We start from the raw sequence: 42,359 nt of genomic DNA on the forward strand, positions 1-42,359 counted from the left end.
TCGCTCAGCGCCGGCTCCACGTGCCCGACCTTGGACCCGACCGCCTCGGCCCGGGTCCGCAGTGAAGAAAGCCGGTTCGCGGTGTCCTGACGCAGCCGGGGCAACCGCTCGGCCTCCTCGAACAAGGGCAGCGCGGCCTGCGCCACAACCGCGGCGAGACGCAGCGAACCGGCCACCCCATGCGCCGCCGGACCCCGGTCCAGATCGGCGAGCTGCGCCTCCAGCGCCGCGAGCCGGCCGGACAGCCGGGCGTCGCCCATCCCAGCCGCCTCGGCGGCCCGCACCGCGCCCCGGGCCTGTGCCACAGCCTGCCGGGACCGCTCGGCGGCGGGCGGCACCTGAGCCAGCGCGGCGTCCGCACGGGCCAGCAGCGGAGCCAGCGAAGCCCCGAACCGGTCCAACTCGGCGTTCACCCGGACAAGCCCCGCCCGGGACCCGTCCAGGGCTGCCTTCGCCGCCTCGTACTCCCGGGACTCCAACTCGACCTCAGGGTCGAGCGGATGCCGGTCCGACTCGTTGATGTACGCCAGGCTCGCGGCGTCCACCGCCTGCCCCAGCTCGTCGAAACGCCGGGCCAGCGGCTCGTACGTCCCCGGCTCCTCCACCGCGCGCACAGTGGCCAGGGACAGCCGCAGATCACGCTGCGCCGAGTCCAGCGCCAGGAAGGTGTCCGCCGCGTCCTCCCGGGCCTGCTGGGCGGCGAGCCGGGCGGATTCATTGCGCCGCCGCCACGGGCGGGTCGAACCGCCGCCCCCGCCCCACGACAGTGCCAGGAGGGGGAGGACCAGCAATGGCAGCAACAGGCCCCCCGCCGCGTTCCCTACGGATCGTCCCGCCACGCCCGTTGCTCCCGTCGCCCGGCCCTGTGAGGCCATCACTGTCGGGGTCATCATCCCAAGTCGTACGACGCCCGCGCAGGCCACGGGGGTCCCGTGTCCTCCCTCACCGGGAAACCGGTGCGCATCCGCCCGGAACTTTTCGGTAGTCTGTCCTTCTGCCCGGCTGTGCAAGCAGACCGGCGCACGGGACTTTAGCTCAGCTGGAAGAGCGCCTGTCTTACAAACAGGAGGTCAGCGGATCGAAACCGCTAAGTCCCACCAGGGAAAACGCCTCTCTTTGTAGGGGCGTTTTTTTGTTTGGGTGGACGGTGGGTGGACCTGCTGCTCTTTCCACTCCCGCAGCACCGCCACGGTGAAGTCGTCCAGAGGGACCGTCCGCACAGAGTCGGCTTTGGGTTCTTCCTCGTACACCTTGTAGGCGACAGCCACGATTTGGCGGGTGATGTGGACGACCCGCTTATCAAGATCAACCTCGGACCAGGGCAGCGCGCATGCTTCCCCGCGGCGTAGACCGCGCAGTCCGATCAGGTGCCACAGCGGATAGAGGCGGTCGTTCTCTTGCGCCCAGTCGAGGAACTGGCCGAGCTGCTCAGGTGTCCACACCATCACCGGACTCGCTGCTTTGCCGGTGTGATTCCATCGCTCAAGCCGGGCATCTGTCCACAGCAACGGGCGGGCGCGCCGGGCCGCCGGTATCTCCACGAGCTTGGCCCAGTTCTTCGCGACCTGCCCCCGCCGGTGGGCATCCTCCAGCGCGCCACGCAGACGGTCACGAATCAGCTAGTGCGTAGAAGCGGAGGTCGTTCGACGCCGCTGCTTGCGGACGGCGTCGTATGCCTCCCTGGCCGCTCTCCACTCGATTCGCAGATGGGGCGGCCGCGGCGCGGGTGCGGACGCCGGGTTCGTTGTGGCCGGAGCGGTACACCGCTGACGACCTCGCCAAGATCAGGCGCGGCGTGGGTGAGCGCGTTTGGTGGAGCCTCTACCAGCAGAAGCCGCGGCCGATGGAAGGCGGCGTGTGGACGTGGGAGTGGATCACAGGTAACCGGATCAGCGCCGCTTCGTACCGAGGTGTGGATCTGGCACGGATCGTCGTCGCGGTGGACCCTGCGGGCGGGGATACGGCGTTCGGTGACGAGACGGGCATCATCGCCGCAGGGCGGGACATCCGCGGGCACCTGTACGTCCTTGACGATCGGTCAGGGAAGCGCGGCGCGGACTCGTGGGGCAGGGAGGCGTGCCGGCTTGCTGTCGAGCTCGGGGCGGACGCCATCGTCGTTGAGAGCAATTTCGGTGGCGACATGACGCGGCAGGTCATCACGCAGGCGTGGGAGGCGTTGGCGCGCGAGGGGGAGACCCGCAACACGTTGATGCCCGATATCCGCGAGGTCGTCGCCAAGCAGGGCAAGCGGCTCCGGGCTGAGCCGATCGCCCAGTTGTACGAGCAGGGGCTCGTGCACCACCTCGGGGATTGGCCCAAGTTGGAACAGCAGATGGTCACGTGGGTGCCGGGGATGGACTCTCCGGACCGCATGGACGCGGCGGTGCACGCACTGACCGAGCTGGCTGATCCGGCGGTTGTCAAGGCTGCGTCGGGGATGGTTCGGGATCGACGGCTGGCGGGGCGCAGATAGGCGACGTATGCGCGGGGCCGACGATGGGCCAGCAGCAGGCCGAGAGTCCCGCCCCGTTCTTGCGGAACTTCGCCCAGAGTGCGGCGATCCCTGCGATGGTTTCCGGAGCATAGCCGTGGTCGCGCAAAGGTTGGCCGAGTGTCACCGGGTCTCTTCTGTACACGTTCTCGCGGCACCGTGGGGAACTGCACTGACATCAACCGGATCGCTGCTGAGGACCGCCGAGTGGAAGTGAATGAGAAATCGCCAACTTGATGGTGTCTGTGCAGGTGGTGAAGTGTCGGCCCCGCGCACGCGGGGATGGTTCCCGTCAGCGCGGCGTCGACGCAGGGGAGTTCCAGTCGGCCCCGCGCACGCGGGGATGGTTCCCGGCACCGGGCTCATCGGCATAACCCGGCAAAGTCGGCCCCGCGCACGCGGGGATGGTTCCCTGAAGCAGTGTCAAGGCTGTGACCGCCCCCAGTCGGCCCCGCGCACGCGGGGATGGTTCCCGGCCGGGCCCACCTGCCCGTCGGGGGCTGGTGGTCGGCCCCGCGCACGCGGGGATGGTTCCTGCTTCAGAACAGCGCCCTTAAACCGGACGCGGTCGGCCCCGCGCACGCGGGGATGGTTCCTTGGAAAGGTGGGAGTTGCAGCTATGAGCGAAGTCGGCCCCGCGCACGCGGGGATGGTTCCGTCCCGATCCGCCCCTTCTCTGGGTTGTCATGGTCGGCCCCGCGCACGCGGGGATGGTTCCTGCTTCAGAACAGCACCCTTGGGCCGGACGCGGTCGGCCCCGCGCACGCGGGGATGGTTCCGTCGAGAAGACCACGCTCGCAGGGTCGCGATGGTCGGCCCCGCGCACGCGGGGATGGTTCCGGTGTATTTGCTGAACTTCACCCTCCGGCGGAGTCGGTCATGGTCTCCATCGGTCCGATCGCTCCCACTACCGCACACGCGCTGGTTACGGCGAGGACGGGCCCGACGTTTCCCGTCTGCATCTGAGCGTGCAGGAAAGCAAAGCCCTCGGCGGTCAGACACTGCGCGAATGCTTCGAACGTCTCCTGCACCTCCGGCGGAAGGACGGCGACGGCGCGGACGGGCACCTGAGGCTGCTGCTCGACCGGGGTGAACTCACACAACTGGACACGTGTGACCGCCGCGTCCGTCGGTGGCTGTTCGCCGGGGCTCTGGAAGCTCACCACACGAGCTGTCGCCGCGGAATGCTCGAAGGCGAGCTTGGCCGCCAGATCGGCCGCATCCTCCAGGCCAGGTCCATACAAGTAGATGCTGAGTACACCCTGCCCGCGGCTGGTTAGCGTCGGGATCAGCGTCCGTTCGCTGGTGTGGCCAATGTGGGCCGGCAGCACCTGCTCATCTTTCCGCTCGGACCAGCGCTGGTCCTTGTCGTACGGAAGGAAGTCGCCGGTCCCGGCGACGCGGAGGATGTCCGAGAAGAGTTCGGGGGCGAAGGTGTCGGGGTGGACGGGGCCGAGGGTCGGCACGTACGGCACCGGAGCCGCAGCCCGCAGCCAGTCCCACTGGAAACGCATGCGCGCACGCTACCCGCCCGGCACACCGGGCTCAGGCCCCAACACGAAAGCGTCGGGGCCTGAACGGTGTTGACCGGTTGGCGGTCAGTGCGGGTTGTCGTCACCTGCGATGCACGAGCAGCGGACGGTTTCGATGAACCAGTCGGGCGCGGACGCGGCGGGGTGGCCGTTCAGATATGTCGGGTGGTGCCGGTGGGTGCTTACCGAAGCGGTGCTTGACGCAGCCTGTAGCCCATGGGCCTGCTGCCGGTGCCGCCCTCAGCCTTGGTATTGGCATCCAGGGCTGAGGGCGGTGGGGGCTACAACGTGAGCATCCCGTCCTCCGGGTCGTCCAGCCAGAACCGGTGGCCCTGCGGCGTCACCGTGATACCGAACTGGTCACGCGACGGGGACTCCAGACGCTCCCATACCCGGTAGACCGCCAGGACTTCGTCCCACAGCGTGCGCGGCCCGTACTGCTCCACCACGTAGGCGGTGGCATCCACGGCGTACACCACCCGCGCCCAGCTCTTCGCGTCATCGGCGAACAACCACAGCGTGGCGTCCTCACCCGTCGGCGCGGGAACCCAACTGGACCGCACGTCACCGATGGTCAGACTGATGTAGAACGCCGGATCGGTCTGCAGGACGTACTGCGGTGCGGTGCGGGTGCGCCCCTTGGTGCCTTTCTCCCCGTGGTAGAGGTCCCCGACGAACCCGCTGCGGGGCCGCTGGTTGCGGTCCCACATGAAGTCCGGATTGCCGGAGAACCGCCCGATCCCCACCCCATCGCGTACGTCCAGGGCCAGATACGACCCTTCGAAGTACGACGACCCGAACGGGGTGACGATCCGCCCTCCGTTGCGGACCTGATCCAGCAGCCCGCGGTGGAGGCTCCGCTGTGTGTACGTGAAGAGCATCCGGTCGTACGGGGCCTTCTGCGCGTGCCCTGCGGAAGCGTCACCGGTCAGGAGCTTGGGGTGGAATCCGGCGGCGGCCAGGTTCTGGCCGGCGGTCCGGGCCAGGAGCCCGTCGTACTCCACGGACGTGACGTTCCCGTCGCCCACCCTGTGGGCGACAAGCGCCGCGTTGTACCCGGTGGCGGTACCGCCCTCAAAGACCCCCATGCCGGGCTCAAGCCCGGTCAGGGCCAGCATCTCCAGCATCACCGAGGGCTTCGAAGACGACGACGTCGGCAACTCGAACGCCCCCGGCGGGGTGTCCAGCCCGTCGTTTGTCTGGATGACGATCGAAGTGTCGGAGTACACCCGGCCACACCATGCGCCCGGGTCGATTTGGAAGTCGTAGTCCCCGAACTTCTCGGGAATGAAGCCGCCACGGTCCACCTTTGCGACTGTGTTCCGCCACCCCGGGGGGATGGCGTCCTTCGCGTCCAGCTCCGCGAGGAGTTTGGCCGTCGTCGCCGTCATCGGATACTCCTACTTCTTCTTGTCGTCCTTCTTCGGCGGGTTCGGCGGCTTCTCGCGGTGCCCGTCGCTCCCGGCGGTGTCGGGCTTGCCGGAGTGGTCGCTGCCCTTTTTCTCACCCATGGTGTTCTCCTCATTCGCGTTTGTTGTTTCCCCGGTCGGCGCTTCGGCAACGGGGCTGGAGGCCGCCCGGCTCCGGTGGGGGCGCGGAGCCGGGCGGCGGATCGGGGGGCCGTGTCAGCGTCGGATCGCCTGAGCGGCCAGTCGTCTCGCGGTCAGCGCGGGCGTCGGCATCGGTGTCCTTTGGGTGACGCGCGCCGGGGGGATCTGCGGGCCGGGCTCTACCTGCGGGGCGACGACCGCGACGACGGTGGTGACTCCGGCGTCGACGTGTGAACTCCAGGCCGTGGCCAGTGCCAGGACGGCGTGGATGCCGTCCGGCGTGCGCTTCGGCCAGGAGCTGTAGGGGAGCGGCTGGGGCATCAAAAGGCAACAGATCTTGACCTCCCACGCCCCAGGGCGGTAGGAGATCACGGACAGCCGGACCATGCTCGCCTCGCTGTGCTTCACCGCGTACGCCACCAGCCCGGTGGCGATCTTCACGATGGCCTCGGCCCTTTCCAGCGGCCGGACGCGGGCCTTGGCCACCGCCTGGTGCGCCGCGTTCCAGGCTTCGCCGACGGACGCACGCTCGACGGGCAGGTCGACGGTCAACACAACGGCGGCGAACGCCGGTTCTGGTTCCGTCGTCAACAGGCCGGTCCAGGGGGTGGCCGACACGGGCACTGCCTTCACCGTCTTGGTCCTTTCCAGTTGGCGGTTACGGGGTTCTACAGGGGCAGGGTGACGACGATCGTCTTTCCGCTGCCGTCGTCGTCGGCCGGTACGGCGGTGCTGCCTCCGACGTCGTCCACCAGCGCCCGGACGATCGCCAGGCCACGTCCGCCCAGTCCGTCCACGTGGGCGACGAACAGGGCGCTCGGCCGGTAGGGGTGACGGTCGTGGACCGCGAGGGTCAGGAACCCGCCCTCGACCACCAGGCGCACGTCGAAGTACTCGGAGAGCAGCGCCGTGTGCTGGACGCAATTTGTCGTCAGTTCGTTCAGGACCACCAACGCGACGTCCAGCAGCGGGTGGTCACGGGACAGACCGCACTCGACCAGCGCTTCGCGCACCGCCCGGCGAATCCGCGGCACGGAGACCGCCACCGTGGGCAAAGTCCAGTGGTAGTCCAGCGGGGTGTGCACGGCCGTCACGCCCGTCCTGGTCACGCGATCCCGCCCAGGTTGAGGAACACGTCCCAGTCCACTGCCGACCACCGCGCACAGTCTTGGTGGCTGGGCCGGAAGTCCCGCAGGGTGAATGGGAATTTCTCCTCGCGCGACTCGGGGTTGCTGTCGGTCCGCGGAGCGGATGCCCCCACCGGGTGATCACCGGGCTTCGTGAACCAGCCGGCCCAGCCACTGGCCGGGCTCGATCGGGCAAGGCGCTGGAGCGCTTTCCCCGGGATGCGCCGGGGGAGTTCCCCGTTGGGATTGGGCCCGGCCGGCGGGGACGTCTTCTCCGTGCAGAGTCCACGGAGCTGGGTGCGCACGGCTGCCATACCTGTCCTTTCCGAAGGGCACTCCGGCGGCCTCAGTCAGCCACTGGATTCAGCCAATCCAGGAACAGCAGCCCTGGGCGGCATCGCTCAGCGTGGCCCTGTAGCGGGTACCACCGCCATGACATGCGGGTGCCATCCGCCGTACGGTTTCCGGCCGTTCGTATCGCCGAGTAGCGTTACGGGTACCACTTCCTCAGAACGCGTTGCGTGAAAGCCGCCGGGCGGTATCTCCTCCGAGAGGGGCTGTCTGCCGCAGCCGGTGCCCTCCGAGATGAGGAGTTCGTAATGGGCGACCCGCCAACGTTCCTTTACGTGCTGGTGCAGCAGCGCGGCTGGACTTACGAGCGGTTCCGGCGCGCCTTCGAGGACGCGGCCCGTCAGGTTTTCTCCGGGCCCGACAACCCCGGGGCGCGAAACCTCACCGTGGCCGAAATGACGTTCCGGCGCTGGACCGCAGGACAAATCCGTAAGCCGAAGCCTGACGCATGTCGAGTTCTGGAACACCTGTTCGGCGTCGACGCCGCACTACTGTTCGGGCCGCCGCCCGGCGACGCATCCAACACCCCATCCGCCCTGCCCGCGTTCGACCTGGAAAGCCTGATCAACATGACCGCACAAAATGCAGCCGACGCAGCCGGATCCGCAGCCGCCCAAGCCGTCTCCGAAACCACAATCGACCAGCTGCGCGAGGACGTCGCCACGCTGGCCGACCGTTACAAGAACACGCCGCCCTTCGACGTGTTCAACGCAGCCAACCGCCTGCGTGAGCAGGCCGAACACCTGCGGGAACGCACCCAGGTCCCAGCCCAGCAACAGGACCTCCTGGTCGCCGCAGGGCAGGCGTGCGCCCTGTTGGCCGCCGCCGCACTGGACCTCGGATTCGTGAACGGCGCTATGCGCCACGCACGCGCAGCAGCCCTGTACGGGGAGACCGCGCGCTTTGGGCCCTTGCAGGCATACGCCGGGGGGTTCCTCGCCATGTGCCTCTACCTCAGTGGGCGTCCGGCAGAAGCCGTCCGGCACGTCACACGCGCCCAAGCCTTCGGCGGTTTGGGCGATACAGCCCGAACACGACTGTGGGCAATCGAAGCACGCGCGTACGGGTACCTGAACAACGCCACGCGTGCGCACCAGGTCCTGATCGCGTCCACCGTCGAACACCGCGGCGGACAACGCGACGACCTGCACGACCTGGGCGGCGAATTCGGCTTCGGCGACGAGCGCCTGGCCATGTCCAACGCCACCAGTCGCCTGCTGCTGGGCGACGGCCCCGGGGCGCAGGCCGACGCCCGCCGGGCCCTGGACCTCATCGCACAGCGCCCGGTGGCAGACCGGTCGCCGGTGGTGCAGGCCAAGGCATCCGTCGACCTGGCCTCCGCGTTGCTCCTGAGCGGGGAACTGGAGGGCGCAGTGGAATCCCTGACGCTCGTCTGGGAGCTGCCCCCGGGGATGCGCGCGTTCACCCTGGTGGACCGCATGCTCAGGCTCCGGTCGGCGCTCACCGCCCACCCATTCCAAAACGCCCGCCTGGGTGTCGATCTCGGCGAACGAATCGAGGAGTTCAGCCGGCTGTCCGCGCCGGCGCAACTGGGCGCCGGCGGGGGTCTGTCTGCCCTGGAGGCGTAGCCGTCAGGTGTGGTCGTCAGGTGTGGTCGAGCGCGGCGAGGATTTTGGCTTCCTTCACCGGGTCGATGCCGTGCTCGGCCCACCGCGGATGCTTCACCGGGTGCCCGCCGCCCCGCATCCAGTTCCACGTGTCGCGTACGGTCTGGGCGGTCGGGCGGCAGTCCAGCCCGGCCGCCACGGCGCGGGAAGCGTCAACGGCCCACACTCCGGGGTGCTCGCGCCACAGCGGCAGTTCCGTCCACGGTGTGACGCCGTGCGCGGTCAGCACGTCCGGGTCCGCCCACACCGGGCGGCCCGCTCCGCCGGTGACGTCCAGGCAGGCCGTGAGGAAGTCCGCGAAGGTAATCCCGTCGGGGTGGGCGATGTTGAACACGCCCGGTCCGTCGGCCGCCGCCTGGTCCAGGGCGAACGCGGCGACGTCCCGCACGTCCACGGGCTGAATGACCCGACCGGCGGGCGCGGGGGCGAGGATCGGGCCGCCGCGCTCCGCGCGGGTCAGCCACCACGGGAGACGGCCCACGTACTCGCCGGGCCCCAGGATCACCCCGGGCCGCAGGAGCGCACACCGCTCGCCGAACGTCTCGACCACCGCAGCCTCCCCGCCGGCCTTCTGGAAGCCGTACAGGGTCGGGCTTCCGTCCGGGCCGGTGTGCCCGAACGTCCGGTCAGCGTCCGGCGGACACTCAAGCAGCGAAGACGCCTCCGTCAGCGGCGTATTCGGCCACCCCTCGTACACCGACACGGTGGAGATGTGCACCCACCGGCCCACCTGAGTCTCCAGGGCGCGCGTGGCCCGCAGGATGTCCCGGGGCGGGAACTGCGAGCTGGACGTGTCCACCACCGCATCCCACGGGCCGTGACCGGCCAGACGCTCCAGGTCGGCCGTCTGCGTACGGTCCCCGCGCACCGTGTCGACGCCGGCCGCGTCTGTACCGGACCGGCCCCGGTTGAACGTTGACACCTCCCACCCCCGGGCCAGCGCGCCCGCTACTACAGCCTGCCCGAGGAACCACGTACCACCCAGCACCAAAATTCGCATGGCAACGATCCTGCCCTGGGCTGACGTTCAGTTCCAGCCCGGACGGGGGATGAACTGCGGTCGGGGGCCGTCGTCATCGTTGCGCGCCCGGTGGGTGCGGGTGCGGGGCGCTACAGCAACGGCTGAGACTCAGTGAATCTCAGCTCAACAGTCGGGGCAGTCTTTTCGGTGCAGGGCCCACGTAGAGTGGCCGTGCGGGTCGATACCGGACCACCGTAGGGCGGCGAAACCAAGATCACACAGCGATTCGGGGTCGAACTGCCCACACGTGTCGGCGTACGAGCGGAGCAGCTCTTTGCTGGCCCGTACAGCGATGTCGGTGGCTATCAGCTCAGCCTCGCCGGTGAAGTTTTTTTCCCGGCCAACAGCCATTGCTCGACCGTCTGTGTGAGGTCAGGCGCCCGGTCCGGGGCGCGGCGGGCTTCTTGGGTCATGGGGTGCCCTTTGGTGCGGGGATGGGACCAGCTTACGGCTGGCGATGCCGCAGAAGAGACTGTGGGGATCGTGCTGACGGTGGCGAGTGCTGGCTCGTAAAGAGTAATACCAGAATATGAAATAGCGGTGGGAGCATCAAATGCCGGTAAACTCCCAGGTCAACGCTGGCTTCTGTCAGCAAAATCGGCCCTCAACGCATCTTTCGCTCGCATTCTGGTCGCACCCTTTGTACGCCCACCGAGCTGCACCGGCGTGCCGGTTTAAGGCGGCCAGGTCGGCGAGGAGGAACGCAATTTGGGGAACGTCGTAGCCGGTGTCCAGGACAACCATCACGTCCAGGTCGCCGGGCTTCTACTGGCCTGCGGCCTGTGACTTTGTGGGGTGACGGACTGTCACCGCAGTGGCGTCGGTGCCGCCGCGGCGTACACGATTGCGAGCGCCGGTACTTTTTGGGCGACGCGGGCGACGGCGGCCCGGTGCCAGGAGGCAGGGAACGGGATCTCGGGGTGCGCGGCGTGGTACTCGTCGTCGTTGCGGTAGGTGAGAATCCCCGGGTCGGGCACGTCGAGGAGCTGTTTGATGCAGCCGGTGACAAATCCGCCGGTGCGCGCTTCGAGGTTTTCGAGTTCGCGGCGCACGCCGGCGGGGATTGAATACTTGCCCTGTTCCCAGTGGCGGACGGTGCGGGGGGAGACGTTGAGGTGCGCGGCGAGCCAGTCGCCGGTGAGTCCTAGGTGCTCCCGCACATAGGTGCTCCCGCACAACGCGGAATTCAGCGTCAGTCATGGGGGGTTCCTTCATGCCGGGTTCCTTCCGTGGCGCCGAGCTGGCGGGCGGTCAGCTGAGGTCGGCGAAGACCCGGTCGACTTCCTCCTGCAAAACGGCGAGTCCGTCGGCGTCGACATCGGCATCGGTGCCGACGAGCCAATCATCCTTCAGATCAACCAGGCTGATGACGACTGCGCCAGGGGGGACGTAGGCGCTGGCCCAGACATCGAGGCCGGTCGGCCGGCCGGTGTCCTCGTCCTGGATCACGTACAGGTTCCCGCTGCCGTCGTCGTCGGCCGGTACGGCGGTGCTGCCTCCGACGTCGTCCACCAGGGCCCGGACGATTGCCAGGCCCCGTCCGCCCAGGCCGTCCATGTGGGCGACGAACAGGGCGCTCGGCCGGTAGGGGTGACGGTCGTGGACCGCGAGGGTCAGGAGCCCGCCCTCGACCACCAGGCGCACGTCGAAGTACGCGGAGAGCAGCGCCGTGTGCTGGACGCAATTTGTCGTCAGTTCGTTCAGGACCACCAACGCGACGTCCAGCAGCGGGTGGTCACGGGACAGACCGCACGCGATCAGCGCTTCGCGCACCGCCCGGCGAATCCGCGGTACGGAGACCGCCACCGTGGGCAAAGTCCAGTGGTAGTCCAGCGGGGTGTGCACGGCCGTCACGTCCGTCCTGGTCACGCGATCCCGCCCAGGTTGAGGAACACGTCCCAGTCCACTGCCGACCACCGCGCACAGTCTTGGTGGCTGGGCCGGAAGTCCCGCAGGGTGAATGGGAATTTCTCCTCGCGCGACTCGGGGTTGCTGTCGGTCCGCGGAGCGGATGCCCCCACCGGGTGATCACCGGGCTTCGTGAACCAGCCGGCCCAGCCACTGGCCGGGCTCGATCGGGCAAGGCGCTGGAGCGCTTTCCCCGGGATGCGCTGTGGGAGCGACAGAGGTTCCTTGTCGCACTCCAGTACGGCCGAGGGCCCGCCTGGCCGGTATGTCCCCTCGGGGCGGGACGAGCGGGGAGTGGACATGCCTGCCTCTCCTGACCTGGCATCAAAAATGCTGTCAGTGACAGCATCGTCACGCAGAAGGGCCCGGACTTTCACACCTTGTGAAAGGCGTGAAAGTTCGGGCCCGGTACTGCGGTGCGGCTAGAGCTGCACGCCCACCCAAGAGGCGTAGCCGATCAACGTATCCGGCGTACTGCGTGAGGATCGCACCAGGCCGGCCACGGTTTCCCGCACGAGGGGGTGGTACTTCGCCTGCTGCGGCGCGATACGCCTAGCCTTGAAGAGCGAGGCCAGCGCGTCATCCGTTTTTCCCGTCCACAGTTGCGCGCGGGCCGTGTCGATGTGGTGGTGTCCCACCCGGGACGGTGGGAACCCCTCCGGGATGCGCACCTTCTTTGCGAGGGTGAGCGCCTTTCCGTGCTCGCCCAATTCAATCTCAACGGCCGCGGCGTGGAGAGCCACGTTGGTCGGCCCGAACGACATGACGTGGCCGCCGATCTCCACCCCGCCGCCGATTTCCACCCCGCCAAGGAGCTCGGCCACGGCGCGCGCCTCGGCCAGCGCTCCCCGGGCCGTCGCGCCGTCGCCCATCCGCGTGGCCAGGATCGACGTCCGCAGGTGCAGGTTCCCCGATACGCACAGCGCTGTTTTGTTTCCGGCGCTGACGCCGGGCGCGAGGTCTTCCTGGGCCCGTTCGACGATCTTTTGGCCCACTTCGTGCCGGCCGGTGGAGAACGAGGTCTGCGCCCGCAGGTACCCGTACAACGCCATCAGGTACGGGTCGCCCGCACGCTGCGCGGAGTACTCCATCCGGGCCAGCAGCAGCAGGGCCAGATCCGTCAGCCCCAGTCCATAGGCCACCGTATGCGCGGCCCGGTAGACGTGCACCAAAAAATGGTGGGCAACCTCGGCTTGCTGACCTGTGGTGGTCTGCGAAATCTGGACCAGTTCGTCAATGAGCGCCGGGGCGGCGGCGGCGACCTGCCCGAAGTCGGATTTGCCACGGACGAGAAGCAGTTGCCTGACGTCGCCCTCCACAGCGTCCAGCGCCCGTACGGGCAACTCATCCAGCGGGGTGTCCCAGTTGTCGATGGACACACGCAGATCGTTGAGCGGACCGTCCAGACGGTCTTCCGCCTGGTCGAAGATGAAGGGCTGACCGTGCAGGGTATTGACGCTTATCCCCAGCACCCGCGCGCACGCCGCGACCAGTGCCGGTGTAGCCGGCCGGTTCCCGGACTCGACTTTCGTCAGCAGGCTGTAGGAGATGTTCGCTTTTTCGGCCAGCCCCGCCGGGGTGAGCCGGTGCAGTCGTCGGTACGCCGCAATGCGTGCGCCTGTGCCAATGCCGGTGGTGCCGGGCATAGTGGACTCCGTTCTGACTTGACATCAGAACGGTACTCGGGATGCCGCTATCCCGGTACGACGAACGGCCCGTCCCTGGGATTACAGGGGTGGGCCGTTCGTGACTGGGGCGTTTCCCCAACACCAGGCGACGGCACTCCGCCCTCGGCCAACAGAGCCCGATCACTTACGAACAACGATCAACTACGCTGACCATCGCCACATGACCACCGGTGTCCTCGATCAAGGGGAAAGCCCCGTCGTCGTCGGACCGCCGCCCGGACCGGGACCCACTGTCCGTAGCGGTCGTGATCCAGTGACGGATGCTCCCGGAAAGTCGGGATCATCCGTCACTGGATCACAACGTCGGTGCGGACGGGCCCCGCACGGCGGCACAGACTGAAGGCCCGGTTCTCTCACGAGAGCCGGGCCTTCAGGTGTTCCGTGTGATTCTGCGGTGTTGCTGATTCTTGTGTTGCTGGTTCTCGTGTTGCGTTCTGTGTAGTCGTGCTCGTGAACGGTCGGTCCTGCGACGAGGTCCTCCTTCCGTCTGCGATACCACTACTACTGTGCGCTACATCTGTGCTGTTCTTCCGTGCAGTGGAGAGGGGGCCCGATCCGCATTCCGCGGATTTTGATTGCGCGGTGCGTGGCAAGCGGTCTACCACTTCTCCGCGTCTTTTCGAGTCCGGGCCCCTCCCACTGATTCCAGTAAACGCCTGCCCCGCGCGGAGCGCAACAGGATCTTGGATTACGGTGTTTGTGCAGGTCAGGTCGTTGTGGAATCGTTCTGGTCCGCGCTCACCTTGCGCTTGACCTCGTCCATGTCCAAGCCCTGGGCCTGCCCGATCAGATCGGTCAGCGCGGCCTCGGGCAGCGCGCCGGCCTGGGAGAAGACCACAACACTGTCGCGGACCAGCATCAGCGTCGGGATCGAGCGGATCTCGAACGCCGCCGCGAGCTCCTGCTGGGCCTCGGTGTCGACCTTCGCGAAGGTCACGTGCTCGGTCTGGTTCGAGACCTTTTCGAAGACCGGGGCGAACTGGCGGCACGGACCGCACCATTCCGCCCAGAAGTCGATGACCGTCAGACCGCCGGCACCGACGACCTCGTCGAAGTTCTCCTTGGTCAAGGTGACCGTCGCCATGATGGCTCTCCGTCCTATAAGGATTTGGTTGCCCGAACCGGCCGGTTTCGTCCGGTCGAGGCGGTTGCGGGGCCCGGTCACACAACCCGGGCATAGCGTCTGGCATTCCCCACCAGGCATCCGCTACCCGTTCGCGCGTACGGCCGACGCTGTGACGTACGTCCCCGGCGGCCCCACTGCCGTCTGTCGCCCCGGCTGTCTGCGCGGACCCATAAGCTGTGCTGACGCCGCGTCAACCAGGCGCCGAGCAGCCCGCACGAGGAGTCCAGTCATGCGCTACACCCGTCGCAGCGTCGTCAGCCTGTGCCAGGCGGAGCCCGGCTGGGACGTCGAGGTGACCCGGGCGGGCGCGGAGCCGGAACTGTGCCCGCTGGTGGCCTGGGCCGTGGTGGTCGTCGAAAGCGGCGCGGACGGCACCGTCGAGACCGCCGTCGAACCGGCCTTCGTCTACGACGGCGCGGTGTACACCCCAGCTGAACTCGCCCACACCGTCGGCGAACTCGACTACCACCTGATCGAGCCCGAAGAACACTGAGCGCGCGCGGTCCGCTGGAAGTCGAAAGACCAGAAACCGAAGGTCAAAACCTGAAGGTCAAAACCTGAAGGTCAAAACCTGAAGGTCAAAACCTGAAGGTCAAAGCCGCAAGGTCAAAGCCGCAAGGTCAAAATCAGGATCGTGTACGGCTGCCGCAACTGACGCGTCAGCCCCGTGCGGCCCGCGATCCGGAAATCACTCCTCCGGCCGGGCCGCCGCAGCCTTGGCGGGTGAGCCGTCCCCGCCCTCGCCGAAGCGGGACAGCACCATCGCCCCCACGACGGCGATCAGGAAACCGCCCACAGCCACCGGAGCAAAACCCGCGCGGCTGTGATCGCCCAACGCCAGGACGCCCACCGCCGCCGGCAGCACCGTCTCGCCGATCACCACTGACGCGGCCACCACGGTGACCGCCCCGCCCTGCAGAGCCGTCGCGTAGAGCAGGAAGGTCAACGCGCCGCCGATGAGCAACGCCCAGGTGGCCGGGTTCCGTACCAGATCGGCCGGGCCGAAATCGGTGATCACCCGCGCGCACAAGGCGATCAGACCGAAACCCAGACCCGCCACCAGACCGAGCAGGCGGGACCGCCACGGCTCCGCGCACCGGGCGGCTGCGAAGCCCGCGACGCCGACGAGCAGAGCCGCCCCGAGCAGCCCGAAGCGGAACCCCGTTCCCGCGCCGGACGCACCTTCCGCACCAGCTGACAGGCCGAGCAGCGACAGGCCCCCGACCACCGCCAGTACGGCCCCCCACTCGGGCCGCCGTAGCCGGGCCCCCAGGATCGGGATCGCCACCACGGCGGTCACCGCCAGGTTGCCGGCCTGCGCTGCCTGCACCGCGAAGATCGGCAAGTCGCGCAACGCCACGAACTGGAACGCGAAGCCGACGAAGTCGAGTGCCGTGCCGAGCAGGAACGGCCACTGTTTCATGACCCGGCCCAGGAGGCGCGGGTCCAGTCCGGACGATGTGGCGGTCCGGCGGGCGGCGAGGGCTTGTAGGGCGGTGCCCACTCCATAACAGGCGGCAGCGGCCAGGGCGGCGAAGAGCGACAAGATCACCCGCTGACGGTAGCCGACCGGCGCCCTGCCCGCGGTGCGTGGCGCGGGGCCCGTGCGGCGCGGCACGGGCCCGGGAACGGCCACCTCGTCCCGGCCCCGTGCCGCCCCGCACGGGTCCCGGCGGTTCAGGCCTTCGCCTCCCGCTTCCGGCCCACGGCCTGGGCGGCCACCACGATCACCACCGCGAGCACGAGCATCCCCGAGCCGATCACGTTGATCTGCGGCGGCGTGCCGCGCTGCGCCGCGCCCCACACGAACATCGGGAACGTCACGTCGTTGCCGGCGGTGAAGTTGGTGATCACGAAATCGTCGAAGCTGAGCGCGAAGGCGAGCATCGCCCCGGCCGCGATGCCGGGAGCGGCCAGCGGCAGGGTGATCCGCCAGAACACTTGCACGGGTGAGGCGTACAGGTCCCGCGCGGCCTCCTCAAGCGCCGGGTCCATCCCGGCGACCCTGGCCTTCACCGCGGTCACCACAAAGCTCACACAGAAGGTGATGTGTGCGATCAGGATGGTGGTGAAGCCGAAGTCGATACCGAGGTTCAGGAACAGCACCCCGATCGACGCCGCCATCACGATCTCCGGCATCGCCATCGGCAGGAAGATCATCGCGTTGACCGCGCCCCGCGCCCGGAACCGGTAGCGCGCCAGGGCGAACGCGATCAGCGTGCCGAGCACCGTCGCGCCGATAGTCGCGAATACAGCGATCCGCAGGCTCAGCTGTACCGCGTCGCACATCCCCGCGACTCCGCACGGGTCCTTCCAGGCGTCGGCCGAGAACCGCTCCCACTCGTAGTTGTAGCGGCCGTTGGGCTTGTTGAACGAGAACACCATCACGACGGCGTTCGGGGCGAGCAGGTACACCAGCGTGCCGAGTCCGGCGAACACCACCAGGTTCCGGCGGAGGAAGGCCCAGATCGCGGTCACAGCAGTTCCTCCGTACCGGCGCGGCGGATGTAAACGGTGACGATCACCAGGATCACGGCCATCAGCATGAAGGACAGCGCAGCCGCCGTCGGGTGGTCGAGCACCCGCAGGAAACGGCTCTGGATCGTGTTGCCGATCATCGTTTCCCGGGTGGTGCCCAGGAGTTGGGCGTTGATGTAGTCGCCCGACGCCGGGATGAACGTCAGCAGCGTGCCGCCCACCACTCCGGGCATCGACAGTGGCAGTGTGACCCGCCGGAACGTGTCGAACGGGCGGGCGTACAGGTCACTCGCGGCCTCGTGCAGCCGCGGGTCGATCCGGTCGAGTGACGCGTACAGCGGCAGGATCATGAACGGCAGGAAGTTGTACGTCAGTCCGCAGATCACCGCGAGCGGGGTCGCCAGGACCCGGTCCGACTCGGTCAGCCCGAGCAGTGCGGTGCCGTCGGTGATGCGCAGCGCGTTCAGCACGTGCACGACCGTCGAGTCGTCAGCCAGGATGGTCTTCCAGGCCAGCGTGCGTACCAGGAAACTGGTGAAGAACGGCGCGATGACCAGCACGAGCAGCAGGTTGCGCCAGCGGCCCGCGCGGAACGCGATCGTGTAGGCGAGCGGATAGGCCGCCACCAGGCACAGGACCGTGGCCGCACCGGCGTACATCATGGAGCGCAGGAACTGCGGTGTGTACTCGGACAATGCGTCGGAGTAGGTGGACCAGTGCCAGGTCTGTACGTAGCCGGTCTCCAGGGTGCCGGTCTGCAGCGACATTGAAGCCTGGAAGAACAGCGGCACCGCGAAGAACAGCACCAGCCAGGCGATGCCGGGCAGCAGCAGGAGGTACGGGACCCGGTTGCCGCGCGGACTCCTGGCCGCTGACGGTGGCTCGGGTGTTTCAGGAACAGCCTTGACTGCAAAGCTCATTGACGATCCTTCAGATCCAGGACCCAGTACGGTCAGGTGCCGATGAGCTTGCTGAACAGGTCCTCGTACCGCGTTTCCTCGTCCTCGGTCAGCGTCCGGAACTCGTGTCCCTTCGCGGCCGTCGCGGCGTCTGGGAAGATCAGCTGGTTCGACGCGATGCCCGGGTTCAACTTGACGACCTCGTCCTTGATCCCGGCTACCGGTGAGCGGTAGTTGATGTACGCGGTGAGCTGCGCGGCGACCGCTGGCTGGTAGTAGTAGTCGATCAGTTTCTCGGCGTTCTTCTTGTGCTGAGCGCGCTCCGGGACCAGGCACTCGTCCGTGGAGGTGAAGTAGCCCGTGTCGGGCACCACGTACTTCACCTCGGGGCTGTCGGCCTGGAGCTGGATCAGGTCGCCGGACCACGCCAGGCACGCGGCGATGTCGCCGGACGCGAGTTCCTGGATGTAGTCGTTGCCGGTGAAGCGCCGGATCTGCTTCTTGTCCACCGCGCTCTGGATCTTCGCGACGGCGGCCTTGAACTCGTCGTCGGTGACCGTCTCGGGCTTCTTGCCCATGGCGAGCAACGTCATCCCCACGGTCTCGCGCATCTCGCTGAGCAGCGCGACCTTCCCCTTGAGTCTCGGGTTGGTCAGCAGGTCGTCGACCGACTTGGGGATGTACCCGCCGGTGGCCTTCTCGTTGTACGCGATCAGCGCGACGATCTCGGTCCACGGGTAGGAGTACTGGCGCCCGGGGTCCCAGCTCGCCTGCTTGAACTTCGGGTCGAGGTTCTTTACCGCGTTCGGCATGTTCGCCGCGTCCAGCTTCTGCGCGTATCCCAGCCGGATGACCTTGGCGGCAAGCCAGTTCGTGAGCACCATGATGTCGCGCTCGACGTCCTTGCCCGCGGCGAACTGCGGGCGCAGCTTGCTGTAGAACTCGATGTTGTCGTTGATGTCTTCGACGTAGTCGACCTTGATGCCGGTGGACTCGGTGAAGGCCGCCAGTGTGGGCCGCTTCTGCTTGTCCTTCTCGTCGACGTCGATGTACAGCGGCCAGTTGGAGAAGCGCACGAGCTTGTCATTGTCTGACTTGTCGGCCGCGGCGGCGGCGGCCTTGGGCGCTTCCGAGCCGCCGGCCGGGGCGGCCTTCTTGCCGGTTCCCGACGTGCCGCAGGCCGCCAGCGCACCGGCTCCCGCGACGGCGAGCCCGGCGGTCAGGACTGAGCGGCGGGAGGCGATGTTGCGCAGCGCGGCGGCGCGTACCGGCCCCGACATGCGGTCCAGGATGTTCGACAGCCCGGGTGCGCCGTCGGACGGGGTGTTCAGTGACGACGTGTTCGGTGACGACGTGTTCGGTGACGATGTGTTCGGTGACGATGTGTTCGCGGACGATGTGTTCGAGGACAGGGGCGAAGAAGGACGCATGCGCCAGGCCTTTCGACTGCAACGGGGAAAAGGCAGTGCAGTCGGGCTAGTTCGGCGCGGGTGGAGCCTGGCCGTGAGGCGCCTGCCCGACCTGGTCACGTACCCTCGCGTCCGCGCGGGCGGCGGACAAGGCGCAGTCTGTCAAACCCGGGTAACGATTTTGACGGCGTGTCAGAAAAACTGGTTGATATCCGCTGACCGGGTCTCATTATGACCCGGTCAGCGGCGTACGGAAGATCAGGCCCGTTGTGCGAGTTCGGCTACAACCGCATCGTTGAACGGGGTCCAGGCCTCGGTGGCCCACGGCCCGAAGTCCTTGTCGGTCAGCACCACACACGCGGCGTTCAGTGCCGGGTCGACCCACAGGAAGCTGCCGCGCTGCCCGAAGTGGCCGAAAGTCGCCGGGGAGTTCGTGATCCCGGTCCAGTGCGGTTTCTTCGTACCCTTGACCTCAAAACCAAGGCCCCAGTCGGACGGGTTCTGCCGTCCGTAGCCGGGGACCACACCGTCCAGGCCCGGGAACGCGACGCTGGTCGCGTGCGCGATGGTCAGCGGGGCCAGCACCTGCGGGTTCAGGAGTTCGGCGGCGAACTTCGCCAGGTCCGCCGCGGTGGACACCCCGCCGGCGGCGGGGGTGCCCTCCAGGCGGGTGGAGGTCATGCCGAGTGGCTCGAGTACGGCCTGCCGGAGGTAGTCCGCGAACGGGATCTCGGTGGCCTCCTCGACTGTGTGGCCGAGCACCTCGAAGCCGGTGTTCGAGTAGATCCGCCGGGTGCCCGGCTTGGAGATCGGCTGGTACCCGTCGAAGGCCAGGCCCGAGGCGTGCGCGAGCAGGTGCTCAATCGTCGAGCCCTCCGGGCCCGCGGGGTCATCCAGGAGGACTGCTTCCTCCTCGACCGCGACCAGGGTGGCGTACGCGGTGAGCAGCTTGGTCACCGACGCGAGCGCGAATTCCCGCCCCGTGGGGCCGTGCGAGCCCAGCACGGTGCCGTCTTTGCCGACCACCACAGCGGCGGTGGTCGTGCAGGGCCAGGAGTCGATGATGCTGAGGCTTGCGAGATTGTCCTTGTTGTCCACAGACAGGAGGGTACGGGGGAGCCGGTAGGTCGGCTCAGCCGAGCCGGGGCAGCAGCTCCGCCAGGAGCGCGTCGAGCTCCCGTGCGCACGCGGTGAACTCCTCCACCTCGCCGCCGCCGGGGTCCACCACGTCCTCCCACGAGTCGTCCAGGGGGATGTCCGCCAAGTCGAGGAGGGCGATTCGTTCCGGCAGTTTTCCGGCCCCGGGCGGGAGGTCTTGGAGCAACCTTTTCAACGTGGCCGTACGGGGTGCGGCGGCCGGGTGGTTCCGCCGGATGTAGTGCACGTGTTCGCAGGCCAGGGCCACGATGACATCCGCCCCGACGAGCAGTTCCTCGGTCAGCTGCCGGCTCCGGTGCCACGGCACTGCCAGGCCGATCTCCTCGAAGCCGCGCCGGGTGCGCCAGCTCATCGGCTGGCCCTCCACGACGAAGGTCCCGGCGGTCTCCACGGCCCACTCGGGACGTGCGGCGGCGGCCAGGGCCCCGGCCAGCACAGAGCGGGTGGCGTTGCCGGTGCAGATGAAAAGCAGGCGCGGGACGTCGGACATGCGCGCCACGGTACTTGACCAGGTCACTCATTCCCCGCCCGGTCGTGGCCCCGGGCCCTGCCGCACGGGGCCACGGCGGGCCGGGAAGCGACTGTGCCCCACGGGACCACAGTCGGGTGGGGAAACGCCGACCCGGGCAGCAGCGCACGGGGCGGCGGAGCGGGGCGGTCAGAGCCTCAGCCGCCCTCGGTCTCCTCCGGCAGTTCGATCACCAGGTCCTTGTACTCCGGATGCCGGTCGATCCACCCCGCGATGTACGGACAGGTCGGAAGGACCTTCAAGCCCCGCGCCCGCAGATCGTCCAGCGAGCCCTTCGCCAGCGCCCCGCCGACCCCGCGCCCGTCGAACTCCGGCCGCACCTCCGTGTGCACCAGTGCTACGACGTCGCCCACCGACAGGTACTCGACAACGCCCGCGAGGGTCCCGTCGAGGTGGGCTTCGTACCGGCTCTTGTCCGGCACATCGGCAACGGTCACATCCATGGAGAGTCCTCTTCCCGGAAACAGTCTTGGAACCACGGCGAACGCGGATCCGCTCCATTCGACCGTACCCAGTCGCCGCCCGCGATTCGAACAGGCCCTCGGAAAGCTCTTGAAACCGAACGCACGACGGGGGAGCATGCGCGGCACCCGTGCGCCGGTATGCGCCGCACTCCACAGGTGACACAAAGTCAGAAAACGGTGTGCACGCCGTACCCGACGGGCAGCACGACACGGACAGGACCGACGTCGTCGACGCCAGGGGAGACCGCAGTCATGACGGCAACACAGAAGAACGCGCTGCGAAAACAGGCCGGCCGGGACGGCGCGGAAGCGGCCCCGTCCCGCCGTCGCCTGCTCATAGTGCTCACCGTCGCCGAAACCGCCGCACTCGGCGGCTGGCTCTGGCTCCACCTCCTCGACGCCGCGCAGCACCCGGCGTTGTCGGTGGCCCTCCTCGCCACCCCGCTGCTGCTCGGTGCCGCGTTGTGGACCCGTACGCGACGACCTGACCGGAACCCGCAGGACACCGACCACGCACTGCGGGCCACCGGCCTGCGCCTGGGCCGGATGGACCCCGCCCGGCTCGCCGGGCACCTCGCGGGGCTCTGCCGTCGGGACGGTCTGGGGCAGGTCCGTACCTCCACTCTGCCGGCCGACGCGTACGCCGCCGACATCACCGCCACCGGGCAGGACGACCGCCCGGTGGTCCTGCGCTGCTGCACGACGGCCGCCATCCCCGTGTCCGGCGCAGTCGTCGAACGCTTCATCGCCGACACCGGCCCCGAGGCGCGCCGCGTCCTGGCCGCGACCGCAGGCTCGTTCACCGCGAAAGCCCGTGCGCTCGCGCACCAGAACGACGTCGTCCTCCTCGACCGCCGGGCCCTGGCCCGTTGGGACCACGGCGTCGACTGTCCCGAGGTGTTGGCCGCGACCTGAAATCGTGGTCCTGTCCGACTTCAGCCCCTGGTGTGACCTGCGCCACTGGTACTAGCGTGCGGAGTGAGCGCCGAAGAATCACCGTCCACTGACAGCGGGCGCGGATCCGCGTGCGTGAATCACTTATGGCGAGGGGAACCATCGTGGTCTACAGCCGTCCGGGCGAGTCCGGAAGCGTCATCAGCTTCGAAGCCCGCTACGACAACTTCATCGGCGGCAAGTGGGTCGCGCCGGTGCAGGGCCGCTACTTCGACAACATCACCCCGGTCACCGGACAGCCGTTCTGCGAAGTGGCCCGCTCCACCGCCGAGGACGTCGAACTCGCCCTCGACGCCGCGCACGCGGCCGCCGAGGCGTGGGGGAACACAAGCCCCACCGAGCGGTCGAACATCCTCCTGCGGATAGCCGACCGCATCGAGGAGAACCTCGAAAAGCTCGCCGTCGCCGAGACGTGGGAGAACGGCAAACCCGTCCGCGAGACCCTGGCCGCCGACCTGCCGCTGGCCGTCGACCACTTCCGCTACTTCGCCGGTGCGATCCGCGCGCAGGAGGGGTCGATCGGACAGATCGACGCCGACACCGTGGCGTACCACTTCCACGAGCCGCTGGGCGTCGTCGCGCAGATCATCCCGTGGAACTTCCCGATCCTGATGGCGACTTGGAAGCTCGCCCCCGCGCTCGCGGCCGGGAACTGCGTGGTCCTCAAGCCCGCCGAGCAGACACCCGTCAGCATCCTCGTACTCATGGACCTGATCTCCGACCTGCTGCCGCCGGGCGTGGTCAACGTCGTCAACGGCTTCGGCTTCGAGGCGGGCAAGCCCCTGGCGTCCAGCAACCGCATCGCCAAGGTCGCCTTCACCGGCGAGACGACGACCGGCCGCCTGATCATGCAGTACGCCAGCGAGAACATCATCCCTGTGACACTGGAACTCGGCGGCAAGAGCCCGAACATCTTCTTCGCCGACGTGTGCGACGCGGACGACGACTTCTTCGACAAGGCCGTCGAGGGCTTTGTGATGTTCGCGCTCAACCAGGGTGAGGTGTGCACGTGTCCGTCACGCGCACTCATCCAGGAGTCGATCTACGAGCGGTTCATGGAGAAGGCGCTGGAACGTACGCGGGCCATCATCCAGGGCAACCCGCTCGACCCGGCGACGATGATCGGCGCGCAGGCGTCGAACGACCAACTGGAGAAGATCCTGTCGTACCTCGACATCGGCCGGCAGGAGGGCGCCGAAGTCCTGACCGGCGGCGCGCGCAAGACGGTCGAGGGCTACGAGGAGGGCTACTACGTCGAGCCCACCATCTTCAAGGGCGACAACTCCATGCGGATCTTCCAGGAGGAGATCTTCGGCCCCGTCGTCGCGGTGACCACGTTCTCCGACGAAGCCGAAGCGCTGCGGCTCGCGAACGACACGCTGTACGGCCTGGGCGCCGGCCTGTGGACGCGGGACGCCGCACGGGCCTACCGCATGGGCCGGGGCATCAAGGCCGGCCGGGTGTGGACCAACTGCTACCACGCTTACCCCGCGCACGCGGCCTTCGGTGGTTACAAGGCGTCCGGCATCGGCCGGGAGAACCACAAGATGATGCTGGAGCACTACCAGCAGACCAAGAACCTGCTCGTGAGTTACAGCCCGAGGAAGCTGGGCTTCTTCTAGACGCCCGAAAGGAGGCGCCTGGCCGGGGATCGCACCTGTCAGGCGCCTTGCGTCGTGCCCGGTCGCCGGAGCGGACGCCGAACGGAATCTCCCACGGCGGAACGGTTCACCGCCGCAGGACCTGCCGTCCTGCGGGTCCTTCGGGGTCCGGAACCCAACCGTACCGTCCGGATGTCCCCTTCACCTTAAACGTCAACAGCCTTATCCTGAGCCCGATTTCGGCCGACTGGAGTCAGCTGGCCGGCCACAGGGCAAAATCGGGGGACCGGGCAGTATGAGCAGTGCCATGGGCGATGACCAGGGTGACGACAACACCGGCGGCGGCATAAAACCGCTCGCGGCCGGTGACCCGAGGCGGATCGGACCATACCTGCTGCTCGGGCGGCTCGGCGCCGGCGGCATGGGGCGGGTGTTCCTCGCCCGGTCCGAAGGCGGGCGTACGGTCGCCGTGAAGGTCGTGCACGAGGAACACGTCTCGGACGTGCGGTTCCGTGCCCGCTTCCGCCGCGAGATCGACGCCGCCCGGCGCGTCGACGAGCGCTACACCGCGCCCGTCCTCGGCGCGGACCCCGAGGCCGAACGGCCCTGGGTGGCGACGGGGTACGTTCCCGGACTGTCGCTCGAGCAGGTCGTACGGCGGCACGGCCCCTTGCCCGTGGACTCCGTGCACTCCCTCGCTGACGGGCTGTTGCACGCACTCAAGGACATCCACGCGGCCGGGATCGTGCACCGCGACCTCAAGCCGTCGAACGTGATGCTGACCGTCGAGGGAACTCGCGTTATCGACTTCGGCATCGCGCGGGCTCTGCGGACTTCAGTCGAGTCGCTGCTGACCAGCACCGGCATGATCGTCGGCTCGCCCGGATTCATGTCGCCCGAGCAGGTCCGCGGGCAGCGCGCGGGGGCGAAGAGCGATGTGTTCACGTTTGGCTGCGTCCTGATGTACGCGGCGACCGGCGAGCTGCCCTTCGGGCACGGTGCCGACAATCAGCACGCGGTGATGTTCCAGATCGTGGAGGCCGAGCCGGACCTGGAGCAGGTGGGGGACGAGGCCCTGCGTGCACTCATCAGCCGCTGTCTGACCAAGGGCGTCGACGAACGGGCCAGCGTGGACGAGCTGTTGGAGGACCCGGACCGGATCCGGCCGACGGCGGCCGGCGGGGTGTGGCTGCCGCCCGGGGTTGTGGCGCACCTCGCGCGCCAGGCGGCGTGGCTGCTCGACGCGGAGGCGGTGCCCGAGGCGGTGCCCGAGGTGGTGCCCGAGGTGGTGCCCGAGGTGGTGCCCGAGGTGGTGCCCGAGGTGGAGGCGGAGGCCGGCCGCGAGCGCCTCGACCGGCAGCCGGTCGGGCCGGGCGAGAAGGCCGAGTCTGGCGAGCAGACGGTCAGGCTGGGCGAGAAGGCCGCGTTCGCCGCGGCGGCGGTCGGGCCGGGCGAGAAAGCTGTGTCTGGCGAGCAGACGGTCAGGCTGGGCGAGAAAGCGGTGTCCGCCGCGCCGGCGGTCGGTGCGGTGGCCGTGGGCGGTACCTCCGAGACCGAGCGGCGGGGGCGGCGGTCCTGGACCATCGCCGTGGCGGTCGTCGCCGTGCTCGCGATCGGCGGCGGCACGGTGGCGCTGTTCCACCTGTTAGGCAGTGGCGGGCCGCAGGCGGCGTCCTTGGCGCCTAGCAGTTCCGCGACTCCTAGTATCAGCAACTCCCCTTCCGTGCTGGGTAGTTCAGCACCGCAGGGCGCGCCGAGCCCGCCGAGCCCGCCGAGCCCCGGCGGCAAGGGGCAGGACGGCGAAAACGGACAGGACGGGAAGGCTGCACAGGGCGGCGGCGGTTCGGGCTCGAACGGTGGTGGCGCGCAGGGTTCCGCCGCCGACGGGGGGACGTCTTTGGGCGGCTCCGGCTCCCCGGGTGGAGGCAGCAGCACCGGGGGCTCCCACGGCGGAGGTTCCAGTGGCGGCAGTAGTGCCGGCGGTGGCTCGAGCTCGGTCAGCGGCGGCTCAGGCACCAGTACGGGCGGTTCCGGTCCGACAAGCGGCGGCGGCAGTGCCGGAAATTCCAATAATGGAGGTTCCGGCGGCGGCGGCGCCGGCGGCGGTTCGAGCTCGGCCGGCGGCGGCCCGGGCACGAGTGCGGGTGGAAGCTCGGGTACCGGTACGGGTGCCTCCGGTCCGACCGGCGGCGGCTCGTCCGCCGGGGACGTGGCCCCGTCGGGCTTTGTCGGCTCCTGGGCCATCAAGGCCCAGTACAACATCGGTCAGCCGGACAAGGTGGACATCTCCCGGTCCGGGATCGTCCGTCTGGTCAGTGAGTCGAGCGCAACGGGGCACTGCGAGAACGTGGCCAAGGTGGTGTCGGTGACCGCTGGCGGGAGCCGGATCAACCTCGGCCCGGCGCCAGTGGACCAGGGCCGCTCCACCGGTGGCTTCTGCGGGACGCTGGACCCGTCGTTCTTCACCATCAGCGATCCGAGCGGGATCCAGCACAACGTGGGGCCCGCGAGCGGCAACGGGTGGCACTACGAACGGTCCTGACCGGACCGGTCCCGGGCCGGTCGGGCACAGCGGAGGGCGCCCTCCGCTGCTGCCGCGGGTTGGCGCGGGAGTTGCTCCTGTTCCACCATGGGACGAAGAGCCCGCTAGTCAGTTACAGCCCGAAGAAGCTCGGTTTGTTCCAGAACCCATCGTCTGGAGTCATCATGCTGGAGAAGGTCGCGATCACCGGCGATGCCGCCGGTCTGCTGGCCGAACTCGCGGAACAGCACGGTCCTTTGCTGTTCCACCAGTCCGGCGGCTGTTGTGACGGATCGTCACCGATGTGCTACCCGCGGGACGAGTTCAAGGTGGGCGGCAGTGATGTCTACCTGGGTGACGTTGCCGGGACGCCGTTCTACATCTCCGCGGCGCAGTACGGCTACTGGCAGCACACGCACCTGACGGTCGACCGGGTGCCCGGCCGGGGCGGCGGATTCTCCGTCGAGTCGCCGACCGGGTTCCGGTTCCTCATCCGCTCGCGGGTGTTCACTGACGCGGAGGCCGAAGAGCTCGCGGCCGAACCGGTGCTGACCGGCCGTCGGCACTGAGTCAGCCCCGACGACAACGCGACTTCCGCACTGACCCGGCGTCCAGGTTGAGTCAGCGTCCAAGCTGAGTCGACTTCGGCCGCAGGGAATTCCGTACAGCCGTCGAACCCATTCCGGGCCATTTCAGAAAGAGCCAGGAAGGGGTTCGCGTATTTCTGATGACCTATCAGAAATAATAATACGAGGGACCCTTGAGGCGGGAGGCGGTAGTTGTCGGAAATGTCATCGTCCGTACGGGATTAGTCGGGCAAAAACCTGTCCTATACCGCCGTTTTGCTCAAATCCCGGTGTGACATAGGAAACGTTGTGCCCCGCGCCGGTGGCGATTAGAAAGCTACCGGGGCGGAGATGGTGGCCGGATATCCGAACGACTCGGAATGCCCGGCGCTGCGGAATCCGCCCGCGAGGAAAGGAACAGCCATGGCTGAGCCCGTCATCGTCGACGCGGTACGCACCCCCATGGGCAAGCGCGGGGGCGCACTGTCCACCGTCCACCCCGCAGAACTGCTCGGCCAGACGTACCGGGAGGTCCTCGCGTGCAGCGGTACCCGCCCCGACATGATCGAACAGGTCGTCGCCGGCTGTGTCACCCAGGCCGGGGAGCAGCGCGGAAACATCGCACGCACCGCCTGGCTCGCCGCCGACCTCCCGTACGACGTCGCGGCGACCACCGTCGACGCGCAGTGCGGCTCCGGCCAGCAGGCCGGGCACCTGGTCGCCGGTCTGATCGCGGGCAAGAGCATCGACTTCGGCATCGCGGCCGGCGTCGAATCGATGAGCCGGGTCCCGCTGGGCTCCGCCGGAGCGGGCCTGGGCAGCCACTACCCGCCGGCCTGGGACATCGACCTGCCCGGTCAGGTGGAGGCGGCGGACCGCATCGCCCGCAAGTACGGCATCAGCCGGGACGCCGCCGACGGCTACGGACTGCTCTCCCAGGAGCGGGCCCTGCAGGCGGTCAACAATCAGCGGTTCAAGCGGGAGACCTTCGGGGTCCGGGCACCGGTCACCGAAGACCCGGACGGTGACCACCGTCGGGTCGAAGAAGACGAGGGCGTACGGGAAACCTCGATCGAAGCCCTCGGAGCCCTCAAGCCGATCAGGCCCGGCGGCATCCACACGGCGGGCAACACGTCGCAGCTGTCCGACGGTGCAGCCGCGGTGCTGTGGGGGTCCAGGAGGGCCGTCAAGGCGCTCGGCATGTGCCCGCGCGCCAGGGTCGTGGCGCAGGCGATGGTCGGTACGGACCCCCGGTTGCAGCTCGACGGTTCGGTGGAGGCGACCAAGGCGGTCCTGGGCCGGTCCGGGATGAGCCTGGCCGACATGGACGTTATCGAGGTCAACGAGGCTTTCGCCGCGGTGGTCCTGGCCTGGGCGAAGCACTTCGACGCTGACCTGTCCCGGGTCAACGTCAACGGCGGGGCGATCTCGCTGGGGCACCCGGTGGGTGCCACCGGGGCCCGGCTGATCGTGTCGGCGTTGCACGAACTGGAGCGTACGGATGCCGAGTTCGCGCTGATCGCGATGTGCGCGGGGGGCGGGATGGCGGTGGGGACGATTCTGCAGCGGCTGTAGGTCCCGTGCTTCTGCCGCGTCGGTCAGGTACAAAATTCCCCTTAACGACCTCCACAGGGGACTTTTGTACCTGACCGACGCGGTGAATCCTGCCGCGCGTGTTGCTACTTTTCGGACTTCCGGCCGCGCATGCCCAGCACCACCGCGGCGACGAGCAGCACCCCGAGGACGCCGAACACCGTGTCGCGGGTGCTGTGGTCGTCGCTGGTGGCGCCGGTGTGGACCACCTGCGGGACGGGCATGTCAGCGGCCCTGGGGCCGCCGGACTCCAGCCGCGACAGCAGGTCGGCGCCACCGAAGGACGCGGGGGAGCGGCCGACGGCGGATGCGGCCAGCGAGACCAGCGCCAGCTGGGCGGAGTCGTCGGGCAGCGCCTTCGCGCCGACGGCCAGCCGGTCGGACACCTTCAGGGCTTCGGCCGGATGTCCGGTGGCGGTCAGCGCCAGCACGGTCAGCGCGTCCCCGGCCGGAGTGCCGGGCAGGGGCTTGTCCCCGGCGACCCGCTGGACCAGCCAGGCCACCGCGGCCTGGGCGGCCAGTTCGCGCGGGGCGGGCGGGGACGCCAGCACGGTGCTGACGGACGGGTTCTTGTCCGCTGGGGGCGCCGGGGGTGCCGGTGGGCAGAGCAGCGGCGTGACCGCGACCGGAGGAACGGCGGTCACTTTCGCTCCGGACCGCGCTGCGGCCAGGGCGGCCCAGGCGGAGGCCTGGACGTCCGGGTTCTCCCCGGACCGGAACGCGCCGCGGTCCGTTTCCGGTGCGCCGCAGCCGAGCTGGAGCGCCGTCAGGGCGTCGTACGGACTGTGGTTCTGGGCCGAGCGCACAGACTCCGGATCGATCCCCGTCGCGGCGAACGCGGTGACCGCCACCGCGGTCGTGGACGCGTCGCCGAACGAACCGTCGGGCAGCTGCCGCTTGCGCAGCCAGTCCGTGCCGTCGGCGACCTGCTTGCCGTACGAGCCGACGGAGTGCAGCGCCTGGACCGCCAGCGCGGTCGCCTGGACGTCGCCCCGTGCCGGGTCGCACGGGGCGGCGGTGTCGGACCGGAAGGCCGTCCAGGCGCCGTCCGCGCACTGCTGCGCGGTCAGCCAGTCCAGCGCCTGCGGCGCGGGTCGGGCGTTCGCGGCGGCCAGGGCCAGGAGGGTGAGGGACTGGCGCCGGACACCGTCGGTGGCCGGGGCGCTGGTTCCGTACAGGCCGGGGACGGGCGCGGCGGCTACCGGGGCCTGCCCCGGGGCGGACAGCACGGGGCCGTTCGGCGGGGTGTTCGTGGGTGGGGTGTTGGCGGACGGAGTGTTCGTGGGCGGAGTGTTCGTGGACGGAGTGTTCGTGGGCGGTGCGGGGATGCCCGGGGCGGGCGGGTTGGGTGACGGCGGAAGCGCGACAGCCGGGGCCGCCAGGGGCGCTCCCAGGAGCAGCGCCGCCCCGAGGAGCACAGTGGACCGGCGGGGGAGCGGGGGCATCCGGGGGCCTTTCGACGGGACGATCAGCGGACTGGTGACGGTCAGCCGATCGACCACGCGGGCGGGGTACGGGTGATCAGCCGTCCCAAGGTTCCCACTCTGCGGAGTCGATCTCGAATCCGAAGGGCTCAGGCAGCTGGAACTTCCCGCCGAACGCCCAGGTGCGCAGCATTCGGTAGGAGCCCGTCGCGCGGTCCGGTCCGCCGAAGTGGACCGTCCGTATTCGGTGAACCCGCGCAGATTCAGGCCGTCTTCGATGTCGATGTTGATCCGGTTGTGGTGCATCCGGGGCCCGGCGACACGATGACTTCCCCTCCACGGAACAAGAGGTGCAAACGGTAGTTGGATCAACACGCAACGTAGTGGGCCGGGTCGTTTCCTGAGTTGGTTTCAACTTGTCCTCGCAGGACCAGGAGTCGCAGGTGCGCCCCGGCCTCGCTCAGCGCGATCAGCCGGTTCTGCGCGTTCAGCCGTTCCCACGGGCGGTTCCAGTCCATGCCCACCGCGATCTCCCACAACGTCAGCGGCGTCTCGGCCAGGCGGGCGCGCAGAACGGTCAGCCGTGTCTCGTGCACGGCGGTGATCTCCGCGACCCGCTTCGCGTGGTCGGCGAACGGATACTGGTGGGCCGGCAGGACCCCGCTGACCGGCATCGCGGCGATGGCCGCCAGCGAGGCGAGGAAGTCACCGAGCGGGTCGGCTTCCGGGGTCTCGTCGTACAAGCCGATGTGCGGCGTGATGCTCGGCAGCAGGTGGTCGCCGGACAGCAGGCGCTGGTCGTCCTCCAGGTAGAGGCACACGTGTCCAGGGGTGTGCCCGGGGGTCCACACGGACGTGACCCGGCGGCCCGGGACCGGTGCGCGCTCGCCGTGGTTCAGCTCGCGGTCCGGGATCGCGAACCGCGGCCCCGTGGGCCGGGAGCTGAGCTTGAGCTCGCGCATGCCGCGCAGCTCTTCCACCGCGTGGTCCGGGGCTCCGGCGACGCGCAGGGCGTTGATGTGGTGGTCCATCCACGCGGTGCGCGGGGCCGTGGTCATCTGCTTGATGTGCGCGATGTCCGCCGGGTGCATGGCGATCCAGCCGCCGCACGCGTCGCGCACCTGTGCGGACAGTCCGTGGTGGTCGGGGTGGGCGTGGGTGATGAGCATGCCGTGCACGTCGCTGATCGATGTGCCGAGGACGTCAAGTCCGCGGCACAGCGCTTCGTACGAAACCGGGTCGTCCCAACCGGTGTCCACCAGGACCGGTCCGGCGTCGGATTCGAGGACGTACACCAGCGTGTTGCCCAGGGGGTTGTCCGGAATGGGCACGGCGATGCTGCGTACGCCCCGCCCGTGGTCGACGGTGGTCGGCGCCGCGGCGTCGGTCTGGGTCATGTTGGTTCTGCCTTCCCGTCTGCCGCCGGCCTCCGTCGTCTGTCGGGCCCGTCAGCGCGCTTACACGTTAGAACAGGTTGTAGCGATCATCGGTCGAGAGTGGAACAGCTCACCGGTGATGATCGACTGACCTGCGCCTTCCGTCCCGGTCTGAGAGCTGATGTACGTACTCCCGTGGCTATTGACGTTGCGTCAGAATGGCGTGAGACTCCAGTCTCATCAGTGTGGGCGCATGGTTGCGCTGCTGTCTTTGAACTGAAACCTGTTCTTGTTTAAGGTGTCGGCGGCGTGGGCTGACCGGGACTGTGGCCGGGGCCTCCACGACCCCGTCGGTAGAGTCGATAGAGGAGAGTCGCGATGACGGATGTCAAGGTGTACGACCGGCTGTTCATCGGCGGGAGCCTGGTGGAGCCCGCCGGTAAAGACGTGATCGAGGTCGTCTCCCCGCACACCGAAGAGGTCATCGGCCGGGTGCCGCACGCCTCGGCCGAAGACGTGGACCGCGCCGTCGCGGCGGCCCGCGAGGCCTTCGACGACGGCCCGTGGCCGCGGATGACCCTCGAAGAGCGCCTGACGGTCGTCGAGAAGATCAAAGACGGCATCATGGCCCGCTACGACGAACTCGCCCGGGTGATCGGCTCGCAGAACGGCTCGCCGCACTCGTGGGGCATCTTCGCCCAGTCCATGGGCGCCGGCATGATCTACGACACCGCGGTCAACGTGGCCCGCGCGTTCCCGTGGGAGGAGCGCCGCGCCGGTGTCCTCAACCCCGTGCTGATCCGCCGTGAGCCCGTCGGCGTCGTCGCCGCGGTCGTGCCGTGGAACGTGCCCCAGTTCGTCACCGCGGCCAAGCTCGGCAACGCGTTCGCAGCCGGCTGCACCGTGGTGCTCAAGCCCTCCCCGGAGACGCCGCTCGACTCGTACATCCTGGCGGAGATCTGCCAGGAGGCCGGGCTGCCCGCCGGTGTGCTGAACATCGTTCCGGCCGACCGTGAGGTCAGCTCGTACCTCGTCGGGCACCCGGGCATCGACAAGGTCGCCTTCACCGGGTCCGTCGCCGCCGGCAAGAAGATCATGGAGACGGCCGCGGCGAACCTGACCCGGGTCACCCTGGAGCTCGGCGGCAAGTCCGCGGCGATCATCCTCGAGGACGCGGACCTCGAGCACACGGTCACCACGCTGATGCCCAACGCGTACATGAACAACGGCCAGGCGTGTGTCGCGCAGACCCGCATCCTGGTCCCGCGCAGCCGCTACACCGAGATCTCCGAGCGCATCGTCACGTGGGTGTCCGAACTCAAGGTCGGCGACCCGATGGACCCGGAGACGCAGGTCGGCCCGCTGGTCACCAAGAAGCAGCAGCAGCGCTCGTTCGACTACATCAAGATCGCCACGGACGAGGGTGCCAAGCTCCTCATCGGCGGCGGGCGCCCCGCGCACCTCGACAAGGGCTGGTACGTCGAGCCGACGCTGTTCGGTGACGTGGAGAACTCCATGCGCATCGCCCAGGAGGAAGTCTTCGGCCCCGTGGTCTGCCTGCTCCCGTACGACACCGAGGCGGACGCGATCAGGATCGCGAACGACTCGGAGTTCGGCCTGTCGGGTTCGGTGTGGACGAACGACATCGAGCGCGGCATCGACGTGGCCCGCCAGGTCCGCACCGGCACCTACTCGGTCAACACTTTCGGCCTGGACTTCAACGCACCCTTCGGCGGGTTCAAGAACTCCGGCATCGGCCGCGAGTTCGGCATCGAGGGCCTCAGCTCCTACGTCGAGCAGAAGTCCATCGCGCTGCCGAAGGACTACCAGGCCCCGCAGGCCTGACAACTGAATCCTGCTGGAACCTGCTGCGTCGGGCATGTACAAAAAGCCCCTCTGGAGATCGTTGAGGGGAGTTTTGTACATGACCGACGCGGCGGACCGGCAGTGGATCAGCGGTGGACCAGCGGTGGCTCAGCGGTGGCTCAGCGGTGGACCAGCAGTGGATTAACAGCAACCGATCCCGTACGACCGATCATGTCAAAGAAGGTGGCAACACGATGGCCAAGCGCTGGCAGGTCGAGGTCGACCGCACCGTCTGTATCGGTTCGGGCATGTGCATCGGCGCGGCCCCGGACGACTTCCGGCTGGACAGCGCCCGGCAGGCGCACCCGTGCCGTGAAGTGATCGACCCGTCCGACCCGGTGTTCGAAGCCGCGGAGAACTGCCCGGCGGAGGCGATCAGCATCACGGACGTCGACAGCGGGGAAGTGCTGTTCCCGCCGGAGTAGGCGGCTCCGCCGCCGCCTCCTGTGACGTCGATCGTGCTCGGAATGCAGTGGAATTCCCTTGCCGGGACAGCATTCCGAGCACGATCGACGCGACCTGGCGAGTTCAGCGGCCCCGGCGTTGCCCGCTCGGCGTTGCCCGCCCGGCGTGGCGTGCGCCGCCAGGCCCGCCCTACTCGTCCGGGATCAGCCGCGCCACCGTCTCGATGTCCGACCGCACCTGCGCGATCGACGCCCGCCCGTTCAGCCACGAGATCAGCGACGAGTGCCAGGTGTGCGTGATCACCCGGATCACCGCCTCGTCCCCGGCGTCCGGCTCGGCGTCCCGGTGCCCGGTCATGGCCTCCATCAGCATCCCGGTGGTGATCCTGCTCACGGCGTCCACCTCGTCGCCCACCGAACGGTCGGCGAACTGCAGGGCCCGCATCATCGCGTCGGTGAGGTTCGGCTCCCGCTGCAACCCCTGGAAGGACCGCAGTAGCGTCTCCACCACCCGCTCCCGCGGCGAGCCCCCACGCGGCGGACGCCGGTGCAGCTGGCCGCCCAACTGTTCGAGTTGGTCGTACATCGTGGCGACGAGCAGATGCACCTTGGACGGGAAGTAGCGGTACAGCGTGCCCAGGGCCACCTCGGACAGCTCGGCGACCTCCCGCATCTGCACCGACTCGTAGCCGCCGCGCGCGGCCAGCTGGGTGGTGGCCCGGAGGATCCTCCTGCGGCGCGCCTCCTGCCGCTCGGTCAACGGTGGGGCCGCCGTTCTCATCTGTGTGGTCATCGAAGCCGCCCGTCCTGACTGGCGGGGCCCGGCTGTCGCCGCCCCGTCTTTTCCTGAGCCCCCATATTGGAACGGCCCTTGTGGCACGGGTCACCTCTGCGCAGTCGTCCGCCGGACCCGGCGGTATCTTTCAATGTCCAACGGGTGGAACGACAGGCCAGGACTGAAACCCGTTCTAGATTACGCGACCACTATGCTCCGCGAGGAGCATCGAAGGGGGCCATTCGTGACACGCCGTACCGCAGGCACCGCGAGCACCACGGCGGATGCCGCATCCGGCGGATCCGACACCCCGCTGCGAATAGCACTGCTCGCCTACCGGGGCGACCCCTACTGCGGAGGACAGGGCGTCTACGTCCGCCACCTCTCCCGCGAACTGGTCAAACTCGGCCACAGCGTCGAAGTCATCTCAGGACCCCCGTACGCCGTCGTCGACGAAGGCGTCACCCTCACCGAACTGCCCAGTCTGGACCTCTACGGCGAGCCCGACCCGTTCACCGTCCCGAAGAACCTCGACTCCTACCGCGACTGGATCAACGTCCTCGAAGTCGGCGGCATGCTCACCGGCGGCTTCCCCGAACCGCTGACCTACTCGCTGCGCGCCGCCCGCTTCCTGCGCGCACGGCCGGGCGAGTACGACGTCGTCCACGACAACCAGACCCTCGGGTACGGCCAGCTCGCCTTCGAAAAGCTCGGGTTCCCGCTGGTCACCACGATCCACCACCCGGTGACCGTCGACCGTGCCCTGGAGATCAAGCAGGCGCGGACGCCGCTGCAGAAGTTCAGCAAGCACCGCTGGTACGGCTTCACCACCATGCAGAAGCGCGTCGCCGCCCGCCTCCACGAGGTCGTCACCGTCTCCGACTCCTCAAAAGCCGAGATCATCCAGCACCTCGGCGTCTCACCGTCACGTGTCCACGTGGTGCCCATCGGCGCGAACACCGACCTCTTCAACCCGTCCGACGAGATCGCCAAGATCCCCGGGCGCATCGTCACGACCTCGAGCGCGGACGTACCGCTGAAGGGCCTCATCCACCTGGTCGAAGCGGTCGCCAAGCTCAGCATCGACCGTCCCGACCTGGAACTGGTCGTCGTAGGCCGACCCAAGGGCGGCGGTCCGGTGCTGACGGCGATCGAGGACCTGGGCGTACGGGACCGCATCCGCTTCGTGTCCGGCATCTCCGACGCCGACTTGGTCGATCTCATCCGCAGCGCCGAAGTGGCCTGCGTACCGTCGCTGTACGAAGGCTTCTCACTGCCCGCCGCCGAGGCCATGGCGTGCGGCACAGCGCTCGTCGCCACCACCGGCGGAGCCATCCCCGAGGTGGCCGGACCGGACGGGGAGACCTGCCTGGCCGTCCCACCAGGGGACTCCGAAGCACTCCGCGCGGCCCTCGACCGCCTGCTCGGGGACCCGGAACTGCGGCTCAGGCTCGGCGTCGCCGGACGCGAACGTGTGCTGGCCAGGTTCACCTGGCGGAACGCCGCTATCGAGACCGTCGCGCGCTACCGGGCCGCGATCGAGGCAGCCGGACACCGCAAGGCCGGTAGGGCCGGTAAGGCCGATAAGGCCGATAAGGCCGATAAGGCAAGTAGAGCCGATAAAGCCGGTAGAGCCCGACGCTGGGCCTGACTGCACTGGGCCCGACTGCACTGGGCCCGGCTGCGCCCCGGGCTTGGCAGCCCCGGAGCTGAAACTGTTGTGCCTGAAGTCGCTGCTGCCTGAACCACCATTCTTAAGTCCAATTCGTACGAGACGGAGTCGCCGACTTGCTCACCGTGGATTTCGCCCGCTTCCCCCTTGCCGCCGGTGACCGGGTCCTCGACCTCGGCTGCGGCGGCGGTCGGCACGCCTTCGAGGCCTACCGGCGCGGCGCCGACGTAGTCGCCCTCGACCAGAACGAGAAGGACATCGCCGGGGTCGCCGCCCTGTTCGCCGCGATGCGGGAGGCCGGCGAGGCCCCCGCCGGCGCCAAGGCCGAAGCGATGGTCGGCGACGCACTCGCACTGCCGTTCCCCGACGACCACTTCGACAAGGTCATCATTTCTGAGGTGCTCGAGCACATCCCGGACGACAAAGGCGTACTCGCCGAGATCGCCCGGGTCCTCAAGCCCGGCGGCATGGCAGCCATGACGGTGCCGCGCTACGGCCCCGAGAAGATCTGCTGGGCGCTGTCGGACGCGTACCACGAGGTCGAAGGCGGCCACATCCGCATCTACAAGGGCGAACAGCTCATCGAGCGCATCGAGGAAGCCGGTCTCGCCCCGTACGGCCAGCACTACACCCACGCGCTGCACTCGCCGTACTGGTGGCTCAAGTGCGCGTTCGGCGTGGACAACGACAAAGTGCTGCCGGTCCGCGCGTACCACCAGATCCTGGTCTGGGACATCATGAAGAAGCCCCTCGCCACGCGGCTCGCCGAAAAGGCCCTCAACCCGCTCATCGGCAAGAGCCTGGTCGTCTACGCGACCAAGGCGCGCACAGGCGCAGTCGAGACGGGGCCGCACACGGACACCGCAGCGACGAACCTGCGCACGGACACCGCCGTGCCGAAGTCGCGTACGGAAAAACCCGCGGCCAAGCCGAGCACCGGCAAAAGCGCGACCAAGCCGCAGGGCGGTGGCAAATGAGCCGACGCGGACAATCAGCCGATGAAGACCTCGAACGCCTCGCACTCGAAGGCGTCCTGACGGTCGAACAGGTCCGGCAGACCATCGACGGCATCGCCGCCGTCCAGTGCGCCGACGGAGCCATCCCGTGGTTCACCGGCGGCCACCTCGACCCGTGGGACCACACCGAAGCCGCCATGGCCCTCGACCTGGCGGGCCGTCATGACGAGGCCCGGCGTGCCTACCAGTGGCTGGCGGACAATCAGAACCCGGACGGCTCCTGGTACTCCGCCTACGTCGACGGCGAAGTCACCGACTTCAACAAAGAAGCCAACTTCACCGCGTACATCGCCGTCGGCCTGTGGCACCACCACCTGATCACCGGTGACGAGGAGTTCCTCGCCCGCATGTGGCCCACCCTCCAGGCGGCCATGCAGTTCATCCTCGACCTGCAGGCCCCGGGCGGACAGATCCGCTGGAAGCGCGACGCCGACGGCAACACCCCGGGTGACGACGCGCTGCTCACCGGCTCGTCCAGCATCTACCAGGCGCTGCGCTGCGCCCTCGCGGTCGCCGACGACCTCGGCGAGCCGCAGCCCGACTGGGAGTTGGCGGCCGGACTGCTCGGCCACGCGATCCTGTCCCACCCGGAGCGGTTCCTGGACAAGGACCGCTACTCGATGGACTGGTACTACCCGGTCCTGGGCACCGTGCTGCGCGGCCCCGCCGCCGACCAGCGGATCAAGGAACACTGGGACACCTTCGTGGTCGAGGGCCTGGGCTGCCGCTGTGTGTCCGACCGCCCGTGGGTGACCGGCGCCGAGTCCTCCGAACTCGCCATCGCCCTGTGGGCGTTGGGCGAGTCCGACAAGGCCGTGGAAATCCTGCGTTGGATCCAGAAGCTGCGGGCCGACGACGGCATGTACTGGACCGGCTACGTCTTCGAGGACGATGCGATCTGGCCCGAGGAGCGCACCGCGTGGACGGCCGGGGCGATGATCCTGGCCGCTGCCGTGCTGGGCGGGGAGACGGCCACCAGCGCCGTCTTCGGCGGTTCCGACGGCCTGAGCGACGCGCTGCCGGTCGGCCTGGACCCGACTGAGGTGCGTTGCGACGCGGAGGTGTGCGTCAAGCGGTAAGTGCCGCCGTACGTGAATCCGTTGACCTTGACGGGCGGTTCACCATCGGAATTCCGATGGTGAACCGCCCGTCAGTCTTCGGTCTTCCGTACGGGGCTGGCCTGCTGCGGAAATTCACAAGATTTCGCACCAGATGAACCTTGCTGACGGTGCGTCCGCTGTGACCTTTCGCGCGGACCCCCGGCCTGCCTGACGGGCAATCACTCAACGTAGGGTGACCTGTGTCAGCCAGTGATCGATCCAGGAGGCGTGCGGTGACCGCAGGCACAGCAGGTGACGGGTTCACGATCCACCCGGAGCAGTTCACCGCCGCCGCTCCGTTGTTCGCAGTCCAGGCCACCCGCTTCCGTGAGGCAGCCGACACCCTGCGCACCGCCCTGCACCGGATCGGTGAGCCGTGGGGCAACGACAAGGTCGGCCGGCAGTTCGGCGCCGGGTGGCTGCCCGGCACGGCTGCCGACTGCCGGGCCCAGGCCAAGGCGCTGCACGAGCTGGCGGACAAAGTCGAGGACGCCAAGACCAACCTGAAGGCGGCGGGTGCCGCCGCGGCGGCCACCATCCTGGCCGGCGGCATCGTCGGTGCGGTCTTCGCCGTGACCCTGGACCTGGCTGTCGCCCAGCCGGTGATGATCTCCATGGGTGGACAGCAGGGCCTCGACATCTCCCCCGAGCATCTGGCGAAGACCGCAGCGGTCGGGTGCGTCGGCGGCGCGTTCGGGGCGGGTGTCCCGGTCCTCGCCGGAAAGCTCCCCACGGTGCTTCCCACCCGGCTGGCGGCCTCCCCGGCGGTGCGGAAGCTGCCTACCATGCTGTCCTCGCTCCCTGGCCGGATGACGGTGGGCGCGGGCGGCGCGGGGTTCACGGATGTCGTGACCGGACGGCCTGTCACGCTGGCAGACCTGGCCTTCGGCGCGGCCGGTGGTGCCCCGCGCCGGCCGCCTTTTCGGCCCGTCCTGGGCGTCCACATGGGACCAGCACCTCGAACTCGGTTCCGCGGAGGTGGTGTTCACCACCGCCGAGGGGCTGGTCCTGCACTATCCGATCCCCGAGCCGGGTGTCCGCGTCCTGCCGATCGCCGGCCCCCGGTGGCCACTGGTGTGGGACGGCAGGCCCGGCGGGGCGTTTGTGATCGCCGACCCGCGGGCCGGGCAGGCGTGGGAGTTCACGCTGCCCGCCGGAACCCCGCCGACCCGTAGTGGCCGGATCCCGCTGCGCGCCGTCCAGGACCGGGCGGGCCGACGCGTCGAACTCGACTGGGACGCGCGAGGCCGCCTGCGACGGGTGCACCGGTACGACGGCCGGACTCTGACGGTGGACACCACCGAACGCGGCTGGATCACTGCCGTACGGCTGTGTGACACCGACCCGGTCACCCATGAGTCCGTAGTCGGTACGGACACGGAACTGGTGCGCTATGCGCATGATCCGCTGGGAAACCTGGCCGAGGTCGTCAACTCCTCCGGCCGGGCGATGCGGTTCACGTACGACCACACACACCGGATGACCTCGTGGACCGACCGCAACGGTCTGGACTACCACTTCGTATACGACGAGGCGGGACGGTGCGTCCGCGGCTACGGCACAGGCGACTTCCTGAACGCGTCCTTCCACTACGACACCGAACAGCGCGTCACCGAAGTCACCGACTCCCTCGGACAGGTGACGGTGTATCACTACAACGAGGCCAGTCAGATCGTCCGGATCACCGACCCGGCGGGCAACGCGGTGGTCAAAAAGTGGGATCCGTACAACCGGCTCATCGCCCAGACTGACCCACTGGGAAACGTCACCGCGATTACCCATGATGAGTGGGGGAACCCGACCGAGATCGTCCATCCCGATGGGACGGGCGTGGCGGTGGTGTGGGACGACCGCTGTCTGCCGTGGCAACTGACCGGCCCGGACGGGACGGTGTGGCGGTACGAATACGACGAGGTCGGCAACCGCACCGCGACGGTTGACCCGGCGGGTGTCCGCACCGAGTACAGCTATGACGGTCTCGGGCGCCCGGCTCAGATCACTGACGCCTTGGGGAGTATCCGTACGATCACCTGTGATTCGGCCGGGCTGCCCGTCAGGGCCGTCGATCCTTCCGGATCCGCTACCCGTCTCCGGCGTGACGGGTTCGGGCGCCCCATCGAGGTGACTGATCCGGTCGGTGGCATCACCCGGAACGGCTGGACTGTCGAAGGCAAACCGGCCTGGCGGCAGACCCCGACCGGAATGCGGGAGGAATGGCGCTGGGACGGCGAGGGAAACCTGATTCGCCATCAGGGCCCGGCCGGAGGTGCCGCCGAGTTCGCCTACACCGGATTCGACCGGCTCGCTGCCCGTACCGGCCCGGACGGGTCCCGGTATTCCTTCGCGTACGACACCGAACTGCGGCTGACCGGGGTGACCGGCCCGACCGGCCGGACGTGGACTTATGCATACGACCCGGCCGGGCACCTGACCGGTGAGACCGACTTCAACGGCCGGACCCTCGGCTACGAGACGGACGCCGCCGGGCACCTGACCGCCCGCACCAACGGTGCCGGGCAGCGGGTCGAATACACCCGCGACGCTATGGGACGCACCCTCGTCCAGGCACACCCCGGGACAGAGCGGGAGACGCAGTACGGGTACGACGCAGCCGGACGCCTGACTCGTGCCGTCGGCACTGATGCCTCTGTGGAGTCCGACTACGACCCGTTGGGCCGGCTCCTGGCGGAAGCGGTGGACGGCAGCACCGTCGCCTACCAGTACGACGTACTGGGACGGCAGACGGAACGCACCACCCCGACCGGCCGCGCGAGCACCTGGACCTATGACGCGAACGGACGCCCCGTCAGCCTGGACACCGGCGGCGGAGTCCTGGAGTTCGGTTACGACGCGGCTGGTCGGGAGACCCAGCGGCGTCTGGGTCCGGCCACCGTCCTGGAACAGACCTGGGATGCCGAGCACCGCCCGACCGGACAGTCGCTGGCCGCCACCGGCCGAACCACCGGTCTGTTGCCGCGCATCGAGCTGGCCACAGACACCCGCCGTACGCACCGCCGCGACTACACCTGGGATCCGGACGGTCAGCTGACCGGTATCGAGGATGACTGCTTCGGGAGCCGCACGTTCGCACTGGACCCGGCTGGGCAGATCGCCGCGGTGGACGCGGACGGGTGGAGCGAGCGTTACGCCTACGACGCGCTGGGCAACCTCACTTCAGCGGAGGTGCCCGGCAGTGAATCAGCAGACGTGGAGCGGGAGTTCACCGGCACGCTGATCCGCCGCGCGGGCCGGACCCGTTATGTCCACGACGCCCAGGGACGGTTGGTCGACAAGACCGTCAAGCTGCTGTCAGGGGGGTCGAAGAAGTGGCGGTACACCTGGGATGCCGACGACCGGATGACTTCGGCGACGCTGCCGGACGGGACGGTGTGGCGCTACCGGTATGACCCGCTGGGACGTCGTACGGCCAAGCGGCGTCTCGCGCCCGACGGGGCGACGGTCACCGGGCAGGTCCGCTTCAGCTGGGACGGGACCCGGCTGGCTGAGCAGATCTCTGTTGGCGGTGATGTTGTTACGTGGGACTACGCCCCGGGCACGCATCGTCCGCTGGCCCAGACTGAGCACCAGGTGCCCCAGGCCGAGCACAGGCAGCCCCTGGCCGACGCGCCGCAGCAGGAGATTGACGCCCGCTTCCGGGCGATCGTGACCGACCTGGTCGGCACCCCGACGGAACTGGTCGCCTCGGACGGCACGGTCACCTGAGGCTCCCCCGCTAAGCGGGAAGTGCTGATTGCCTGGTCAGCGGGGTCTGACCTGGTTTCGAGTTCACCTGATCAGCCGTCGCCCGCTCGGCCCAGTACCGGGCCTCGAACTCATCGGGGCTGAGCCAGTCCAGCCTCTTCTGGATGCGCCGGGTGTTATAGAACCCGTCGATGTAGACGAACAGCGCCTGGTCGGCCTCGGCCCGGGTGGCGAACTCCCGGTCCGCGCACTCGGCCTTGATCACCGACCACATGTTCTCGGCGAGGGCGTTGTCGAATGAATCACCGACTGTTCCCATGGACGCCGAAATCCCGTCCGCAGCAAGCCTGTTCGTCAGCTTGATGGCCGTATATTGGCAGCCGTGGTCGCTGTGGTGTATCAGTTTCCCCGGCTCGGCCCGGCGGGACTC

The 42,359-nt window shown here is 68.6% G+C and carries 41 protein-coding genes, 1 tRNA gene, 1 pseudogene and 1 CRISPR repeat array (1 of these 44 cut by a window edge); of the genes and pseudogenes, 17 read left to right on the forward strand and 26 right to left on the reverse strand.

The genetic code is table 11. The features are described 5' to 3' along the window. Positions 1-839 carry the 5' portion of a hypothetical protein gene (locus AC0Z36_RS04940; protein WP_485461428.1) on the reverse strand. Its footprint begins 502 nt before the window's first position, so only the first 839 of its 1,341 coding nucleotides appear in the window; the start codon lies at positions 837-839; its stop codon lies beyond the left edge, outside the window. Between the two features lie 185 nt (positions 840-1,024). Here AC0Z36_RS04940 and AC0Z36_RS04945 point away from each other — a divergent pair. Next, positions 1,025-1,100 (forward strand) — tRNA-Val (locus AC0Z36_RS04945). Here AC0Z36_RS04945 and AC0Z36_RS04950 read toward each other — a convergent pair. Beyond that, complete coding sequence (locus AC0Z36_RS04950) at positions 1,071-1,541, reverse strand: site-specific integrase (RefSeq protein WP_485461429.1); 471 nt, start codon at positions 1,539-1,541, stop codon at positions 1,071-1,073. The two genes, AC0Z36_RS04945 and AC0Z36_RS04950, sit on opposite strands and share 30 nt — an antisense overlap. Positions 1,542-1,672: 131 nt before the next feature. On the opposite strand from AC0Z36_RS04950, the gene AC0Z36_RS04955 reads away from it, so the two are divergent. Further along, positions 1,673-2,473, forward strand: coding sequence for a phage terminase large subunit family protein (locus AC0Z36_RS04955; RefSeq protein WP_485461430.1), 801 nt, complete (start codon positions 1,673-1,675; stop codon positions 2,471-2,473). Between the two features lie 279 nt (positions 2,474-2,752). Next, positions 2,753-3,331: direct repeats of the CRISPR family, unit length 29 nt; unit sequence GTCGGCCCCGCGCACGCGGGGATGGTTCC. A gap of 17 nt (positions 3,332-3,348) precedes the next feature. Here AC0Z36_RS04955 and AC0Z36_RS04960 read toward each other — a convergent pair. From AC0Z36_RS04960 to AC0Z36_RS04980, 5 genes are all read right to left on the reverse strand, one after another. Beyond that, complete coding sequence (locus tag AC0Z36_RS04960; protein ID WP_485461431.1) at positions 3,349-4,005, reverse strand: GNAT family N-acetyltransferase; 657 nt, start codon at positions 4,003-4,005, stop codon at positions 3,349-3,351. Between the two features lie 299 nt (positions 4,006-4,304). Next, positions 4,305-5,414 carry a methyltransferase domain-containing protein gene (locus AC0Z36_RS04965; protein ID WP_485461432.1) on the reverse strand — a complete coding sequence of 370 codons (1,110 nt, stop codon included), beginning with the start codon at positions 5,412-5,414 and terminating at the stop codon, positions 4,305-4,307. Positions 5,415-5,648: 234 nt separating this feature from the next. Beyond that, positions 5,649-6,206: a hypothetical protein gene (locus AC0Z36_RS04970; protein ID WP_485461433.1), complete on the reverse strand. Its 558-nt coding sequence runs from the start codon at positions 6,204-6,206 to the stop codon at positions 5,649-5,651. Between the two features lie 35 nt (positions 6,207-6,241). Beyond that, positions 6,242-6,667: an ATP-binding protein gene (locus AC0Z36_RS04975; RefSeq protein WP_485461434.1), complete on the reverse strand. Its 426-nt coding sequence runs from the start codon at positions 6,665-6,667 to the stop codon at positions 6,242-6,244. 11 nt (positions 6,668-6,678) lie between these two features. Next, positions 6,679-7,014, reverse strand: a complete 336-nt coding sequence (locus AC0Z36_RS04980) for a hypothetical protein (RefSeq protein WP_485461435.1) — start codon at positions 7,012-7,014, stop codon at positions 6,679-6,681. A 285-nt stretch (positions 7,015-7,299) separates the two neighbouring features. On the opposite strand from AC0Z36_RS04980, the gene AC0Z36_RS04985 reads away from it, so the two are divergent. Next, the gene (locus AC0Z36_RS04985; protein ID WP_485461436.1) at positions 7,300-8,640 is read left to right on the forward strand and encodes an NsdA family TPR-like regulatory protein; all 1,341 of its coding nucleotides are present in this window, start codon (positions 7,300-7,302) and stop codon (positions 8,638-8,640) included. 16 nt (positions 8,641-8,656) lie between these two features. On the opposite strand, the gene AC0Z36_RS04990 is transcribed toward AC0Z36_RS04985, so the two are convergent. From AC0Z36_RS04990 to trxA, 7 genes are all read right to left on the reverse strand, one after another. Continuing rightward, positions 8,657-9,679, reverse strand: a complete 1,023-nt coding sequence (locus tag AC0Z36_RS04990) for an NAD-dependent epimerase/dehydratase family protein (protein WP_485461437.1) — start codon at positions 9,677-9,679, stop codon at positions 8,657-8,659. A 144-nt stretch (positions 9,680-9,823) separates the two neighbouring features. Then, the gene (locus AC0Z36_RS04995; protein WP_485461438.1) at positions 9,824-10,051 is read right to left on the reverse strand and encodes a hypothetical protein; all 228 of its coding nucleotides are present in this window, start codon (positions 10,049-10,051) and stop codon (positions 9,824-9,826) included. 455 nt (positions 10,052-10,506) lie between these two features. Then, positions 10,507-10,860, reverse strand: a complete 354-nt coding sequence (locus AC0Z36_RS05000) for a helix-turn-helix domain-containing protein (RefSeq protein ID WP_485461439.1) — start codon at positions 10,858-10,860, stop codon at positions 10,507-10,509. Positions 10,861-10,951: 91 nt separating this feature from the next. After that, positions 10,952-11,569, reverse strand: a complete 618-nt coding sequence (locus tag AC0Z36_RS05005; RefSeq protein ID WP_485461440.1) for an ATP-binding protein — start codon at positions 11,567-11,569, stop codon at positions 10,952-10,954. Next, a complete protein-coding gene (locus AC0Z36_RS05010) occupies positions 11,566-11,910 on the reverse strand; it encodes a hypothetical protein (RefSeq protein ID WP_485461441.1) in 345 nt (114 codons plus the stop codon). The genes AC0Z36_RS05005 and AC0Z36_RS05010 overlap by 4 nt, the downstream gene beginning before the upstream one ends. A 120-nt stretch (positions 11,911-12,030) precedes the next feature. After that, positions 12,031-13,254, reverse strand: a complete 1,224-nt coding sequence (locus AC0Z36_RS05015; RefSeq protein ID WP_485461442.1) for a helix-turn-helix domain-containing protein — start codon at positions 13,252-13,254, stop codon at positions 12,031-12,033. Between the two features lie 748 nt (positions 13,255-14,002). After that, positions 14,003-14,380 carry a thioredoxin gene (gene trxA, locus AC0Z36_RS05020; protein ID WP_485461443.1) on the reverse strand — a complete coding sequence of 126 codons (378 nt, stop codon included), beginning with the start codon at positions 14,378-14,380 and terminating at the stop codon, positions 14,003-14,005. A gap of 271 nt (positions 14,381-14,651) precedes the next feature. On the opposite strand from trxA, the gene AC0Z36_RS05025 reads away from it, so the two are divergent. Continuing rightward, positions 14,652-14,915, forward strand: a complete 264-nt coding sequence (locus tag AC0Z36_RS05025; RefSeq protein ID WP_485461444.1) for a hypothetical protein — start codon at positions 14,652-14,654, stop codon at positions 14,913-14,915. A gap of 195 nt (positions 14,916-15,110) precedes the next feature. Here the strand turns inward: AC0Z36_RS05025 and AC0Z36_RS05030 are convergent, their stop codons facing one another. From AC0Z36_RS05030 to AC0Z36_RS05045, 4 genes are all read right to left on the reverse strand, one after another. After that, positions 15,111-15,974, reverse strand: coding sequence for a hypothetical protein (locus tag AC0Z36_RS05030; protein WP_485461445.1), 864 nt, complete (start codon positions 15,972-15,974; stop codon positions 15,111-15,113). Between the two features lie 125 nt (positions 15,975-16,099). Then, complete coding sequence (locus tag AC0Z36_RS05035; protein WP_485461446.1) at positions 16,100-16,900, reverse strand: ABC transporter permease; 801 nt, start codon at positions 16,898-16,900, stop codon at positions 16,100-16,102. After that, positions 16,897-17,820, reverse strand: coding sequence for an ABC transporter permease (locus AC0Z36_RS05040; RefSeq protein ID WP_485461447.1), 924 nt, complete (start codon positions 17,818-17,820; stop codon positions 16,897-16,899). Before AC0Z36_RS05040 ends, AC0Z36_RS05035 begins: the two co-directional genes overlap by 4 nt. Before the next feature lie 32 nt (positions 17,821-17,852). Beyond that, positions 17,853-19,079, reverse strand: coding sequence for a polyamine ABC transporter substrate-binding protein (locus AC0Z36_RS05045; protein ID WP_485461448.1), 1,227 nt, complete (start codon positions 19,077-19,079; stop codon positions 17,853-17,855). 10 nt (positions 19,080-19,089) lie between these two features. Between AC0Z36_RS05045 and AC0Z36_RS05050 the strand changes: the two genes are divergently transcribed. Continuing rightward, entirely contained in the window at positions 19,090-19,443 is a 354-nt protein-coding gene (locus AC0Z36_RS05050; RefSeq protein ID WP_485461449.1) for a hypothetical protein, read from the forward strand. 23 nt (positions 19,444-19,466) lie between these two features. On the opposite strand, the gene AC0Z36_RS05055 is transcribed toward AC0Z36_RS05050, so the two are convergent. From AC0Z36_RS05055 to AC0Z36_RS05065, 3 genes are all read right to left on the reverse strand, one after another. Beyond that, positions 19,467-20,306, reverse strand: coding sequence for a serine hydrolase domain-containing protein (locus AC0Z36_RS05055; protein ID WP_485461450.1), 840 nt, complete (start codon positions 20,304-20,306; stop codon positions 19,467-19,469). Positions 20,307-20,340: 34 nt separating this feature from the next. Further along, positions 20,341-20,856, reverse strand: a complete 516-nt coding sequence (locus tag AC0Z36_RS05060) for an arsenate reductase/protein-tyrosine-phosphatase family protein (RefSeq protein WP_485461451.1) — start codon at positions 20,854-20,856, stop codon at positions 20,341-20,343. Positions 20,857-21,032: 176 nt separating this feature from the next. Then, positions 21,033-21,338 (reverse strand): GNAT family N-acetyltransferase, encoded by a 306-nt coding sequence (locus AC0Z36_RS05065; protein WP_485461452.1) that lies wholly within the window; start codon positions 21,336-21,338, stop codon positions 21,033-21,035. 273 nt (positions 21,339-21,611) lie between these two features. Here AC0Z36_RS05065 and AC0Z36_RS05070 point away from each other — a divergent pair, with 273 nt between their 5' ends. The 5 genes from AC0Z36_RS05070 (at position 21,612) to AC0Z36_RS05090 (ending at position 28,576) form a co-directional block, all read left to right on the forward strand. After that, complete coding sequence (locus AC0Z36_RS05070) at positions 21,612-22,274, forward strand: restriction endonuclease (RefSeq protein ID WP_485461453.1); 663 nt, start codon at positions 21,612-21,614, stop codon at positions 22,272-22,274. Between the two features lie 125 nt (positions 22,275-22,399). Next, positions 22,400-23,935, forward strand: a complete 1,536-nt coding sequence (gene adh / locus AC0Z36_RS05075; protein ID WP_485461454.1) for an aldehyde dehydrogenase — start codon at positions 22,400-22,402, stop codon at positions 23,933-23,935. 274 nt (positions 23,936-24,209) lie between these two features. Further along, the gene (locus AC0Z36_RS05080) at positions 24,210-26,456 is read left to right on the forward strand and encodes a serine/threonine-protein kinase (protein WP_485461455.1); all 2,247 of its coding nucleotides are present in this window, start codon (positions 24,210-24,212) and stop codon (positions 26,454-26,456) included. A gap of 164 nt (positions 26,457-26,620) precedes the next feature. After that, positions 26,621-27,004: a DUF779 domain-containing protein gene (locus AC0Z36_RS05085; RefSeq protein WP_485461456.1), complete on the forward strand. Its 384-nt coding sequence runs from the start codon at positions 26,621-26,623 to the stop codon at positions 27,002-27,004. 420 nt (positions 27,005-27,424) lie between these two features. Next, positions 27,425-28,576, forward strand: a complete 1,152-nt coding sequence (locus AC0Z36_RS05090) for a steroid 3-ketoacyl-CoA thiolase (RefSeq protein WP_485461457.1) — start codon at positions 27,425-27,427, stop codon at positions 28,574-28,576. A 104-nt stretch (positions 28,577-28,680) separates the two neighbouring features. Here AC0Z36_RS05090 and AC0Z36_RS05095 read toward each other — a convergent pair whose 3' ends face one another. Next, entirely contained in the window at positions 28,681-30,096 is a 1,416-nt protein-coding gene (locus AC0Z36_RS05095; protein ID WP_485461458.1) for a hypothetical protein, read from the reverse strand. A gap of 290 nt (positions 30,097-30,386) precedes the next feature. Further along, positions 30,387-31,415 carry an MBL fold metallo-hydrolase gene (locus AC0Z36_RS05100; protein ID WP_485461459.1) on the reverse strand — a complete coding sequence of 343 codons (1,029 nt, stop codon included), beginning with the start codon at positions 31,413-31,415 and terminating at the stop codon, positions 30,387-30,389. A 357-nt stretch (positions 31,416-31,772) separates the two neighbouring features. Here AC0Z36_RS05100 and AC0Z36_RS05105 point away from each other — a divergent pair, with 357 nt between their 5' ends. Next, positions 31,773-33,239: an aldehyde dehydrogenase gene (locus tag AC0Z36_RS05105; protein ID WP_485461460.1), complete on the forward strand. Its 1,467-nt coding sequence runs from the start codon at positions 31,773-31,775 to the stop codon at positions 33,237-33,239. A 215-nt stretch (positions 33,240-33,454) separates the two neighbouring features. Beyond that, positions 33,455-33,685, forward strand: a complete 231-nt coding sequence (locus tag AC0Z36_RS05110; RefSeq protein WP_485461461.1) for a ferredoxin — start codon at positions 33,455-33,457, stop codon at positions 33,683-33,685. A gap of 169 nt (positions 33,686-33,854) precedes the next feature. On the opposite strand, the gene AC0Z36_RS05115 is transcribed toward AC0Z36_RS05110, so the two are convergent. Beyond that, complete coding sequence (locus tag AC0Z36_RS05115) at positions 33,855-34,457, reverse strand: TetR family transcriptional regulator (protein ID WP_485461462.1); 603 nt, start codon at positions 34,455-34,457, stop codon at positions 33,855-33,857. Positions 34,458-34,650: 193 nt separating this feature from the next. Between AC0Z36_RS05115 and AC0Z36_RS05120 the strand changes: the two genes are divergently transcribed. The 5 genes from AC0Z36_RS05120 to AC0Z36_RS05140 all read left to right on the forward strand — a co-directional run bounded on the left by AC0Z36_RS05120 (position 34,651) and on the right by AC0Z36_RS05140 (position 41,950). Then, positions 34,651-36,090, forward strand: coding sequence for a glycosyltransferase family 4 protein (locus AC0Z36_RS05120; RefSeq protein ID WP_485461463.1), 1,440 nt, complete (start codon positions 34,651-34,653; stop codon positions 36,088-36,090). A gap of 137 nt (positions 36,091-36,227) precedes the next feature. Next, positions 36,228-37,088: a class I SAM-dependent methyltransferase gene (locus AC0Z36_RS05125; RefSeq protein WP_485461464.1), complete on the forward strand. Its 861-nt coding sequence runs from the start codon at positions 36,228-36,230 to the stop codon at positions 37,086-37,088. Next, complete coding sequence (locus tag AC0Z36_RS05130) at positions 37,085-38,206, forward strand: glucosidase family protein (protein ID WP_485461465.1); 1,122 nt, start codon at positions 37,085-37,087, stop codon at positions 38,204-38,206. The genes AC0Z36_RS05125 and AC0Z36_RS05130 overlap by 4 nt, the downstream gene beginning before the upstream one ends. Before the next feature lie 254 nt (positions 38,207-38,460). After that, positions 38,461-39,402, forward strand: coding sequence for a hypothetical protein (locus tag AC0Z36_RS05135; protein WP_485461466.1), 942 nt, complete (start codon positions 38,461-38,463; stop codon positions 39,400-39,402). Between the two features lie 211 nt (positions 39,403-39,613). Next, positions 39,614-41,950 carry a hypothetical protein gene (locus tag AC0Z36_RS05140; protein WP_485461473.1) on the forward strand — a complete coding sequence of 779 codons (2,337 nt, stop codon included), beginning with the start codon at positions 39,614-39,616 and terminating at the stop codon, positions 41,948-41,950. A gap of 10 nt (positions 41,951-41,960) precedes the next feature. Here AC0Z36_RS05140 and AC0Z36_RS05145 read toward each other — a convergent pair whose 3' ends face one another. Both AC0Z36_RS05145 and AC0Z36_RS05150 read right to left on the reverse strand, forming a co-directional pair. Further along, positions 41,961-42,203, reverse strand: a complete 243-nt coding sequence (locus tag AC0Z36_RS05145) for an IS3 family transposase (protein WP_485461474.1) — start codon at positions 42,201-42,203, stop codon at positions 41,961-41,963. Then, positions 42,203-42,359 (reverse strand): annotated as a pseudogene (locus AC0Z36_RS05150) (IS3 family transposase); the annotation flags it as partial. The gene AC0Z36_RS05145 and the pseudogene AC0Z36_RS05150, both read right to left, overlap by 1 nt.

The organism is Kitasatospora sp. UYEF31, assembly GCF_057291755.1.

What these genes read in the sequence shown, in the direction of transcription:
- AC0Z36_RS04955 (WP_485461430.1), top strand. Translation starts at nt 1,673, where the DNA reads ATGCCTCCCTGGCCGCTCTCCACTCGATTCGCAGATGGGGCGGCCGCG.
- AC0Z36_RS04960 (WP_485461431.1), bottom strand. Translation starts at nt 4,005, where the DNA reads ATGCGTTTCCAGTGGGACTGGCTGCGGGCTGCGGCTCCGGTGCCGTAC.
- AC0Z36_RS04965 (WP_485461432.1), bottom strand. Translation starts at nt 5,414, where the DNA reads ATGACGGCGACGACGGCCAAACTCCTCGCGGAGCTGGACGCGAAGGAC.
- AC0Z36_RS04980 (WP_485461435.1), bottom strand. Translation starts at nt 7,014, where the DNA reads ATGGCAGCCGTGCGCACCCAGCTCCGTGGACTCTGCACGGAGAAGACG.
- AC0Z36_RS04985 (WP_485461436.1), top strand. Translation starts at nt 7,300, where the DNA reads ATGGGCGACCCGCCAACGTTCCTTTACGTGCTGGTGCAGCAGCGCGGC.
- AC0Z36_RS04990 (WP_485461437.1), bottom strand. Translation starts at nt 9,679, where the DNA reads ATGCGAATTTTGGTGCTGGGTGGTACGTGGTTCCTCGGGCAGGCTGTA.
- AC0Z36_RS04995 (WP_485461438.1), bottom strand. Translation starts at nt 10,051, where the DNA reads ATGGCTGTTGGCCGGGAAAAAAACTTCACCGGCGAGGCTGAGCTGATA.
- AC0Z36_RS05010 (WP_485461441.1), bottom strand. Translation starts at nt 11,910, where the DNA reads ATGTCCACTCCCCGCTCGTCCCGCCCCGAGGGGACATACCGGCCAGGC.
- AC0Z36_RS05015 (WP_485461442.1), bottom strand. Translation starts at nt 13,254, where the DNA reads ATGCCCGGCACCACCGGCATTGGCACAGGCGCACGCATTGCGGCGTAC.
- trxA (WP_485461443.1), bottom strand. Translation starts at nt 14,380, where the DNA reads ATGGCGACGGTCACCTTGACCAAGGAGAACTTCGACGAGGTCGTCGGT.
- AC0Z36_RS05025 (WP_485461444.1), top strand. Translation starts at nt 14,652, where the DNA reads ATGCGCTACACCCGTCGCAGCGTCGTCAGCCTGTGCCAGGCGGAGCCC.
- AC0Z36_RS05040 (WP_485461447.1), bottom strand. Translation starts at nt 17,820, where the DNA reads ATGAGCTTTGCAGTCAAGGCTGTTCCTGAAACACCCGAGCCACCGTCA.
- AC0Z36_RS05045 (WP_485461448.1), bottom strand. Translation starts at nt 19,079, where the DNA reads ATGTCGGGGCCGGTACGCGCCGCCGCGCTGCGCAACATCGCCTCCCGC.
- AC0Z36_RS05050 (WP_485461449.1), top strand. Translation starts at nt 19,090, where the DNA reads ATGTTCGACAGCCCGGGTGCGCCGTCGGACGGGGTGTTCAGTGACGAC.
- AC0Z36_RS05060 (WP_485461451.1), bottom strand. Translation starts at nt 20,856, where the DNA reads ATGTCCGACGTCCCGCGCCTGCTTTTCATCTGCACCGGCAACGCCACC.
- AC0Z36_RS05065 (WP_485461452.1), bottom strand. Translation starts at nt 21,338, where the DNA reads ATGGATGTGACCGTTGCCGATGTGCCGGACAAGAGCCGGTACGAAGCC.
- AC0Z36_RS05070 (WP_485461453.1), top strand. Translation starts at nt 21,612, where the DNA reads ATGACGGCAACACAGAAGAACGCGCTGCGAAAACAGGCCGGCCGGGAC.
- adh (WP_485461454.1), top strand. Translation starts at nt 22,400, where the DNA reads ATGGCGAGGGGAACCATCGTGGTCTACAGCCGTCCGGGCGAGTCCGGA.
- AC0Z36_RS05080 (WP_485461455.1), top strand. Translation starts at nt 24,210, where the DNA reads ATGAGCAGTGCCATGGGCGATGACCAGGGTGACGACAACACCGGCGGC.
- AC0Z36_RS05085 (WP_485461456.1), top strand. Translation starts at nt 26,621, where the DNA reads ATGCTGGAGAAGGTCGCGATCACCGGCGATGCCGCCGGTCTGCTGGCC.
- AC0Z36_RS05090 (WP_485461457.1), top strand. Translation starts at nt 27,425, where the DNA reads ATGGCTGAGCCCGTCATCGTCGACGCGGTACGCACCCCCATGGGCAAG.
- AC0Z36_RS05100 (WP_485461459.1), bottom strand. Translation starts at nt 31,415, where the DNA reads ATGACCCAGACCGACGCCGCGGCGCCGACCACCGTCGACCACGGGCGG.
- AC0Z36_RS05105 (WP_485461460.1), top strand. Translation starts at nt 31,773, where the DNA reads ATGACGGATGTCAAGGTGTACGACCGGCTGTTCATCGGCGGGAGCCTG.
- AC0Z36_RS05110 (WP_485461461.1), top strand. Translation starts at nt 33,455, where the DNA reads ATGGCCAAGCGCTGGCAGGTCGAGGTCGACCGCACCGTCTGTATCGGT.
- AC0Z36_RS05115 (WP_485461462.1), bottom strand. Translation starts at nt 34,457, where the DNA reads ATGACCACACAGATGAGAACGGCGGCCCCACCGTTGACCGAGCGGCAG.
- AC0Z36_RS05120 (WP_485461463.1), top strand. Translation starts at nt 34,651, where the DNA reads ATGCTCCGCGAGGAGCATCGAAGGGGGCCATTCGTGACACGCCGTACC.
- AC0Z36_RS05130 (WP_485461465.1), top strand. Translation starts at nt 37,085, where the DNA reads ATGAGCCGACGCGGACAATCAGCCGATGAAGACCTCGAACGCCTCGCA.
- AC0Z36_RS05145 (WP_485461474.1), bottom strand. Translation starts at nt 42,203, where the DNA reads ATGTGGTCGGTGATCAAGGCCGAGTGCGCGGACCGGGAGTTCGCCACC.